55 protein-coding genes, 1 tRNA gene and 2 pseudogenes (1 of these 58 running past the window's edge) are annotated in these 55,379 nt (G+C 69.2%); 38 read left to right on the forward strand and 20 right to left on the reverse strand.

The annotated features are described in order from the left end of the window. From NYP07_RS21645 to NYP07_RS21685, 9 genes are all read left to right on the forward strand, one after another. Nucleotides 1-536, forward strand: a 536-nt coding sequence (locus NYP07_RS21645; RefSeq protein ID WP_268153870.1) for an HAD-IC family P-type ATPase, incomplete at its 5' end; no start/stop codon positions are given. Further along, nucleotides 536-721, forward strand: a complete 186-nt coding sequence (gene ccoS / locus NYP07_RS21650) for a cbb3-type cytochrome oxidase assembly protein CcoS (protein WP_268153872.1) — start codon at nt 536-538, stop codon at nt 719-721. The genes NYP07_RS21645 and ccoS, both read left to right, overlap by 1 nt. Nucleotides 722-731: 10 nt before the next feature. After that, nucleotides 732-2,177 (forward strand): cytochrome-c oxidase, cbb3-type subunit I, encoded by a 1,446-nt coding sequence (ccoN, locus tag NYP07_RS21655; RefSeq protein WP_268153874.1) that lies wholly within the window; start codon nt 732-734, stop codon nt 2,175-2,177. A gap of 11 nt (nt 2,178-2,188) precedes the next feature. Then, complete coding sequence (ccoO, locus tag NYP07_RS21660) at nt 2,189-2,845, forward strand: cytochrome-c oxidase, cbb3-type subunit II (RefSeq protein WP_268153876.1); 657 nt, start codon at nt 2,189-2,191, stop codon at nt 2,843-2,845. After that, complete coding sequence (locus NYP07_RS21665; RefSeq protein ID WP_268153878.1) at nt 2,832-2,963, forward strand: cbb3-type cytochrome oxidase subunit 3; 132 nt, start codon at nt 2,832-2,834, stop codon at nt 2,961-2,963. Before ccoO ends, NYP07_RS21665 begins: the two co-directional genes overlap by 14 nt. Then, complete coding sequence (gene ccoP / locus NYP07_RS21670) at nt 2,960-3,874, forward strand: cytochrome-c oxidase, cbb3-type subunit III (protein ID WP_268153880.1); 915 nt, start codon at nt 2,960-2,962, stop codon at nt 3,872-3,874. The genes NYP07_RS21665 and ccoP overlap by 4 nt, the downstream gene beginning before the upstream one ends. An 8-nt stretch (nt 3,875-3,882) precedes the next feature. Then, a complete protein-coding gene (ccoG, locus tag NYP07_RS21675) occupies nt 3,883-5,319 on the forward strand; it encodes a cytochrome c oxidase accessory protein CcoG (protein WP_268153882.1) in 1,437 nt (478 codons plus the stop codon). Between the two features lie 17 nt (nt 5,320-5,336). Beyond that, nucleotides 5,337-5,615, forward strand: a complete 279-nt coding sequence (locus NYP07_RS21680) for a hypothetical protein (RefSeq protein WP_268153884.1) — start codon at nt 5,337-5,339, stop codon at nt 5,613-5,615. After that, nucleotides 5,612-5,905: a hypothetical protein gene (locus NYP07_RS21685; RefSeq protein WP_268153886.1), complete on the forward strand. Its 294-nt coding sequence runs from the start codon at nt 5,612-5,614 to the stop codon at nt 5,903-5,905. The genes NYP07_RS21680 and NYP07_RS21685 overlap by 4 nt, the downstream gene beginning before the upstream one ends. On the opposite strand, the gene NYP07_RS21690 is transcribed toward NYP07_RS21685, so the two are convergent. Continuing rightward, the gene (locus NYP07_RS21690) at nt 5,868-7,193 is read right to left on the reverse strand and encodes an NAD(P)/FAD-dependent oxidoreductase (protein WP_268153888.1); all 1,326 of its coding nucleotides are present in this window, start codon (nt 7,191-7,193) and stop codon (nt 5,868-5,870) included. The genes NYP07_RS21685 and NYP07_RS21690 overlap by 38 nt on opposite strands. Before the next feature lie 71 nt (nt 7,194-7,264). After that, nucleotides 7,265-7,999: a fumarate/nitrate reduction transcriptional regulator Fnr gene (fnr, locus tag NYP07_RS21695; RefSeq protein WP_378990027.1), complete on the reverse strand. Its 735-nt coding sequence runs from the start codon at nt 7,997-7,999 to the stop codon at nt 7,265-7,267. A gap of 157 nt (nt 8,000-8,156) precedes the next feature. On the opposite strand from fnr, the gene hemN reads away from it, so the two are divergent. The 3 genes from hemN to icd are packed head-to-tail and all read left to right on the forward strand — an operon-like array spanning nt 8,157 to nt 11,512. Next, complete coding sequence (gene hemN / locus NYP07_RS21700) at nt 8,157-9,551, forward strand: oxygen-independent coproporphyrinogen III oxidase (RefSeq protein ID WP_268153890.1); 1,395 nt, start codon at nt 8,157-8,159, stop codon at nt 9,549-9,551. Between the two features lie 21 nt (nt 9,552-9,572). Beyond that, nucleotides 9,573-10,199, forward strand: coding sequence for a sulfite exporter TauE/SafE family protein (locus NYP07_RS21705; protein ID WP_268153892.1), 627 nt, complete (start codon nt 9,573-9,575; stop codon nt 10,197-10,199). 59 nt (nt 10,200-10,258) lie between these two features. Continuing rightward, a complete protein-coding gene (icd, locus tag NYP07_RS21710) occupies nt 10,259-11,512 on the forward strand; it encodes an NADP-dependent isocitrate dehydrogenase (protein ID WP_268153894.1) in 1,254 nt (417 codons plus the stop codon). Between the two features lie 61 nt (nt 11,513-11,573). On the opposite strand, the gene NYP07_RS21715 is transcribed toward icd, so the two are convergent. Both NYP07_RS21715 and NYP07_RS21720 read right to left on the reverse strand, forming a co-directional pair. Continuing rightward, a complete protein-coding gene (locus NYP07_RS21715; RefSeq protein ID WP_268153896.1) occupies nt 11,574-13,808 on the reverse strand; it encodes an NADP-dependent isocitrate dehydrogenase in 2,235 nt (744 codons plus the stop codon). A gap of 164 nt (nt 13,809-13,972) precedes the next feature. Then, complete coding sequence (locus tag NYP07_RS21720; protein ID WP_268153976.1) at nt 13,973-14,215, reverse strand: cold shock domain-containing protein; 243 nt, start codon at nt 14,213-14,215, stop codon at nt 13,973-13,975. A 192-nt stretch (nt 14,216-14,407) separates the two neighbouring features. Here NYP07_RS21720 and clpS point away from each other — a divergent pair, with 192 nt between their 5' ends. After that, entirely contained in the window at nt 14,408-14,788 is a 381-nt protein-coding gene (gene clpS / locus NYP07_RS21725) for an ATP-dependent Clp protease adapter ClpS (RefSeq protein ID WP_268153897.1), read from the forward strand. Continuing rightward, nucleotides 14,785-17,106 (forward strand): ATP-dependent Clp protease ATP-binding subunit ClpA, encoded by a 2,322-nt coding sequence (gene clpA, locus NYP07_RS21730; RefSeq protein WP_268153898.1) that lies wholly within the window; start codon nt 14,785-14,787, stop codon nt 17,104-17,106. Before clpS ends, clpA begins: the two co-directional genes overlap by 4 nt. Nucleotides 17,107-17,196: 90 nt before the next feature. On the opposite strand, the pseudogene NYP07_RS21735 reads toward clpA, so the two are convergent. Both NYP07_RS21735 and NYP07_RS21740 read right to left on the reverse strand, forming a co-directional pair. Beyond that, nucleotides 17,197-17,660 (reverse strand): annotated as a pseudogene (locus NYP07_RS21735) (integrase); the annotation flags it as partial. A 158-nt stretch (nt 17,661-17,818) separates the two neighbouring features. After that, the gene (locus NYP07_RS21740) at nt 17,819-20,410 is read right to left on the reverse strand and encodes an ATP-binding protein (protein WP_268153900.1); all 2,592 of its coding nucleotides are present in this window, start codon (nt 20,408-20,410) and stop codon (nt 17,819-17,821) included. Here NYP07_RS21740 and NYP07_RS21745 point away from each other — a divergent pair. Both NYP07_RS21745 and NYP07_RS21750 read left to right on the forward strand, forming a co-directional pair. After that, complete coding sequence (locus tag NYP07_RS21745) at nt 20,409-20,684, forward strand: Tn3 family transposase (protein ID WP_268153902.1); 276 nt, start codon at nt 20,409-20,411, stop codon at nt 20,682-20,684. The genes NYP07_RS21740 and NYP07_RS21745 overlap by 2 nt on opposite strands. A 48-nt stretch (nt 20,685-20,732) precedes the next feature. Next, entirely contained in the window at nt 20,733-20,990 is a 258-nt protein-coding gene (locus NYP07_RS21750; RefSeq protein ID WP_268153903.1) for a Tn3 family transposase, read from the forward strand. Between the two features lie 136 nt (nt 20,991-21,126). Here the strand turns inward: NYP07_RS21750 and NYP07_RS21755 are convergent, their stop codons facing one another. Beyond that, nucleotides 21,127-23,814: a hypothetical protein gene (locus NYP07_RS21755; protein ID WP_268153904.1), complete on the reverse strand. Its 2,688-nt coding sequence runs from the start codon at nt 23,812-23,814 to the stop codon at nt 21,127-21,129. Nucleotides 23,815-23,908: 94 nt separating this feature from the next. Beyond that, the gene (locus NYP07_RS21760) at nt 23,909-24,211 is read right to left on the reverse strand and encodes a hypothetical protein (RefSeq protein WP_268153905.1); all 303 of its coding nucleotides are present in this window, start codon (nt 24,209-24,211) and stop codon (nt 23,909-23,911) included. Here NYP07_RS21760 and NYP07_RS21765 point away from each other — a divergent pair. Further along, nucleotides 24,195-24,524: a beta-barrel domain-containing protein gene (locus NYP07_RS21765; protein WP_268153907.1), complete on the forward strand. Its 330-nt coding sequence runs from the start codon at nt 24,195-24,197 to the stop codon at nt 24,522-24,524. The genes NYP07_RS21760 and NYP07_RS21765 overlap by 17 nt on opposite strands. 45 nt (nt 24,525-24,569) lie before the next feature. On the opposite strand, the gene NYP07_RS21770 is transcribed toward NYP07_RS21765, so the two are convergent. From NYP07_RS21770 to NYP07_RS21790, 5 genes are read right to left on the reverse strand one after another with little or no spacing between them, the layout of a single operon-like run. Further along, entirely contained in the window at nt 24,570-25,346 is a 777-nt protein-coding gene (locus NYP07_RS21770; protein ID WP_268153909.1) for a M90 family metallopeptidase, read from the reverse strand. After that, entirely contained in the window at nt 25,343-26,089 is a 747-nt protein-coding gene (locus NYP07_RS21775; protein ID WP_268153911.1) for a UDP-2,3-diacylglucosamine diphosphatase, read from the reverse strand. Before NYP07_RS21775 ends, NYP07_RS21770 begins: the two co-directional genes overlap by 4 nt. Beyond that, nucleotides 26,086-26,583 carry a peptidylprolyl isomerase gene (locus NYP07_RS21780; protein ID WP_268153913.1) on the reverse strand — a complete coding sequence of 166 codons (498 nt, stop codon included), beginning with the start codon at nt 26,581-26,583 and terminating at the stop codon, nt 26,086-26,088. Before NYP07_RS21780 ends, NYP07_RS21775 begins: the two co-directional genes overlap by 4 nt. Beyond that, the gene (locus NYP07_RS21785) at nt 26,580-27,140 is read right to left on the reverse strand and encodes a peptidylprolyl isomerase (protein ID WP_268153915.1); all 561 of its coding nucleotides are present in this window, start codon (nt 27,138-27,140) and stop codon (nt 26,580-26,582) included. The genes NYP07_RS21780 and NYP07_RS21785 overlap by 4 nt, the downstream gene beginning before the upstream one ends. A gap of 8 nt (nt 27,141-27,148) precedes the next feature. Further along, a complete protein-coding gene (locus NYP07_RS21790) occupies nt 27,149-27,667 on the reverse strand; it encodes a tetratricopeptide repeat protein (RefSeq protein ID WP_268153917.1) in 519 nt (172 codons plus the stop codon). 130 nt (nt 27,668-27,797) lie between these two features. Here NYP07_RS21790 and cysS point away from each other — a divergent pair, with 130 nt between their 5' ends. The 6 genes from cysS to NYP07_RS21820 all read left to right on the forward strand — a co-directional run bounded on the left by cysS (nt 27,798) and on the right by NYP07_RS21820 (nt 33,633). Continuing rightward, nucleotides 27,798-29,168: a cysteine--tRNA ligase gene (gene cysS / locus NYP07_RS21795; protein ID WP_268153919.1), complete on the forward strand. Its 1,371-nt coding sequence runs from the start codon at nt 27,798-27,800 to the stop codon at nt 29,166-29,168. Beyond that, entirely contained in the window at nt 29,168-29,809 is a 642-nt protein-coding gene (locus tag NYP07_RS21800; RefSeq protein WP_268153920.1) for a DNA-3-methyladenine glycosylase family protein, read from the forward strand. Before cysS ends, NYP07_RS21800 begins: the two co-directional genes overlap by 1 nt. Nucleotides 29,810-29,915: 106 nt before the next feature. Beyond that, the gene (locus NYP07_RS21805) at nt 29,916-30,887 is read left to right on the forward strand and encodes an acetyl-CoA carboxylase carboxyltransferase subunit alpha (protein ID WP_268153922.1); all 972 of its coding nucleotides are present in this window, start codon (nt 29,916-29,918) and stop codon (nt 30,885-30,887) included. Then, nucleotides 30,856-32,157, forward strand: a complete 1,302-nt coding sequence (gene tilS / locus NYP07_RS21810) for a tRNA lysidine(34) synthetase TilS (RefSeq protein ID WP_268153924.1) — start codon at nt 30,856-30,858, stop codon at nt 32,155-32,157. Before NYP07_RS21805 ends, tilS begins: the two co-directional genes overlap by 32 nt. A 60-nt stretch (nt 32,158-32,217) precedes the next feature. Next, complete coding sequence (locus NYP07_RS21815) at nt 32,218-33,492, forward strand: aspartate kinase (protein WP_268153926.1); 1,275 nt, start codon at nt 32,218-32,220, stop codon at nt 33,490-33,492. Between the two features lie 48 nt (nt 33,493-33,540). Next, nucleotides 33,541-33,633 (forward strand) — tRNA-Ser (locus tag NYP07_RS21820). Between the two features lie 126 nt (nt 33,634-33,759). Here NYP07_RS21820 and NYP07_RS21825 read toward each other — a convergent pair. Continuing rightward, nucleotides 33,760-34,098, reverse strand: coding sequence for a hypothetical protein (locus tag NYP07_RS21825; RefSeq protein WP_268153928.1), 339 nt, complete (start codon nt 34,096-34,098; stop codon nt 33,760-33,762). Nucleotides 34,099-34,237: 139 nt separating this feature from the next. Continuing rightward, on the reverse strand, nt 34,238-34,519 hold the full coding sequence (locus NYP07_RS21830) for a type 2 periplasmic-binding domain-containing protein (RefSeq protein WP_268153930.1): 282 nt from the start codon (nt 34,517-34,519) through the stop codon (nt 34,238-34,240). Between the two features lie 469 nt (nt 34,520-34,988). On the opposite strand from NYP07_RS21830, the gene NYP07_RS21835 reads away from it, so the two are divergent. Together NYP07_RS21835 and NYP07_RS21840 are read left to right on the forward strand one after the other, a co-directional pair. Next, nucleotides 34,989-36,704 carry a hypothetical protein gene (locus NYP07_RS21835; protein WP_268153932.1) on the forward strand — a complete coding sequence of 572 codons (1,716 nt, stop codon included), beginning with the start codon at nt 34,989-34,991 and terminating at the stop codon, nt 36,702-36,704. Between the two features lie 68 nt (nt 36,705-36,772). Beyond that, on the forward strand, nt 36,773-38,515 hold the full coding sequence (locus tag NYP07_RS21840) for an ATP-binding response regulator (RefSeq protein WP_268153934.1): 1,743 nt from the start codon (nt 36,773-36,775) through the stop codon (nt 38,513-38,515). Here NYP07_RS21840 and NYP07_RS21845 read toward each other — a convergent pair. Together NYP07_RS21845 and fdhD are read right to left on the reverse strand one after the other, a co-directional pair. Continuing rightward, nucleotides 38,507-39,157 carry a LuxR C-terminal-related transcriptional regulator gene (locus NYP07_RS21845; RefSeq protein WP_268153936.1) on the reverse strand — a complete coding sequence of 217 codons (651 nt, stop codon included), beginning with the start codon at nt 39,155-39,157 and terminating at the stop codon, nt 38,507-38,509. The genes NYP07_RS21840 and NYP07_RS21845 overlap by 9 nt on opposite strands. Nucleotides 39,158-39,188: 31 nt before the next feature. After that, nucleotides 39,189-39,968 (reverse strand): formate dehydrogenase accessory sulfurtransferase FdhD, encoded by a 780-nt coding sequence (fdhD, locus tag NYP07_RS21850; RefSeq protein WP_268153938.1) that lies wholly within the window; start codon nt 39,966-39,968, stop codon nt 39,189-39,191. A gap of 101 nt (nt 39,969-40,069) precedes the next feature. Between fdhD and NYP07_RS21855 the strand changes: the two genes are divergently transcribed. After that, nucleotides 40,070-40,696, forward strand: coding sequence for an FMN-binding negative transcriptional regulator (locus NYP07_RS21855; RefSeq protein ID WP_268153978.1), 627 nt, complete (start codon nt 40,070-40,072; stop codon nt 40,694-40,696). Here the strand turns inward: NYP07_RS21855 and NYP07_RS21860 are convergent. Then, complete coding sequence (locus NYP07_RS21860; RefSeq protein WP_268153941.1) at nt 40,681-42,357, reverse strand: electron transfer flavoprotein-ubiquinone oxidoreductase; 1,677 nt, start codon at nt 42,355-42,357, stop codon at nt 40,681-40,683. The two genes, NYP07_RS21855 and NYP07_RS21860, sit on opposite strands and share 16 nt — an antisense overlap. 186 nt (nt 42,358-42,543) lie before the next feature. On the opposite strand from NYP07_RS21860, the gene NYP07_RS21865 reads away from it, so the two are divergent. The 12 genes and pseudogenes from NYP07_RS21865 (at nt 42,544) to NYP07_RS21915 (ending at nt 51,538) form a co-directional block, all read left to right on the forward strand. Further along, nucleotides 42,544-43,326 carry an SDR family oxidoreductase gene (locus NYP07_RS21865; RefSeq protein ID WP_268153943.1) on the forward strand — a complete coding sequence of 261 codons (783 nt, stop codon included), beginning with the start codon at nt 42,544-42,546 and terminating at the stop codon, nt 43,324-43,326. Next, nucleotides 43,326-43,970 (forward strand): YceH family protein, encoded by a 645-nt coding sequence (locus tag NYP07_RS21870; protein ID WP_268153945.1) that lies wholly within the window; start codon nt 43,326-43,328, stop codon nt 43,968-43,970. Before NYP07_RS21865 ends, NYP07_RS21870 begins: the two co-directional genes overlap by 1 nt. Next, nucleotides 43,967-44,035 (forward strand): annotated as a pseudogene (locus tag NYP07_RS24175) (prepilin-type N-terminal cleavage/methylation domain-containing protein); the annotation flags it as partial. The gene NYP07_RS21870 and the pseudogene NYP07_RS24175, both read left to right, overlap by 4 nt. 30 nt (nt 44,036-44,065) lie before the next feature. Continuing rightward, nucleotides 44,066-44,485: an acyl-CoA thioesterase gene (locus tag NYP07_RS21875; protein WP_268153947.1), complete on the forward strand. Its 420-nt coding sequence runs from the start codon at nt 44,066-44,068 to the stop codon at nt 44,483-44,485. Between the two features lie 136 nt (nt 44,486-44,621). Next, complete coding sequence (locus NYP07_RS21880; protein WP_268153949.1) at nt 44,622-46,088, forward strand: cyanophycinase; 1,467 nt, start codon at nt 44,622-44,624, stop codon at nt 46,086-46,088. A gap of 80 nt (nt 46,089-46,168) precedes the next feature. After that, nucleotides 46,169-47,431, forward strand: a complete 1,263-nt coding sequence (locus NYP07_RS21885; RefSeq protein WP_268153951.1) for a cyanophycinase — start codon at nt 46,169-46,171, stop codon at nt 47,429-47,431. Further along, on the forward strand, nt 47,412-47,804 hold the full coding sequence (locus NYP07_RS21890; protein WP_268153954.1) for a DUF3224 domain-containing protein: 393 nt from the start codon (nt 47,412-47,414) through the stop codon (nt 47,802-47,804). The genes NYP07_RS21885 and NYP07_RS21890 overlap by 20 nt, the downstream gene beginning before the upstream one ends. A gap of 16 nt (nt 47,805-47,820) precedes the next feature. Then, entirely contained in the window at nt 47,821-48,225 is a 405-nt protein-coding gene (locus NYP07_RS21895; RefSeq protein ID WP_268153956.1) for a hypothetical protein, read from the forward strand. 35 nt (nt 48,226-48,260) lie between these two features. Beyond that, nucleotides 48,261-48,764, forward strand: coding sequence for a YbaK/EbsC family protein (locus NYP07_RS21900; protein WP_268153958.1), 504 nt, complete (start codon nt 48,261-48,263; stop codon nt 48,762-48,764). Beyond that, nucleotides 48,761-48,988, forward strand: coding sequence for a DUF1289 domain-containing protein (locus NYP07_RS21905; protein WP_268153960.1), 228 nt, complete (start codon nt 48,761-48,763; stop codon nt 48,986-48,988). Before NYP07_RS21900 ends, NYP07_RS21905 begins: the two co-directional genes overlap by 4 nt. Further along, entirely contained in the window at nt 48,985-49,644 is a 660-nt protein-coding gene (locus tag NYP07_RS21910) for a 2-hydroxychromene-2-carboxylate isomerase (protein ID WP_268153962.1), read from the forward strand. Before NYP07_RS21905 ends, NYP07_RS21910 begins: the two co-directional genes overlap by 4 nt. Nucleotides 49,645-49,858: 214 nt before the next feature. Beyond that, on the forward strand, nt 49,859-51,538 hold the full coding sequence (locus NYP07_RS21915) for an MFS transporter (RefSeq protein ID WP_268153964.1): 1,680 nt from the start codon (nt 49,859-49,861) through the stop codon (nt 51,536-51,538). A 79-nt stretch (nt 51,539-51,617) separates the two neighbouring features. Here NYP07_RS21915 and NYP07_RS21920 read toward each other — a convergent pair whose 3' ends face one another. Then, complete coding sequence (locus NYP07_RS21920) at nt 51,618-53,138, reverse strand: tryptophan halogenase family protein (RefSeq protein WP_268153966.1); 1,521 nt, start codon at nt 53,136-53,138, stop codon at nt 51,618-51,620. A gap of 151 nt (nt 53,139-53,289) precedes the next feature. Continuing rightward, on the reverse strand, nt 53,290-55,379 hold the 3' portion of the coding sequence (locus tag NYP07_RS21925; protein WP_268153968.1) for a TonB-dependent siderophore receptor. 439 nt of this gene lie beyond the right edge of the window; 2,090 of the gene's 2,529 nt are visible here — the last part of the coding sequence; its start codon lies off the right edge, out of view; the stop codon is at nt 53,290-53,292.

Consider the following 55,379-nt stretch of genomic DNA (forward strand, 5'->3'; position numbering starts at 1 on the left):
TGGACCTGGCCGAGGCGCCGCGCGCCGATGCGGCCGAGGCCGTCGCGGCCCTGCGCGCCGCCGGCCGGCGCGTGCGCCTGCTGTCGGGCGACCAGCCGGCCGCCGTCGCCCGCATGGCGGCCCGCCTGGACATCGCGCACTGGCGCGGCGGCGCGACGCCCGCGGCCAAGCTCGCCGCGCTGCGCGAGTGGCAGGCCGACGGCGAGCATGTGCTGATGGTGGGCGACGGCATCAACGACGCGCCGGTGCTGGCCGCCGCCAACGTGCGCATCGCGATGGGGCAGGGCGCCATGCTGGCGCGCAGCGCGGCGGATGCGCTGCTGGTGTCCGACCGGCTGATGGCCCTGCCTCAGGCGCTCGCGTTGGCGCAGAAGACCCGCCGCGTGCTGCGCCAGAACCTGGCCTGGGCGGCGCTCTACAACCTGGCCTGCGTGCCGCTGGCGCTCACGGGCTGGCTGCCACCGCTGGCCGCGGGCGTGGGCATGGCAAGCAGCTCGCTGTTCGTCGTCCTCAACGCGCAACGATTGAACCGCTGATGGACATCCTCTACCTGCTCATCCCCTTCTCGGTCGTGCTGGTGCTGCTCATCGTGGCGGTGTTCGGCTGGGCCGTGAACTCGGGGCAGCTCGATGGTTTCGAACACGAGGCCGAACGCATCCTGCTTGACGAGGATCAAGGCGCCCCCGCCGGTCCCCGCAAAGAATCGTTTTCTTCAGAGTGAAGGAGCCGCGATGGCGAACGAAAGAGCCCAGGCAGCGCCTGGTGCGGTGTACGAGGACGGGCCGGTACGCGCATTCGCGCTGGCCGCCGTGCTGTGGGGCGTGGTGGGCATGGCGGTCGGCGTCTTCATCGCCGCGCAGCTCGCCTGGCCCGAGATCGGCGCCGGCATCCCCTGGCTGAGCTATGGCCGCCTGCGGCCGCTGCACACCAACGCCGTCATCTTCGCCTTCGGCGGCTGCACGCTGATGGCCACCAGCTACCACGTCGTGCAGCGCACCGGCCAGACGCGGCTGTTCGCGCCCGGCCTGGCCTGGTTCCACTTCTGGTGCTGGCAGCTCGTCATCGTCGCGGCGGCCATCTCGCTGCCGCTGGGCTTTACGCGCGGCAAGGAATACGCCGAGCTGGAGTGGCCCATCGGCGTGCTGATCACCATCGCCTGGGTGGCCTATGCCATCGTCTTCTTCGGCACGGTGGGGCGGCGCAAGATCCGCCACATCTACGTGGCCAACTGGTTCTTCGGCGGCTTCATCCTCGCGGTGGCCCTGCTGCACATCGTCAACGGCGCGGTGATGCCGGTCAGCTTCTGGAAGAGTTATTCCGCCTATGCCGGCGTGCAGGACGCCATGGTGCAGTGGTGGTACGGGCATAACGCGGTGGGCTTCTTCCTGACCGCGGGCTTCCTCGGGATGATGTACTACTACATCCCCAAGCAGGCCGAGCGCCCGGTCTACAGCTACCGCCTGTCCATCGTCCACTTCTGGGCGCTGATCTTCACCTATATGTGGGCGGGCCCGCATCACCTGCACTACACGGCGCTGCCGGACTGGGCGCAGAGCGTGGGCATGATCTTCAGCCTGGTGCTGCTGGCGCCGAGCTGGGGCGGCATGATCAACGGCATCATGACCCTGTCGGGCGCCTGGCACAAACTGCGCGACGACCCGATCCTGAAGTTCCTCATCGTGTCGCTGTCCTTCTACGGCATGTCGACCTTCGAGGGCCCGATGATGTCGATCAAGACGGTCAACGCGCTGTCGCACTACACCGACTGGACCATCGGCCACGTGCACAGCGGCGCGCTGGGCTGGGTGGGCCTGATTTCGATGGGCTCGCTCTACCACCTGATCCCGCGCATGTTCGGCCGCACGCAGATGTACTCCAGGCGCGCCATCGAGTTGCACTTCTGGATCGCGACGCTGGGCATCGTGCTCTACATCGCCGCGATGTGGATCGCCGGCGTCATGCAGGGCCTGATGTGGCGCGCGGTCAACCCCGACGGCACGCTGGTCTACACCTTCGTCGAAAGCGTCAAGGCGACCTGGCCGTTCTATGTGGCGCGCCTGCTCGGCGGCCTGCTCTACCTCGCCGGCATGCTGGTCATGGCCTGGAACGTCGTGCGTACCGTGCAGGCGGGCAGGGCCCAGCCGGTGCGCATCCCCCAAGTCATGGCCCACGCCTGAAGGAGACGCGGATGACTGCAAATACCGAACGCGCCGGACGGGTGACGGGCCACCAGCGCATCGAGACCAGCAACCTGCTGATGATCGTGCTGGTCCTGCTGACGGTCTTCGTCGGCGGCTTCGTCGAGATCGTGCCGCTGTTCTTCCAGCGCTCGACGACGCAGGCCGCCCCCGGCCTCAAGCCCTACACGCCGCTGCAGCTGGCCGGCCGCGACATCTATCTGCGCGAGGGTTGCTACAACTGCCACTCGCAGATGATCCGCCCGCTGCTGGCCGAGACGCTGCGCTACGGCGCCTATTCCACGGCGGGCGAGTTCGTCTACGACCACCCCTTCCAGTGGGGCAGCAAGCGCACCGGTCCCGACCTGCACCGCGTCGGCGGCAGGTATAGCGACGAGTGGCACCGCATCCACCTGAACAACCCGCGCGACCTCGTGCCCGAGTCCAATATGCCGGCCTATTCCTGGCTGGCGGGCGCGAGCGTCGATGCCGCCGCGCTGCCGGCCAAGCTGAGCGCGCTGCGCCGCCTCGGCGTGCCCTATACCGATGCCGACATCGAGGGCTCGCCCAAGGCCGTCGCCGGCAAGAGCGAGCTGGACGCGCTGATCGCCTATCTGCAGGTGCTGGGCACCACCCCCGTCAAGGAGACCGCCCATGGGCATCAATGAACTCCGCGCGGCCGTGACCGTGGTGTCGCTGGCCGTCTTCGTCGGCATCGTCGTCTGGGCCTGGCGTGGCCGCTTCGACGATGCCGCCACCCTGCCGCTGCAAGGGGATGATCAATGAGCGATTTCATCAGCCCCGGCTGGTCGTTCTTCGTCGCCGCCGCCACCGTGTTTGGCCTGCTGGCCTGCATCCTGCTGCTGCTGATCGCCAGCCGGCGCCAGCCCTCGGCCGCCGACAACACGACCGGCCACGTCTGGGACGAAGACCTGCGCGAGCTGAACAACCCGCTGCCGCTGTGGTGGATGGGCCTGTTCGTGCTGACCGTGGCCTTCGCCGGCATCTACCTGGCCCTCTACCCGGGCCTGGGCAGCGCCGCCGGCAAGCTCGGCTGGACCAGCCTGGGCGAGCATGCCGCCGACGTGGCCCAGACCCGTGCCGCCATGGCGCCCGTCTACGCCGCGTTCACGGGCATGACGCCCGAGCAGCTCGCCAAGGACCCCAAGGCCCACGCCATCGGCGAGCGGCTGTTTGCCAACAACTGCGCGCAATGCCATGGCGCCGATGCCAAGGGCTCCAAGGGCTTTCCCAACCTGACCGACAACGACTGGCTCTGGGGCGGCAGCTACGACACCATCGTCGAGACCATCACCAAGGGCCGCGAGGGCAATATGCCTGTGATGGCGCCGGCCGTGGGCAGCGCCGAGGACGTGCGCAACGTCGCCCACTATGTGATGTCGCTGTCGGGCAGCCCGCACAACGCGCTCTATGCCCAGCTCGGCAAGCCGAAGTTCGTCGTCTGCGCGGCCTGCCACGGCCCGGCCGGCAAGGGCAACCAGGCGCTGGGCGCGCCCAACCTGACCGACAAGATCTGGTTGCACGGCTGGGGCGAGGAGGCCATCATGGCCATGGTCAACAACGGCAAGCACAATGTGATGCCGGCCCATGGCGAGCGGCTCACGCCCGAGCAGATCCGCGTGCTGGCCGCCTATGTCTGGGGCCTGTCGCAGCCGCAGGTTGCCGCCGCGCCCTGAAGCCGCCGATGCCCGCTCCCCCCGCCAAGCCCCAGGGCGACGCCACCGCCGTCATTCGCCTCTACCGCTCGGAGGACAAGATCCATCCGCGCGCGGTGGACGGCCTCTTCGCCCGCTGGCGCTGGGCCTTCGTCGCGCTGACGCAGGCTGTCTTCTACGGCCTGCCCTGGCTGAGCTGGGGCGACCGGCCCGCCGTGCTGTTCGACCTCGGCTCGCGGCGCTTCTACGTCTTCGGCCTGGTGCTGTATCCGCAGGACTTCGTCTACCTGGCGGTGCTGCTGATGATCTCGGCCTTCGCGCTCTTCCTGTTCACGGCCGTGGCGGGGCGGGTCTGGTGCGGCTATGCCTGCCCGCAGACCGTCTACACCGAGATCTACATGGTCGTGGAGCGCTGGTTCGAAGGCGACCGCAATGCGCGGCTGCGGCTCGAGAAGGCGCCCTGGTCGTGGAACAAGCTCTGGCGCAAGTCCGGCAAGCAGCTCGCCTGGATCGCCATCGGCCTGTGGACGGGCTTCAGCTTCGTCGGCTACTTCACGCCCATCCGTGAGCTGGGCGCCGAGGTACTGGCCCTGGGCCTCGGCCCCTGGGAAACCTTCTGGGTGCTGTTCTACGGCTTCGCGACCTACGGCAACGCCGGCTATATGCGCGAGCAGGTCTGCAAGTACATGTGCCCCTATGCGCGCTTCCAGAGCGCGATGTTCGACCGCGACACCCTCATCATCAGCTACGACGCCGAGCGCGGCGAGCCGCGCGGCAGGAGTGCGCTGCGCGGCAAGAAGGGCGAGGCGCGCAGCGAGGCCGTCGGCGACTGCATCGACTGCGGCCTGTGCGTGCAGGTCTGCCCGACCGGCATCGACATCCGCGACGGCCTGCAGTACGAGTGCATCGGCTGCGCGGCCTGCATCGATGTCTGCGACGGCGTCATGGACAAGATGGCCACGCCGCGCGGCCTGATCCGCTACGACACCGAGAACGGCCTGGAGCAGCACCTCACGCGCGCGCAGCGCTGGCGCCGCGTGCTGCGGCCGCGCGTGCTGGTCTACGGCGCGGTGCTGCTGCTGATCTGCTCGGCCCTGCTCTACAGCCTGCTGTCGCGCCACAGCTTCCGCGTCGACGTCGTGCGCGACCGCGCGGCGCTGGCGCGGCTGGTGGAGGACGGCTGGATCGAGAATGTCTACCGCCTGCAGATCATGAATGCGGCCGAGTCGCCGCAGCGCTACCGCGTCGAGGCCGACGGCCTGCCCGGCCTGAAGCTCGGCCAGGCGACGGCCGTCGAGGTCGGGCCCGCCGAGGCGCGCTGGGTGGCGGTGTCGCTGCGCATGCCGCCCGAGGCGGCGCAGGCCCTCAAGCCCGGCGCCCACCCGATGCGCTGGCAGGTGCGCCGCGAGACCCCGAACGGCGGCGAGACCGTCTCCGAGAAATCCACCTTCGTCGTGCCGCGCTGACGCGGCAGGAGCCTCCGATGGACACCACCACCCTGACACCTCCCTCCGTGCCGGCCTGGCGCGAGCCCATGGTCTGGCTCGTCGTGTCCGGCCCGGCCATCGTCGTCGTCGCCAGCTTCGTGTCGCTGGCGCTGGCGATCCGCCATCCCGACCCGCCGCTGGACCTGCACGCCAGCACGGCCCAGGCCGCCGACGAGGTCGAGCCGGCCGACCTGCGCGCCCGCGAGGGCGATGTCGTGCCGGCCATGGTCGCCCGCAACCACGCCGCCACCGGCACCGCGGGCCTGAAGCGATGAACGGCCAGCCCGGCCTCTCGCGCGTCAAGCGCTTCGCGCTGGCCGTGGCCTGGTCGTCCTTCCTCTGTGCCGGCGTGCTCGAGGTGCTGGTGTTCGCGGTCATCGACCCGGGCGACCTGCGCTGGTTCGGCGCGGCGCCGGTGCAGTTGTCGGCCCAGGCGGTCTACACCGTCAGCTTCCTGATCTTCTGGGGCGTCATCGCGCTGGGCGCCAGCCTGGCGCTGCTGCTGGTCAGCCAGCCGGCCGAGGGCGTCAGGCCCGCGCGCCGCTCGCCGGGCTGGCCTCGCTGAGCCCGCGGCCGGCGACGACGCGCGCGCTGCGGTCGTAAGTCCAGTAGGCCCAGGCCCAGTCCATCAGCACGACGAAGCGGTTGCGGAAGCCGATCAGGAACCAGATGTGGGCGAACAGCCAGAACAGCCAGGCCGCATAGCCCGAGAAGCGCAGTGCGCCGAGCGGCGTGCCCAGGTCGACGACGGCGCTGTGGCGGCCGATGGTGGCGAGATTGCCGTAGTCGCGGTAGCGGAAGGCCTGCGTGGCCTCGCCGCGCAGCCGGCGCCCGATATTGGCCGCCGCGCAACGACCCATCTGCTTGGCGCCGGGCGACACGCCGGGCACGGGCTTCGGTTCGCGGCCGGGCGCGTGGCTCTGCGCGGCGGCGAGGTCGCCGATGACCTGGATGTCCGGATGGCCCTTCAGGCTCAGGTCGGGCTCGACGACGACGCGGCCGGCGCGGTCCAGCACGCAGCCCGTGGCCGCGGCCAGCGCACGGCCCAGCGGCGACGCGGCCACGCCGGCGGCCCAGACGATGCAGCGGCTGGCCAGGCGCTCGGGGCCTGAGGGCGTCGCGATGTCCAGCCCCTCGGCATCGATGCCGGTCACGCGGGCGTTCAGCCTCACCTCGACGCCCAGCGCGGCGAGCTGCTCGCGGGCGCTCTCGCTCAGGCCTTCGGGCATGGCCTGCAGCACGCGCGCGCCGCCCTCGACGAGCAGCACGCGGGCCTGGCGCGGGTCGATGCGGCGGAACTCGCCGGGCAGCGTGTGGCGGGCGATCTCGGCCAATGTGCCGGCCAGCTCGACGCCGGTCGGCCCGGCGCCGATGACGGCGAACTGCATCAGCGCCGCACGCCTGGCGGGATCGTCTTCGCGCTCGGCGGCCTCGAAGGCCAGCAGCACGCGGCGGCGGATCTCGAAGGCGTCGTCCAGCGTCTTCAGCCCCGGCGCATGCGCGGCCCAGTCGTCGCGGCCGAAGTAGCTGTGCGTGGCGCCGGCGGCGACGATGAGCTGGTCCCAGCGCAGCTGCGCGCCATCCTTGAGCGTGGCGGTCCGCGCGGCGGCGTCGATGCCGACGACTTCGCCGAGCAGCGTTGTCACGCGGTGCCGGCCACGGAACAGATGGCGGATGGGCGCCGCAATGGACGGTGCCGACAGCCCCGCCGTGGCCACCTGGTAGAGCAGAGGCTGGAACAGGTGGTGGTTGGTCTTGTCGATGACGGTGACGTCGACATCGGCGGCACGGAGTGCTCGTGCCGCCTCCAGGCCGCCGAAGCCGCAGCCGATGATCAGGACTTGGGGACGCATGGCCCGATGCTACGTCCGATATTGCTGCGGTGCAGCAACATGCGCCGACAAGGGCCTTTTTGAGCGCCTTGTCAGCAGGCCGCGTTGGAGACCAGGCGCTGCAGGGCCGGCTGGTCCAGCACCGTGATCTGGCGCTGCTTCACGTCCAGCACGCCGTCTTCCTGGAACTTGGAGAACGCGCGGCTCACCGTTTCCAGCTTGAGGCCGAGGTAGCTGCCGATCTCCTCGCGCGTCATGCGCAGTACGAGGCTGGACGCCGAGAAGCCGCGCGCCTGCAGGCGCTGGGTCAGGTTCAGCAGGAAGGCCGCGAGCCGCTCCTCGGCGCGCATATTGCCCAGCAGCAGCATCACGCCATGGTCGCGCACGATCTCGCGGCTCATAATCTTGTGGAACTGGTGCTGCAGCACGCTGAATTCGCGCGACAGCCCTTCCAGCTGCGTGTAGGGAATCACGCAGACCGAGGAGTCCTCCAGCGCGACGGCGTCGCAGTGGTGGTGGTCGCTGCTGATGCCGTCCAGGCCCAGCAGCTCGCCGGCCATCTGGAAGCCCGTGACCTGGTCGCGGCCGTCCTCGCTGCCGACGCAGGTCTTGAAGAAGCCGGTGCGCACTGCATACAGCGCCTCGAACCGCTCGCCGTTGCGGAACAGGTGCTCGCCGCGCGGCACGGCGCGCCGCTTGGCGACGAGGCCGTCGAGCTGATCCAGCTCGCTGGCGTTCAGCCCGACGGGCAGGCAGAGCTCGCGCAGATTGCAGCTCGCGCAGGCGACCTTGAGCGGCTCGATGGCGGCGGAGTTGGGCGTCGGCATGTCGTGCATTATCGACATGCGGGATGTAGGCGCGAGGGTCTTCATCAGCATGGCGTTCTGGAGTTGTGTCAACTTCAGGCATTCTTGGCTGGCGCGTGCGCTGTGCAATTGATGTGGATCAAGACCGGCTCGCGGTGCCCTGGGGCAAAGTGTCCACATGGCTGCCGTGACCGACCGACCCTTGGACCCCGACCTGCTTGACGCCAACATGAGGCGCCACGACGTGGCCGGCCCGCGCTACACCTCCTACCCGACCGCCGACCGTTTCGTCGAGGCCCACCAGGCGCCCCAGCATCTGCAGGCGCTGGCCCAGCGCGGCGCCGCCCAGCCGCTGTCGGTCTACGTCCACATCCCCTTCTGCGAGCAGCTCTGCTACTACTGCGCCTGCAACAAGGTCATCACCCGCCACCACGAGCGCGCCCTGCCCTATCTGGCCGCACTGGAGATCGAGATGGACCTCGTGGCCGCGGCGCTGGGCGGGCATGCGCCGGTGTCGCAGCTGCATCTGGGCGGCGGCTCGCCCACCTTCCTGTCCGACGAAGAACTCGCTTCGATGATGGCGGCGCTGCGCCGGCGCTTCCGCCTGCTGCCCGGGGCCGAGCTGTCGATCGAGGTCGACCCGCGCACGGTCGACGCGGCGCGGCTGGCGCATCTGAAGACGCTGGGCTTCAACCGGCTGTCCTTCGGCGTGCAGGACTTCGACCCCGCCGTGCAGAAGGCCGTGCATCGCGTGCAGCCGGTCGAGTCCGTGGCCGCGCTGATGCGCTCGGCGCGCGAACTGGGTTTCGCGTCCATCAGCGTCGACCTGATCTACGGCCTGCCGCTGCAGACGCCCGCCAGCTTCGCCCGCACCATCGGCCAGGTGGCCGAGCTGCGGCCCGACCGCATCGCGATGTATGCCTACGCCCATTTGCCGCAGCGCTTCAAGCCGCAGCGCCGCATCGTGGCCGAGCTGCTGCCGCCGGCCGGCGACAAGCTGGCCATGCTGTCCGGTGCGATCAGCGCGCTGCTCGGCGAGGGCTATGCCTACATCGGCATGGACCATTTCGCGCTGCCCGACGACCCGCTGGCCGTCGCCAAGCGCCAGGGCCTGCTGCACCGCAACTTCCAGGGCTATTCCACACAGCCGGACTGCGATCTCGTCGGCCTGGGCGTGTCGGCCATCAGCCGCGTGGGCGCCACCTTTGCGCAGAACGCCAAAGCGCTGGACGAATACCAGGACCTGCTGCTGCAGCGCCAGCTGCCCGTGCAGCGCGGCCTCGCGCTGACCCGCGACGACCTGCTGCGCCGCGCGGTCATCATGGCGCTGATGTGCCAGGGCCGGCTGGAGTTCGAGTCCATCGCGTCGTCCTACCTCGTCGACGTGCCGAGCTATTTCGCCGCGGAGTTCGAGCGTCTGGAACAATTGGCCGCGCAGGGCCTGGTGGTGCTGGAACCCGACGCCATCCAGGTCACGCCGCTGGGCTGGTATTTCGTGCGTGCGGTCGCCATGGTCTTCGACCGTTATCTGCAGGCCGATGCCAGCCGCGAGCGTTTCTCGAAAATCATCTGAACAAGCCCTGAACGCACTCCGATGGCACTGGATGCCGCGCTGATCGCGTCGGCCACGCTGATGGGCCTGGCCGGCACGCCGCATTGCGCGGCCATGTGCAGCGCCCCTTGCACGCTGGCGGCCGGGCCGCGGCCCGCGCGCCTGTTGGCCGGGCGCCTGCTCGGCTACACGGCCGGCGGCGCCATCGTGGCTGCGTCCGCCGAGGCGCTGGCGCGGGCTTCGCAGGGCATCGCGCTGCTGCAGCCGGCCTGGGCGCTGCTGCAGGCGGCCCTGCTGCTGCTGGGGCTGACGCTGCTGGTGCGCGGGCGCATGCCGGTCTGGCTGGGCGCCGTGAACTGGCGCCCGCAGCCGCGCCACGCCTTCTTCACCGGCATGGCCTGGGTGGCGATGCCCTGCGGCCTGCTGCACGCGGCCCTGCTGCTGGCCGGCCTGTCCGGCTCCGTGGCCGGCGGTGCGCTGGCGATGGCCGGCTTCGCGTTGGCCAGCACGCCCGGCCTCGTCGTGGCGCCGCTGTGGCGGGCCCGGCTGCTCAGGCGCGGCGCGGGCGGCGAGATGCTGGCGCTGCGCCTCGCGGGCCTGGCCCTGGCGCTCGGCGCGGGCTGGGCGCTGGGCCACGGGGTCTGGCAGCGCGTGCTGCTGGCCTGCTGACCCAGCCATAAACTCGCCGGGTTTCGTTTTCCCTCGTCTCTTTGCGGAGCGCACAAGCCATGTACCAACACATCCAGGTGCCCGAAGGTGGCCAGAAGATCACCGTCAACGCCGACTTCTCGCTGAACGTCCCCGACCAGCCCATCATTCCCTACATCGAAGGCGACGGCACCGGCTTCGACATCACGCCCGTCATGCTCAAGGTCGTCGACGCGGCCGTGGCCAAGGCCTACGGCGGCGCGCGCAAGATCCACTGGATGGAGATCTATGCCGGCGAGAAAAGCACGCGGGTCTACGGCCCCGACGTGTGGCTGCCCGAAGAGACGCTGCAGGTGCTGAAGGACTATGTCGTCTCCATCAAGGGGCCACTCACCACGCCGGTCGGCGGCGGCATCCGCTCGCTGAACGTCGCGCTGCGCCAGGAACTGGACCTCTACGTCTGCCTGCGCCCCGTGCAGTATTTCGACGGCGTGCCCAGCCCCGTGAAGGAGCCGCAGAAGGTCGACATGGTTATCTTCCGCGAGAACTCGGAAGACATCTACGCCGGCATCGAGTACGAGGCCGAGAGCGACAAGGCCAGGAAGCTCATCAAGTTCCTGCAGGACGAAATGGGCGTCAGGAAGATCCGCTTCCCCGAGACCTCGGGCATCGGCATCAAGCCCGTGTCGCGCGAAGGCACAGAGCGCCTGGTGCGCAAGGCCATCCAGTACGCCGTCGACAACAACAAGCCCAGCGTGACCATCGTGCACAAGGGCAACATCATGAAGTTCACCGAAGGCGGCTTCCGCGATTGGGCCTATGCGCTGGCGCAGAAGGAATTCGGCGCCCAGCCCATCGACGGCGGCCCGTGGTGCAAGTTCAGGAACCCGAAGACGGGCAAGGACATCACCATCAAGGACAGCATCGCCGACGCCTTCCTGCAGCAGATCATCCTGCGCCCGGCCGAGTACAGCGTCATCGCGACGCTGAACCTGAACGGCGACTACATCTCCGACGCGCTGGCCGCGCAGGTGGGCGGCATCGGCATCGCGCCGGGCGCCAATCTGAGCGACTCCATCGCGATGTTCGAGGCCACCCACGGCACGGCGCCCAAGTACGCCGGCAAGGACTATGTGAACCCGGGCTCCGAGATCCTGTCCGCCGAGATGATGCTGCGCCACATGGGCTGGACGGAGGCGGCCGACCTCATCATCAGCGCGATGGAGAAGGCCATCCTGAGCAAGAAGGTGACCTACGACTTCGCCCGGCTGATGGACGGCGCGACGCAGGTGTCGTGCTCCGGTTTCGGGCAGGTCATGATCGACCAGATGTGATCGGGTCTTCGCCATGAAAAACGGGGCGCCGGCGGCGCCCCGTTTCGCTTGAAACGGCCGATCAGGCCAGCGACTTCAGCGCCGCATTGAACGTGGCGCTCGGGCGCATGACCTTGTCCAGCTTGGCCACGTCCGGCAGGAAGTAGCCGCCGATGTCCGTCGGCTGGCCCTGCACGGCCTTCAGCTCCTCGGCGATCTTGGTCTCGTTGGCGGCCAGGGCTTCGGCGACGGGCTTGAAGCGGGCGGCCAGGTCGGCGTCTTCGGTCTGGGCGGCCAGGGCCTGGGCCCAGTACAGCGTCAGATAGAAGTGGCTGCCGCGGTTGTCCAGTTCACCGGTCTTGGGGCTCGGGCCCTTGCCGTTGTCCAGCAGCTTGCCGGTGGCCGCGTCCAGCGTCTGGGCCAGCACCTTGGCCTTGGCGTTGCCGTTCTTGATGCCCAGATCCTCCAGGCTGACGGCCAGCGCGAGGAACTCGCCGAGCGAGTCCCAGCGCAGGTGGTTCTCTTCCACCAGCTGCTGCACATGCTTGGGCGCCGAGCCGCCGGCGCCGGTCTCGTACATGCCGCCGCCGGCCATCAGCGGCACGATGGACAGCATCTTGGCCGACGTGCCTAGCTCCATGATGGGGAAGAGGTCGGTCAGGTAGTCGCGCAGGATGTTGCCGGTGGCGCTGATGGTGTCCAGGCCGCGGATCACGCGCTCCAGCGTGTAGCGCATCGCGCGCACCTGGCTCATGATCTGGATGTCCAGGCCCGTGGTGTCGTGCTCGTGCAGGTACATCTTGACCTTGGTGATCAGCTGCGCCTCGTGCGGGCGGTAGCTGTCGAGCCAGAACACCACCGGCATGCCCGAGTTGCGGGCGCGGTTGACGGCCAGCTTGACCCAGTCGCGGATCGCGGCGTCCTTGCACTGGCACATGCGCCAGATGTCGCCCTGCTCGACGTCCTGGCTCATCAGCACCTCGCCGGTGTCCAGGTCGGTGATGTTGGCGACGCCGTCCTCGGGGATCTCGAAGGTCTTGTCGTGCGAGCCGTATTCCTCGGCCTGCTGGGCCATCAGGCCGACGTTGGGCACGGTGCCCATCGTGCGCGGGTCGAAGGCGCCGTGCCACTTGCAGAAGTTGATCATCTCCTGGTAGATGCGGGCGAAGGTCGACTCGGGCATCACGGCCTTCACGTCCTTCAGGCGGCCGTCGGCGCCGTACATCTTGCCGCCGCTGCGGATCATCGCGGGCATGGAGGCGTCCACGATGATGTCGTTGGGCGAGTGGAAGTTGGTGATGCCCTTGGCCGAGTCCACCATGGCCAGCTCGGGGCGGTGCTCGTGGCAGGCGTGCAGGTCGCGCTTGATCTCTTCCTGCTTGCTGGCCGGCAGCGTGGCGATCTTGGTGTAGAGGTCGACCATGCCGTTGTTGACGTTGACGCCCAGTTCCTCGAACAGCTTGCCGTGCTTCTCGAAGGCCTCGCGGTAGAAGATGCGCACGCAGTGGCCGAACACGATGGGGTGGGACACCTTCATCATCGTGGCCTTCACGTGCAGCGAGAACATCACGCCGGTCTTGCGTGCATCCTCGATCTCGCGCTCGTAGAAGGCCAGCAGCGCCTTCTTGCTCATGAACATGGAGTCGATGACCTCGCGGTCCAGCAGCGCGACCTTGGGCTTCAGCACGATGGTCTTGCCACTCTTGGTGATCAGCTCCATCTTGACGTTGCGGGCGCGATCCAGCGTCATCGACTTCTCACCGTGATAGAAGTCGCCGGCATGCATATGCGACACGTGCGAGCGCGAGGCCTGGCTCCACTCGTCCATGCGGTGCGGGTTCTTGCGGGCGTATTCCTTGACGGCCTTGGGCGCGCGGCGGTCGGAGTTGCCTTCGCGCAGCACCGGGTTCACGGCCGAGCCGATGCATTTGTTGTAGCGGGCGCGGATGTCCTTCTGCTCGTCCGTCTCGGGCTTCTCGGGGAAGTCGGGGATCTTGTAGCCCTTGTCCTGCAGTTCCTTGATGGCGGCCTTCAGCTGCGCCACCGAGGCGCTGATGTTGGGTAGCTTGATGATGTTGGCATTCGCCTTCAGCGTCAGCTTGCCGAGCGCGGCCAGGTTGTCGGCCACGCGCTGCTCTTCGGACAGCAGCTCCGGGAACTGGCCCAGGATGCGGCCCGCCACCGAGATGTCGCTGGTGACGACATCGATGCCCGCCTGCGCCGCAAAGGCCTGGACGACCGGCAGCAGCGAGGCGGTGGCCAGGCGGGGTGCTTCATCGGTCAAGGTGTAAACGATCTGGGTCTTTTCGGCGGTCATGAGGTCTTCCGGTAAGGGGGCAATCCTGAGGCTGATGCGGGTGGGCGCCAGCGCGCAGGGCATGAACTCTAGCAAGCCACTCGGCGAGTTTGCTGACGCGGCAGGCTGAAAGCACAAAGCCCCGCGGCCGGGCGGCCGACGGGGCTTCGCGATGCAGGAGCGCCTCAGGAGGCCAGCGGCTGCGCCTCCAGGCTGCGGGCGGCCTCCAGCGGCGTGATGTTCTGCGCCAACTGGCCCTTGGGGCCCTGCACCAGATCGAACTGCACCTGGCTGCCCTGTTTCAGCGTCCGGAAGCCTTCCATCTGGATCGCCGAGAAATGGGCGAAGACATCGTCGCCGCCGGCCTCCGGCTCGATGAATCCAAAGCCCTTGGCATCGTTGAACCACTTGACTTTGCCCAGCGCCATCATCTTGTCTCCGTTCTTTCTGGCACCTCCCATGGAGGCGGACACGGATTCTGGTAGCGCGATACCGGCCGTCAATTCGGGACCTTCCCGGCCGGGTTGACCCTAGCGGGCGTCCGGGCGCTTGCAATTTGGCCGGCTGTCGCCATGTGCCCGCGGTCTGCGGGGGAAGACCCCCGTCGATAGAATCGATCCATGCCTGTGCTGTCCGTTTTTCCACCGCGAAACCAGTCGGTTCCGCCCCCGCCCGCGCCCCCGTTGAAGCCGGGCCGGGACGAAGGCGAGGGCGCGGTCGTCGTCGAGCGCCAGACCCAGAAAACCGAGCCGCCGCGGCTCTACCAGGTTCTGCTGCTGAACGACGATTTCACGCCGATGGAGTTCGTGGTCATGGTTCTGCAGGAATTTTTCCGGCATGACCTCGATACGGCGACGCAGATCATGCTCAAAATCCACCACGAGGGGCGCGGGGTCTGCGGTGTCTTCACCAAGGACGTCGCCGCGACCAAGGTGGAGCTGGTCCTGGCCGCCTCCCGGCGTGCTGGCCACCCCCTGCAGTGCATTATGGAGGCCGCATGATTGCGCAAGAGCTTGAAGTCAGTTTGCACATGGCGTTCGTCGAGGCACGCCAGCAGCGGCACGAATTCATCACCGTCGAGCACCTGCTGCTCGCGCTGCTCGACAACCCCAGCGCCGCCGAGGTGCTGCGCGCCTGCGCAGCCAACCTGGATGACCTGCGCAAGAGCCTGACGCAGTTCATCAAGGAAAACACGCCCATGGTGGGCGGCAGCGACGAGGTGGACACCCAGCCCACGCTGGGCTTCCAGCGCGTCATCCAGCGCGCCATCATGCATGTGCAGAGCACCGGCAGCGGCAAGAAGGAAGTCACCGGCGCCAATGTGCTCGTCGCGATCTTCGGCGAGAAGGATTCGCACGCCGTCTACTACCTGCACCAGCAGGGCGTCACGCGGCTGGACGTCGTCAACTTCATCGCCCATGGCATCAAGAAGACCGACCCCGAGCCGCCCAAGGCGCCGGAAGGCCAAAGCCAAGGCCAGGACGGCGAGCGCGAGGAAGGCGAGGGCGGCAGCGCCAAGGCGTCGCCGCTGGAACAGTTCACGCAGAACCTGAACCAGCAGGCCAGGGACGGCAAGATCGACCCGCTGATCGGCCGCGAGTCCGAGGTCGAGCGCGTCGTGCAGGTGCTGTGCCGCCGCCGCAAGAACAACCCGCTGCTGGTCGGCGAGGCCGGCGTCGGCAAGACGGCGATTGCCGAGGGCCTGGCCTGGAGGATCACCGAAGGCGAAGTGCCCGAGGTCCTTGCCGACTCCGTCGTCTACTCGCTGGACATGGGCGCGCTGCTGGCCGGTACCAAGTACCGGGGCGACTTCGAGCAGCGCCTGAAGGCGGTGCTGAAGGCGCTGAAGGACCAGCCCCACGCCATCCTCTTCATCGACGAGATCCACACGCTGATCGGCGCCGGCGCGGCCTCGGGCGGCACGCTGGACGCGAGCAACCTGCTCAAGCCGGCTTTGTCCAGCGGCGCGATGAAGTGCATCGGCGCGACCACCTTCACCGAGTACCGCGGCATCTTCGAGAAGGACGCGGCGCTGAGCCGGCGCTTCCAGAAGGTCGACGTGGCCGAGCCGTCCGTCGAGCAGACCATCGAGATCCTGAAGGGCCTGAAGAGCCGCTTCGAGGAGCACCACTCGGTCAAGTACGCGCTCGGCGCGCTGCAGGCAGCGGCCGAGCTGTCGGCCAAGTACATCAACGACCGCCATCTGCCCGACAAGGCCATCGACGTCATCGACGAGGCCGGTGCGGCCCAGCGCATCCTGCCCAAGAGCAAGCAGAAGAAGACCATCACCCGCGCCGAGGTCGAGGACATCGTCGCCAAGATCGCGCGCATCCCGCCCGCTTCGGTCAACAGCGACGACCGCAGCAAGCTCAAGACGCTGGATCGCGACCTGAAGAGCGTCGTCTTCGGCCAGGACCCGGCCGTGGATGCGCTGGCCGCCGCCATCAAGATGGCCCGCTCGGGCCTGGGGCGGCCCGACAAGCCGGTCGGCAGCTTCCTGTTCAGCGGCCCCACGGGCGTCGGCAAGACCGAAGTGGCCAAGCAGCTCGCCTATATCCTGGGCATCGAGCTGATCCGCTTCGACATGTCCGAGTACATGGAGCGCCACGCGGTGAGCCGCCTGATCGGCGCGCCTCCGGGCTATGTCGGCTTCGACCAGGGCGGCCTGCTGACCGAGGCCGTCACGAAGAAGCCGCATGCGGTGCTGCTGCTCGACGAGATCGAGAAGGCCCACCCCGATGTCTTCAACGTGCTGCTGCAGGTCATGGACCATGGCACGCTGACCGACAACAACGGGCGCAAGGCCGACTTCCGCAACGTCATCATCATCATGACGACGAACGCGGGCGCCGAGATCATGAACAAGGCGACCATCGGCTTCACGACCCAGCGCCAGCAGGGCGACGAGATGGCCGACATCAAGCGCCTGTTCACGCCCGAGTTCCGCAACCGCCTGGACGCCATCGTGTCCTTCCGCGCGCTGGACGAGGAAATCATCCTGCGCGTGGTGGACAAGTTCCTGCTGCAGCTGGAAAGCCAGCTCGCCGAGAAGAAGGTCGAGGTCAGCTTCTCCGACGCGCTGCGCAAGCATCTGGCCAAGAAGGGCTTCGACCCGCTGATGGGTGCGCGGCCGATGCAGCGCCTGATCCAGGACACCATCCGCCGCGCGCTGGCCGACGAACTGCTGTTCGGCCGGCTGGTGGACGGCGGCCGGCTCACGGTGGACGTGGACGACAAGGGCGAGACCGTGCTCGACATCCAGCCCAACGTCAAGCCGACCAAGGACGGCAAGCCCAAGGCGGAACCCGCCACGGCCTGATGGGCCACGACAGCAAGGGACGCTTCTGCGTCCCTTGTTGGGGGTGTAAGCCCGAACCAGATTTTTTCCGTGAAGCAATCACACCTCGGTCTACCCTCGATCCGCAAAGGCCTCCCGCAGTTGGCGCGCACGCTTGACCTCGTCTCCGTGCAGGTAAATGGCGTTCGTGGAGAGCGACGCATGGCGCAGGTTGTCGCGCACGCTGGTGAGTTCGGCTCCCCTGGCCAGAGAATGGCTGGCATGGGTGTGCCGCATCCAATGCGGACTTGCTCGTAGCAATTTGTCCACGGTGGCAGGGCTATCGGGTCCGATCACCTCGGTTGCCTTCGCGAAGAACCGCTTGACGACATTCCACAGCCGCGTCGCCGTGATGCTGGACTCGCCCTGTTCCAAGGTCCCCAGCAGTGGCGTGCGTGGGCTCCAGTGCATGGGCGTGGTGGGTACCGCCGCTGCACAAGATGCCGATTCAGCGCGTTCCAGGCCAGGGGCGGCAGAGACACCTTGTCCGCCTTGCTGCCCTTGCCGACCACATGGAGCCAGTGGTCACCCTGCTCGTGGCTTTCAATCTGCCTGCCCATCGCGTTTGCGACCGATCACCAGGCGTCGACCCAGCGCCGAAAACAAGTCCTCAGACACAACTACCCACGCACCGCAGATGGGCACGTAGGGTCTCATCCACCAGCCTGATGAGGCCGCCGCGGCGGGCCGTTCGTCATTCAGGGTCGCCACGGAGGGCAAGCTGCAGGGCCTCGGTCAGTTCCATGGCCCGGCCGCGGGCGATGGCGGCGCTGCGGGCGTCCGGCGCGAGCTGGGTGGCGGCAAGGCGGCGCACGCGGGCCAGCGCACGCGCCTCCCGCACGCCCAGTGCGCCGAGATGGCGCAACCAGTGCTGTTCGGAGAAGACCGCCAGCTGCAGCGCACGCTCGGGCTCACGCAACCGTGCGAGCGGCCGGGGAAAGAGCTGCAGCGTCAACGCCCGCGCGTGCAGGTGCTGGCGCGCGTGGGCGATGCGCAGCGCTTGCCGGGCGGCAGCGAGGGCGGCCGGCCAGTCGCGCCGCGCCTCGTGGGCCATCGCCAGCGTGTAGGCCGTGTCGAGCTGACCGACACCATCGCCATCCATCTCGGCCACGCGCTGGCAGGCGGTGATCCACTCCACTGCGGTGGCCACGTCACCGAGCTCGATGCGGCATTGCGCGCGGTTGCGCAGCCGCGCCGCGGCCTGGCGCGAGTGGCCCACGGCCTCCCACAGCGCCTGCGCACGGGCGTACAGCAGCTCGGCCTGCGCCGGCTCCCCACGCGACACCGCGATGGCCGCATGCTGCTGCCAGGCGCGCGCCTCGGTCGCCATGTCGCCAGCTTGGCGGGCCAGGGCGACGGCCTCGTCGAGCGGGCCGGCCTGGCCGTGCTCGCGGTTGTCGCCCGCCAACAGCACCCAGGCGCGGCGCACCAGGGCCGCTGCACGCGCCGCGGCATCGCCACCCGCCAGCTCCAGCGCCTGCTCAGCCGAGGCCAGCGCGAGGGCGCGGTCACCATGCGTGAAGGCCAGCTGGGCGCGCAGTTCGTGGCCGGCGGAGCATGGCGCCTGCTGCAGCAGCGTGCCGAGCTGGCCGACCAGCGCGCGATCCACGCCGTCGCTCTCCCAGCAGGGACGCAGCGCGAGGGCCAGCTGCAGGCCGGTGCCGGCGTCGCCATCGTCGGCAGCGCTGGCGATCAGCGCGCGGGCCTGCTCTCGGCGAACGGCCCAGGCGGTGATGGGCGCCTTCAGCCCGAGCGAGGCGGCCCATTCGCACACTGCGGCGCGCAGCCGATGGCGCGTGGCCCGGCGGGCCGCCATGTCCACGCGTGCCAGCACGCCGCGGCGCAGCAGTTCCAGCAGGCCGTAGCGCGGCTCGGCCTCGCCGCCGGCCTGCACGAGGGAATGGCAGACGAGCTCGTCCAGCAGCGCCGGCGTGCCGCCCAGCGCCTCCACGTCGGCCAGCGCGAAGGTGCAGGGCAGGGCGGCCAAGGCCTGCAGCAGCGCGAGCGGCTCCGGTGCCAGCAGGGCCAGGCTCCAGTCGAGCAGGCCGGCGACCGACGCATGGCGCTGCGCACGCGTGGTGCTGGTCAGCCAGGCGGGCAGGCTGTCTGGCTCGGTGTGCACGCCATGCCACTGCGCCAGCATCTGCGCCGGCGAGAAGCTGCGCACGCGGGCCGCGGCCAACTCCAGGGCCAGCGGCAGGCCATCCAGCTCGCGGATCAGGTCGTGCAGCGCGGCCCGGTTGTCGCGGCTGGCATGGAAGTCTGCGCGCACCGCACGGGCGCGGTCGATGAACAGGGCCAGCGCGGTGTCCTGCGCCGCATTTGGCGCACTTGCCAACGGTGCCACGTCGACGAGGGTTTCGCCATCCAGCTCCAGCGCATGCCGGGACGTAACCAGCAGGCACAACGATGGTGCCACCGCGAGCAGGCGCTGCACGGCCTGCGCGACGACGCCCAGGGCCTGCTCGGCGTTGTCCAGCACCAGCAGGCGCAGGCCACCCGGTTCTTGCAGCGCGGCCTCGACGGCAGGCCAGCCGCCGCCGCGCGTGATGGTCAGCGCGCGCTCCAGCGCGGCGACGAGGCTGGCCTCGTCGCGCACATCGGCCAGGGCCGCCATGCCGCAGCTCCAGTGGGCCTCGAAGAAGCCTAGCCAAGCGAGCTCTACGGCCAGCCGCGTCTTCCCGACACCGCCCGGGCCGATGAGGGTGAGCAGGCGCAGATGCGGCAGCCGCGCCGCTAGGGCTTCGAGCCGGCCGGGCGGCGCGAAATAGCGGGTGAGGTAACGCGGCAGGCTGGTGGCGAACGAGGGCAGAGCGGTCGGCGGCGCGCTGCGCAGCTGCGGCGCGGGCAGGGCGTCTGCGAGCGCGGCGAGGCGGTAGCGCTCCTGCACGACCCAGTCGTCGAAATGGCCCGGCAGCAGTTCGCCGCCGTAGATGAGCGCAGCCTGGGGCGGGTCGGCCAGCGCAGCCTCGAAGTCAAGTGCGTCGACCGCTAGCGCGCCAGGCAGCAGCGAAATCTGGCTGCGGTCGGCCCGCAGCAACGGGGCTTGCGGCGTTTCGAGCAGCGCGCGCAGCGTCGACAGCGTCTGGCGCAGCCGGTTGCGCCCGGCTTCCAGCCCCACGCCTGGCCACAGCAGCTCGATCAGCTCCTCGCGCGGATGCTGGCGGCCGGGTTGCAGTGCCAGCCTGGCCAGCAGCAGCGTCGCCGCCCGGCTGGGCAGCCTGGTGTGCTCCAGCTGGCCTGCGCGCTCGATGTGGAAGCCGCCGAGCAGGCGCAGGCGCAGCATGTTGCGGCCATCCCTAGCCGAAGATCCACCGGACACCCGCCAGCACAGCATCGCGGTGCATGGCGTCGAGACGTACAACGCCACGCGCGAGAGCGACGAGATGCGGTTGTCCATCCTGGCCGTCGACACCCACGGCTACACCAACCCCGCCATGGCCGTGGCCAAAGGCCTCGGCTTCGACCTCCGCCCGCGACTCAGGAATCTGTCCGAGCGGAAGCCGTTCGTGCTGCGGGGCTCTGATGCGTTGGAATCGCTGGAACTGGCCGCCACGTAGTCGATCTCCCTGAAAGCGATCAACGACGGCCGGGACGACTACCTTCGCATGCGGGCACCGGACAAGACCGGCTCGCACGCGCTGCTGTCCAACATCCTGCTCGCCTGGAACACGGCGCAGATCCAAGCGGTTGCCGACAGGCGGAAAAAGCAGATGCACGCCATCGGGGAGTCGTGGCTGAGGCATATCGGGCCGGCTCATTTCGGGCACGTGAACTTCCGCGGCATGCTGACCTTCGGGGTCGAGAAGTACCTCGATGCGCTGCTGCGCGACCAAGAAACAGTCCGTCGCCGGGCCCAAGGTTGAAATCATGGCCGCTTGCAGCCGTCCGCTGGCAGGGTGCAAAAAGCGACGCTTTGGAAAAATTGCGCCAGCCAAATCTACCACTTACGGAACATGCTGACTTCGCTGGATTGACCAGGCATGACGCTGCGGCGCATGGTCACGCCGGCAAGGTGATCGTCACAGTGCACTTGCCGTTGCCCGGATTCCAGGTGTCGCTGAAGCCCATCCACACGGCCCACGTGTTCGTCACCACCTGCGCAGGCCGGAAGGGGTGGTATGTGATCGGGAACTCGCAGCCGCCGCCATCGCCTCTCCCCGTAGTCCAACTCAAGCTTCGATTGCACCCCCCGTAGGCGAAGTCGGTGAAGACGGCCGTGTAGTTGATCGCCCCAGGGATGATCGGAACGAGGAATGCGCCGTAGAAGCAGGGTGCCGAAGAGGCGCAAGCGAACGAGAACGATCCACCGCTGGCGACGAAGGTGATCGTGCGCACGCCCTTCTTCACCTTGAGCGTCGTGCTCACCGGTTGCGTCTGGATCGTGCGCGCGCCCTTCGGGTCGCTCGCCGGCACCCGCACCGTCGCCTGCACGGTCAACGTTGCCGTGCCTTCGCTGGAGCCGGTCGAGAACGTGGCCTGGCTGTCGGCCGGGTTGCCGTCGGGCGCGACGGCCTGCAGCGAGCCCACGCCGGCGTGGCTCCACTGCCAGTCGACTGTCGAACCCGCAGGCAGCTTCTCGTTCAGGAACGCCGTCATCGGCAGATCGATGCCGCTCGGCACATCGGTCGAGTTCGGGCTGATCGAGACGCTGAACTCGCGCTTGAACTCGACGCTGACCGAGGCCTTGCCCATCTCGATGCGGCCGTGGCTGTTAGTCGCCGGGTTACGATAGTAGGCCGTCGCGGTGATCGTGTCCGGATCGGCGGGGTCGCCCTCGATGCCGCTCGGCACGTAGTTGTGAGTCGGGATGGTGAGCGCGCTTTCGAACGTGTTGGTGCCGATGCCGCCGACCTGGTAGAGCGTGCCGTACTTGCCGCGGCAACTCCACTGGACGAACACGCTGGAAGGCGGCACCGCGGCATCCAGCCCATCGACCTTCACGGTGATCGGGAACTGGCCAGAGGTCGCCGCCACCTGGAACGGATTCGGCGACAGCGATGTCTTCGCCTTCGAGATGTTCAGCGTGAACTCGGTCATCCGTGCCGAGGCCAGCATGTCCTTGCCGATCGCCGCGTAGTCGCCCACCAGCGTGGCGACCTTGATGAGCTGGATGATGCGCGCCAGCTTGTCGAGCGCACCGCGCAGCGCCGCGACGTTGCGCGCGACGAGGTCCTCCTGCGACAGCAGGTTGACGCCGATCAGCGTGCCGCTGCCGTCGCGCAGCGTCCAGTTGGTCGAGGACGCGCGCATCCACGCCCGGAAGCCCGCCTCGTAGAGCCCCTGGAACGTGTTGCTGCTGAAGAACTCGGTCAGGAAGCTGCTGATCGCCGTCTTGAACTGGCCGGCGCGCAGTGCGGCGATCGTGTTCGGAAAGAACTGTCCACCGACGGCAAGGCTCGACAGGTCGGTGAGGCCGTTGAGCACGAGGGCCCAGCTCGCCTGCTGGAACTCCAGCTTGCCGAGCTTGGCCACGTGTTCGTTCACCATCGGCAGGACCAGCGTGCGCATGAACGGCTTGGCGATGTCCTCGATCAGCGTATCCCACAGGATTTGCTCGTAGGCTCGGTTCTCGGCGTCCGAGAGCGTTCCGCTCTCGGACGCCGAGATGCCGACCACGCGCACCGTGTGCACGACGGTCTGCGCTCCGTCCGGCGCGAACGGCAGTTGCACGGGCGCGCTCTTGACCGGTGTCCACACCGCACTGCCCGACTCGTAGGCGCCGAGAAAGCCGATGTCGGCGTAGAACTGCGCGATGTAGTCGCCGACGTTGGTGACGATGTTGTCGAACGAGAGCGCGGTGGTGGCGTCGAGCGGAAAGTCCACGACCGCAACGGCCGGCGCGACTGGCGTGAGGGTGCCGGCGGCGTCGTAGGAGCCCGACCGTGCGATCCACGCGTGGGTGCGCCGCCGAAACTGGTTCTGCAGCACCACGGTGTTGAAGTCCTCGGTTGGCAGGATCGTGATGCCGCTCTTGGCGCCCGACGGCGACACCGTCACCGACAGCGCACGTTCACGCGACGCGCTCGCGGGTGCTGCCGCGCTCTTGCCGCGCAGGCGCAGCGTGGCCGCCTTCAGGGCGTTCATCAGCTCGGTGTCGCTCGGGTCGATGCCCTTGCGACCTTGTGCGGCCTCGACGGCCAGGCGCAACGGCTCGACCACGGTGTTGAAGTTCGAGCTGGCCAATGCGCGGCGCAGTGCGATCGCCATCGCCGGGCCCTGCAGCGCGACTTCGGACGTGACGAGCAGCAACGCTTCGGCGGTGCCGCGGGAGTCGATCGTGGTGCGTACGCCGTCCTCGATGACGCTCATGAGCAGCAGTTGCCCACCGGCATCGAACAGATAGCTCATCTGAGGCGCACCGCCGATCGTGATCACGCCGGCGCTGCCGTCGGCAGCCACCTGCGACACGTTGTGCGCGGAGACGAGGTTGGTCGACGCGAGGGCGACGGCGCTGCCGGAGGCAAGCGCCACCCGGACCGCCTGGGCCGAGCGCTCGAGCTTGGGCAGCTTGGCGACGATGGTGTCGATCTTCGCGTCGGAACTGCCTTTGTCGCTGCTGCCATCTCCGGTCCCGCCGCAAGCGCCGATCCCCAGCGGCGTGCCGAGCGCCATGCCGTGCAGGCCGAGCAACAGCTTGCGGCGCAGCGGGTCGGGTTGGGCCAGCGCGTCAGTGTCCTGGATCTTCATGGAGCCTCCTCAGGTTGCGATGGCGCGCAGCTTCGACGACGACCGTTAGGCAATCGTTAGCAAGCGGGAAGGGCAACAGCGGTGCGGCGGCGGATCAGCGTTGCGGCGTCACCGGCACCCACCAGCCGTTGCCGGTCAGCACGTGGTATTGGCCGGAGGCATCAACGTGATACGTGTTGCCCTGGTAAACCTGGGTGGTGTTCGGTTGCCAGCCGTGCGGCAGCGCGACCGTCGCGCCGTTCGGGGCCACGTAGGTGCTCTGCCCCATCAGGCCGCGACCGGCTTCCTGCTGGTTGCGGAAGTAGCCGTCGCCGTGCGCCTGCTGGGCCTGGCCGCGCTGCGTCGCGGCGTTGCCGGACGATGCCCAGGACACTGCCGAGGTGGTGCTCGAGAACAAGGACGTGGGTTTTGTGAGAGCGGGGCAGGTCGCCACGATCAAGCTGGAGACCTTCCCCTACACCCGCTATGGCACCGTGGATGGAAAGGTGCAAAGCATTGCCGCCGACGCGGTCAATGACGAGAAGCGCGGGGCGATTTTCCCGGCCAGCCTGCTATTGGGCACCGCCAGCCTGGACGTGGACGGCAAGCGGATCAAGTTGGCGCCAGGCATGAACCTCACGGCGGAGATCAAGACAGGCCGGCGACGTGTCATCGACTACCTGCTCAACCCAGTGAAGCAGCACATGCAGGAGAGCTTGCACGAAAGGTAGCCCGTCGGAAAAAAATCTGGTTCGGGCTTACACCCCCTTGTTCTTTCAAGCTGCCGGGTCCTGCTTGAAGAAGCCGGCCAGCAGCGCATACATCGCCGGTTCTTCGGTCCGCATCGCAGCCGGTGCGACGAAGAAGGCCTCCACGGCCACGGCGAAGAACTCCTCGACGGCCTCGGCGCCGTAGGGGTCGATCAGCGTGTCCTCGCCGGCATCGACGCGCTGGCAGAACGTCTCCCACTCGGCGTCGATGACTTCGATCCAGCGCTCGCGCTCGGCGGCATCCAGCGGCGGCACGCCGTCGGCCAGGCCGTCGCGCATGTCGATGACGTGGGCGAACTCGTGGATGACGACGTTGTAGACCGCGTCCGCGCCGAACTCGGCCGGGTCGTCGCTGACGGCGATGGCCTGCCAGGCCAGCATCAGCGGACCGCCTTCCATGGCCTCGCCGGCCAGTTCCTCGTCGTACTCGTGGACGATGCCGTCTTCGTCCTCGTAGCGCCGCTGCGCGACGACCTCGCCGGCGTGCATGACGATGCCGACGAAGCCGTCGTACCAGCCCAGGCCGAGGCGCAGCACCGGCAGGCAGGCCTGGGCCGCGACGGCCACGGCGATCTCGTCGCTGACCTCGAAGCCGGCGACGCCGTGGAACTCCTTGCCCGCGAGGAACAGGCTGCACAGCCGGCGCAATTCGGCGAGATCCTCCGCGCTGCGCTGGGCCAGGAAGGGGTAGCGCAGCAGCGTCAGCTGCCACAGCGCATCCGGGATGGCATGGCGCTCGATGGCGCGTTGCTCGCGCCAGTTCCTGATGGCCTTGAGGATCAAAGCGGGATGCGTTGCAGGCCGGCGGCCGAAAGGCGGATCACGTCGCCGCGCGGTGGCGTCGCGTCCAGATCCCAGTCGGACAGCACGATGCGCTTCATGCCATGGCCAATGTCGTGCTCGCCGGGGCGGTGCGTGTGGCCATGAATCATCGTCTTTGCGCCGGCTTCGTCCAGCAGGGCTCGACAGACATCGGCGTCGAGATCGCTGGCCTGTAGCTGGGCGGCCTGCGCCGCGCGGCTGCCTTCGCGCATCTGGCGTGCAAGTGCCTGACGGGCCGCCAGCGGCTGAGCCAGCAGTTCGGCCTGCCACTGGGGTGAGCGAACCTGGTTGCGGAAGAGTTGGTAGGCCGTGTCGGACAGGCACTGCGCGTCGCCGTGCACGAGCAGCCAGCGCTCGCCGAAGGCGGAGAGCAGGGTGGGGTCGGGCAGGGCGGTCATGCCGCAGTCGGCCAGCATGTCGGTGTCGACAAGGAAGTCGCGATTGCCATGCATGAAGAACAGGCCCAGCCGCTGGCTGGCTCGTTTCAGCATGGCAACACAGGAGGCTTCGAAGGGCTGGTGGCGCGAGTCGTCGCCGACCCAGACCTCGAAGACGTCGCCGAGCAGCAGCACGGCATCGGCTGGCGTCTGCGCCAGATGTTTTTCAAGCCGGGCGAAGGTGCCCGGCGTGTCGGGCCCGAGATGCAGGTCGGACAGCAGGTCGACCTGCCGCCACTGCGCCGGTGCCGTCAGCGTAGGGATCAAACCTCGACGGCCTTCTCGATGACGACGTCCTCGACGGGCACGTCGCCATGGCCGCCGCGGCTGGCGGTCTTGCTCTTCTCGATCTTGTCGACGACGTCCTGGCCCTGGATCACCCTGCCGAACACGGCATAGCCCCAGCCCGACGGCGACTCGGACTTGAAGTCCAGGAAACCGTTGTTCGTCGTGTTGATGAAGAACTGCGCGGTGGCCGAGTGCGGCGCATTGGTGCGCGCCATGGCCAGCGTGTAGTGGGCGTTCTTCAGGCCGTTGTTGGCCTCGTTCTGGATCGGCGCCTCGGTGGGCTTTTGCTTCATGCCGGGCTCGAAGCCGCCGCCCTGGATCATGAAGCCCTTGATGACGCGGTGGAAGACCGTGCCGTCGTAGTGGCCGCTGCGCACGTAGGCGAGAAAGTTGGCGGCCGACAGCGGGGCCTTCTCGGCATCCAGCTCGATGAGGATGTCGCCGTGGTTGGTGGTGAACTTGACTTGGCTCATTTTTTGACGGGCTCGACGAGAGCCTTGGTGATGAAGATGGGCTTGACCGGCAGGTTCTCGTGCATGCCGGCCGGCTTGGTTTCTGCTGCGCGGATCTTGTCGACGACGTCCATGCCTTCGACGACCTGGCCGAAGACGGCATAGCCGCTGCGGGGCGCGTCGGGCTCGCCGTCGAGGAAGAGGTTGTCGACCACGTTGATGAAGAACTGCGACGTCGCCGAGTTCGGGTCACCCGTGCGGGCCATCGCCACGCTGCCGCGCAGATTGGACAGGCCGTTGTGCGACTCCAGCGGGATCGGCGGCTTGGTCGGGCGCTGGTTCAACTTGGCGTCGTAGCCGCCGGTCTGGACCATGAAGTTGGGAATGATGCGGTGGAAGATGACGCCGCTGTAATGGCCTGCCTTCACATACTGCAGGAAGTTGGCCACCGTCTTGGGCGCCTTCTCGGCGTCCAGCTGGATGCGGATGTCGCCTTCGGTCGTCTGCAGCTTGACGGTCTGGGCCGATGCGCCGGCGGCGGCCAGCAGGGCGGCGAGTAACAGTGCGGTCTTGGTCATGAAGGTGTTCAGCGGGTCTTGGGAGCGTCGCCGGTCAGGGCCAGCGTGCGGCTGATCTTGTTGGTCAGCGCCTCGCTGGGCGCCAGCGAGGTCTTCTGCGCATGCTGGTAGGCACGCAGCGCCAGGCGCACCAGCACGTCGCCCAGGTTCTCCTGGGCCTGGGCGTGCTCGGGCTGCAGGCGCAGGGCCTGTTCCAGCGCGACCTTGGCCTCGTCCAGCTCGCCGGCGGCGGCGTGCAGCACGGCGAGGTTGTTGTAGGGATCGGCCAGGTCGGGGAAGTCCTGGGTCAGGCCCGTGAAGATGCGCATGGCCTGGGCGCGGTCGCCCAGTTCCATGCGCATGACGCCGAGCGCGAAGCGCAGTTGCAGGTCGTCGGGTGTGCGCTTGAGCGCCTGCTCGATCTGGTCGACGGCCTGGGGCTTCTGGCCGGCCAGCCACAGGCGCTGGGCGCTCGCCAGGTCGTCGGCACGGGCCGGCGCGGCAGCCAGTGCGGCCAGCAGTAGTAGGAGGGGGAGGGGCAGTCGCATGAGGGTTGTAGCGGGGGGCGGCGTCAGGGTCGGCCGCTATACTGATTTCATTCTATGAGCCCCGCCTGGGCGGACCCGGTGCGGGGCTTCTTGTTGGTGGTTGCCCGCCAACGGTGCGCCCTTCTCTCCCATGTCCCTGCGCGTTTACAACTCCCTCAGCCGCAATCTCGAAGACTTCCAACCGCTCGTGCCCGGCCAGGTGCGCATGTACGTCTGCGGCATCACGGTCTACGACCTCTGCCACATGGGTCATCTGCGCATGAACATGGCGTTCGACGTCATCTACCGCTGGCTGCGCGCCAGCGGCCTGGGCGTCACCTATGTGCGCAACATCACCGACATCGACGACAAGATCATCAAGCGCGCCGTCGAGCGCGGCATCACGATCCGCCAGCTGACGGAAGAGATGACGGCGGCCATGCACGAGGACTTCGCCGCCGTGGGCCTGCTGCGCCCCGACCATGAGCCGCGCGCGACCGCCTATGTGCCGCAGATGCTGTCGCTGATAGCGCGGCTGGAAGACCGCGGCCTGGCCTACCGCGCCGAAGGTGGCGACGTGAACTACGCGGTGCGCAAGTTCGAGGGCTACGGCAAGCTCAGCGGCAAGAGCCTCGATGACCTGCGCGCCGGCGAGCGCGTGGCCGTGGACGACGGCAAGCTGGACCCGCTGGACTTCGTGCTCTGGAAAGCCGCCAAGGCCGAGGAGCCGGCCGATGCCAAGTGGGCCGCGCCCTTCGGCGAGGGCCGCCCGGGCTGGCACATCGAATGCTCGGCGATGAGCTGTGCGCTGCTCGGCGAGAGCTTCGACATCCACGGCGGTGGCGCGGATCTGCAGTTCCCCCATCACGAGAACGAGATCGCTCAGAGCCAGGGCGCCGGCTATCCGTTCGCAAGCTACTGGCTGCACAACGGCTTCCTGAACGTCGACGGCGAGAAGATGTCCAAGAGCCTGGGCAACTTCTTCACCATCCGCGACGTGCTGCAGAAGTTCGACGGCGAGACGCTGCGCTTCTTCATGCTGCGCACCCACTACCGCCGCCCGTTCAACTTCAGCGACTCGCATCTGGAAGACGCGCGCACGGCGCTCACCAGGCTTTACACGGCGCTGGACGCCGTGCCGCCGGCCGACGTGACCATCGACTGGAGCGAGCCCAGCGCCGCTGCCTTCAAGGCGGCCATGGACGAGGACTTCGGCACGCCCGGCGCCATCGCCGTGCTCTTCGACCTCGTCAACGAAGTCAACCGCGACCGCTCGCCGCAGCGGGCCGGCCTGCTGAAGGCGCTGGCCGGCGTGCTCGGCATCCTGCAGCAGGAGCCGCGCGCCTATCTGCAGGGCGGCTCGGGCGGTGATGCCGCCTGGATCGAGGAGCGCATCGCCGCGCGCGCCGCGGCCAAGGCGGCCCGCGATTTCGCCGGCGCCGATGCGATCCGCGCCGAGCTGTCGGCCAAGGGCATCACGCTGAAGGACGGCGCGGGCGGCACGACCTGGGTCAAGAGCTGATGGCGTCCAAGCATCCCGTCGAGGTCACGCCCGACTACTGGGACGAGGCCTGCAAGCACCTCGCCAAGCGCGACCGGGTGATGAAGAAGCTCATCCCCCAGTTCGGCGAGGCCCGCCTGCAGAGCCGTGGCGACGCCTTCGCGACGCTGGCGCGCTCCATCGTCGGCCAGCAGATCTCGGTCAAGGCCGCGCAGTCGGTCTGGACCCGCTGGGTCGCGCTGGCGCCGAAGTGCCAGCCCGCCAGCGTGCTGGCCCTGGGCGTGGACGAGCAGCGTGCCGCGGGCCTGTCGGCGCGCAAGGTCGAGTACCTGCGCGACCTGGCCGAGCACTTCGACGCCGGCCAGGTGCATGTGCGCCAATGGGCGCAGATGGACGACGAGGCCATCATCGAGGAACTGGTCGCCATCCGCGGCATCGGCCGCTGGACGGCCGAGATGTTCCTGATCTTCCACCTGATGCGCCCCAACGTGATGCCGCTGGACGACGTCGGCCTGCTCAAGGGCATCAGCACCAACTACTTCTCCGGCGAGCCGGTCTCCCGCGCCGAGGCGCGCGAGGTCGGCGACGCCTGGGCACCCTACCGCTCGGTGGCGGTTTGGTACATTTGGCGGAGCCTCGATCCGCTGCCTGTGGACTATTGAGGTCATTGTTCAACCACTCAGAGCGGGCCGAGCGCCGGGCCGCTCCCAAGCCGGCCCGCATCCCCTCGGGGGATCGGCCGGTGTACTCACCGGACGAGGGGCTCCATTGAGCAAGAAACACTTTCTGGAATTCGAGCAGCCGATCGCCGAGCTCGAGACCAAGATCGAAGAACTGCGCTATGTGCAGAGCGAGTCGGCCGTCGACATCTCGGAAGAGATCGACCGCCTCTCCAAGAAAAGCCAGCAGCTGACCAAGGAGGTCTACGCGAGCGTCGCGCCTTGGCAGGTCTACCAGGTGGCCCGCCACCCGCAGCGCCCGCAGACGCTGGATTACTGCAACGAGGTCTTCACCGAGTTCCAGGAGCTTCATGGCGACCGCCACTTCGCCGACGACGCGGCCATCGTCGGCGGCATTGCGCGCTTCAACGGCCAGGCCTGCATGGTCATCGGCCACCAGCGCGGCAGCGACGCCAAGGAGCGCACGCTGCGCAACTTCGGCATGCCGCGCCCCGAGGGCTACCGCAAGGCCCTGCGCCTGATGAAGCTGGCCGAGAAGTTCGGCCTGCCGGTCTTCACCTTCATCGACACCATGGGTGCCTACCCCGGCATCGGTGCCGAGGAGCGCGGCCAGAGCGAGGCCATCGGCCGCAACATCCTCGAGATGGCGCAGCTGGAAGTGCCCATCATCGCCACCATCATCGGCGAGGGCGGCTCGGGCGGCGCGCTGGCCATCGGCGTCGCCGACCAGGTGCTGATGCTGCAATTCGCGGCCTACTCCGTCATCTCGCCCGAGGGCTGCGCCTCCATCCTGTGGAAGAGCAGCGAGCGCGCGTCCGACGCGGCCGAGGCCCTGGGCATCACGGCCCACCGCCTGAAGGCCATGGGCCTGATCGACAAGATCGTCAGCGAACCCGTCGGCGGCGCTCACCGCGACGCCAAGCAGATGGCGTCCAACCTGAAGCGCGCGTTGAACGACGCGCTGCGCCAGGTCAGCGACCTCAAGACCCGCGAACTGCTGGACCGCCGCTACGAACGCCTGCAGGCCTATGGCCGATTCGGCGACACCAAGAACCGGTGATGCGGTAGCCGTCGCCTTCAGCGGCGGCCTCGATTCCACGGCGCTGCTGCATGCCGTCACCCGTGCGGTGACGGGGCAGCGGGTCATTGCCCTCCATGTCCACCATGGCCTGCAGCCGCAGGCCGATGCCTGGGCCGCGCACTGCGAGCGCATCGCACGGCAACTCGGCGCCGGCTTCGCCTGCACGCGGCTGAGCGGCTCGCCCGCGCGCGGCGACAGCGTCGAGGCCTGGGCCCGCGCAGGTCGTCACCGCGCGTTGCACGACATGGCGCTGGCGGCCGGCGCCGACCTGCTGCTGCTGGCCCACCACCGCCAGGACCAGGCCGAGACCTTTCTGCTGCAGGCCCTGCGCGGCGCCGGCACGGCCGGCCTGGCCGGCATGCCGAGGCAGCAGTGGCGGGACGGTCTGTGCTGGGCGCGGCCCTGGCTGGACCATCCGCGCGACCTGATCCGCGCCTATGCCGAGCAGCACGGGCTGCGCTGGATCGAAGACCCGAGCAATGCCGACACGCGCTTTGCCCGCAACCGTCTGCGCCAGACGCTGTGGCCGGCCTTCCCGGGGGCCGAGGCCGGCCTGGCCCAGGCCGCGCGCTGGGTCCAGCAGGCCGACGAACTGGCCGCCGAGGTCGCGGCGGCCGACCTCGCGAGCCTGTCGACGCCCGAACGTCTGGACCTGGCCGCGCTGTCCCGCCTTTTGCCCGCGCGCGCCAGCAATGCGCTGCGTGCCTGGCTCGCCCGGCACATGGCCGCGCCCGCCAGCCTGGTCGAGCGGCTGCGGACCGAATGGCATCCCGGCACGACGGCGTCTTGGCCTGCGCCAGGCGGGGCGCTGCATGCCTACCGCGGCGGGCTCTTCTGGGCGCCGGGAAGCTGCGAGCCTCCGCCGCCCTCGGCCATCGACCTGAGCCGCCCCGGCCTGCACTCCCAGCCCGGCTGGCAGGGTGCCTGGCTCGTCGAGCCGGCCTCGCCCGGCATCCCGCCCGCGCGGCTTGCCCGCCTGACGCAGCGTGCCCGGGCCGGTGGCGAGCAGTTCCAGCGCGCGCCGGCTTCGGTGCCGCGCAGCCTGAAGAAGGCCTGCCAGGAGGCCGGCCTGCCGCCGTGGCGGCGTGGCGGGCCGCTGTTGTTCGACGAGGCCGGCCTGATCGCGGTCGCCGGCCTGGGCATGGACGCCCGTGCCTTCGCCGAAAAAGATGCGCCTCAGCTTGCCGTGCGCTGGCAGGAGGATTCAGCCTTGCTGCAGAGCGAAGGCGAAGCCAGGGTTGCCGCATAAAATCGGGGGTTTGCGAGCATGCCGTCCCGGCGGCTCCGTCTTCAGCCTTCGCTCAATCTCATGGCTCTGATCGTCCACAAGTACGGCGGCACCTCGATGGGTTCCACCGATCGCATTCGCAACGTCGCGAAGCGCGTCGCCAAATGGGTGCGCGCCGGCCACCAGATGGTGGTCGTGCCCTCGGCGATGAGCGGCGAGACCAACCGCCTGCTGGGCCTGGCCAAGGAGTTGTCGCCGGCCAGCACCACGCCCGAGGTCATGCGCGAGCTCGACATGATCGCGGCCACCGGCGAGCAGGTTTCGGTGGGCCTGCTGGCCATCGCGCTGCAGGCCGAGGGCGTGCCCTCGGTCAGCTACACGGGCTGGCAGGTGCCGGTGTCGACCGACTCGTCCTACACCAAGGCCCGCATCGAGAGCATCGACGACAAGCGCGTGCGCGAGGACCTCGCGGCCGGCAGGGTCGTCGTCGTCGCCGGCTTCCAGGGCATCGATGCCGACAACAACATCACGACGCTGGGCCGCGGTGGCTCCGACACCTCGGCCGTGGCCATCGCCGCGGCGATGAAGGCCGACGAGTGCCTCATCTACACCGACGTGGACGGCGTCTACACGACCGACCCGCGCATCGTCCCCGAGGCGCGCCGCCTGCACACCATCAGTTTCGAAGAGATGCTGGAGATGGCCTCGCTGGGCTCCAAGATCCTGCAGATCCGCTCGGTGGAGTTCGCCGGCAAGTACCGCGTGCCGCTGCGCGTGCTGTCCAGCTTCACGCCCTGGGACATCGACATCAACGAGGAAGCCAAGTCCGGCACCCTGATCAGTTTTGAAGAGGACGAAAAAATGGAACAAGCCGTCGTGTCGGGCATTGCCTTCAACCGTGACGAGGCCAAGGTGACGCTGCTCGGCGTGCCCGACAAGCCCGGCATCGCCTTCCAGATCCTCGGCCCCGTGGCCGAGGCCAACATCGACATCGACGTCATCATCCAGAACGTCTCCCACGACGGCAAGACCGACTTCTCCTTCACCGTGCACCGCAACGACTACGCGCGCACGATGGAGCTGCTGCAGAACACCGTCGGCCCGGCCACCAATGCCGCCAAGGTCATGGGCGACCCCAAGATCTGCAAGGTCTCCATCGTCGGCATCGGCATGCGCTCGCACGTCGGCGTGGCCAGCAAGATGTTCCGCGCGCTGAGCGAGGAGGGCATCAACATCCAGATGATCTCCACGAGCGAGATCAAGACCAGCGTCGTCATCGACGAGAAGTACATGGAGCTGGCCGTGCGCGCGCTGCACAAGGCCTTCGATCTGGACCAGGAACAGGCGGGCGCCTGATTTTTCCCGGGAGGCCGCCGCGCCTGGTATAGAATGCGCGGCTGTGCTGGAGTCGTGACCGAGTGGCCGAAGGTGCTCCCCTGCTAAGGGAGTATGTGGGCAAAACCTGCATCGAGGGTTCGAATCCCTCCGACTCCGCCAACCAGCCTGTAAACGCCTCCTTCGAGCGGCGTTTTTCTTTGGCGCCGGTTCGCAAGGCGCACCCCAATCTGGCAGCAAAGCCGGCGCCCCAAGGATGGGGCGTCCGGGTGCCGAGGCCGTCCCGGATTACTTGCCGATTTCCTTGCTGACCTTGTTCTCCTGTTGGTTCAGCACCTTCTGCTCACCCTTGGTGATGTGACCGCCGTTCTGCGACGCCATGTCGCGCTCTTCCTGGCGGATCTGGTGATCCTGCTTGTGCAGCTTGTGGGCCTCCGCCTTGGTCATTTCGCCTTCCTTGACCTCCTGGCTGATGCGCTTGTCCTGGTTCTCCAGGCGCTGGTTCACCTCGGCGCGGCGCGGATGCTCCTTCTTCCAGTTGCCGGCCGGGGCGGACGTGGCGCCCTGGGCGAAGCTGGCAGCGGCGGTGATGGACAGCAGGGTGGTGACGATCAAGGACTTCTTCATGTGCGGCTCCATGGGTTGCTGAGGATGTTGCCCAGTTCGGTGGGCGCCTCGTCAAGAGGTGCGATGTAAACCGTCCGGCGTCGATCGCGGTGCACAGCCCATCCGTAAAGAAGCGCAATGATGTTTGGCGCTTCGTGCTTCAGTTCGGCGCGACGCGGGCGGCGCCAAAGTCCGCGAAGGCCCGGACCTTGGCCGGCACGCGGTGCGCATGCGGCAGCACGGCGAACACCGGCTCCAGCCGGCCCGCCGACAAGGCCGGGCGCAAGGCCAGCTCGAAGGGCCGCGAGAGGCCGCCGCCATGGATTGCCGCGTCGATGGCGCCGGCACCGTCCCGCACGGCAAGCTTGGCGGTGGGCGCGATGATGCGGACCTCATCCCCGCGGCGCAAATCCCAGCGCAGCGCCGAGTCCTCGTTGCGCATCGTGTGGGCGATGGCGTCGTGGCTGGCGATGTCCTCGGGCTGCCGGGGCCGGCCGCGGCGTTGCAGATAGCCGATCGACGCTGGGCCACGACTGCCGCGAGCTGTCGGGCGGCCTGAGCCTCGCGCAGGTGGAGCGGGGCATCGACGGCGACCGCGATCCGGACGGACGGCCGCCGGCTGATCGCCGCGGAGCAGAACGCCGATCTCGCCGCCGATGCGCGGCTGCGCCTGGCCGATGGCGGAGGTCGGGCATGAGGCCAGGCGCTGGGGCCGTCTTGTCGAGGCGGCGCATGCCAGGCTCGACCCGCGTGCACTGAGCCCCTCGCGCCGGCAACAAATTCACGCTTGAAGGCGCGGCGGCGGTCCGCCTCCGCCGGATGGCGGATGGCCTGCCCCCGGCACCCGTTCTGAAATCCGCCCCGGCTCGGCCGACATCGCCCGCCCATCATCAGAACCAAGAGAGGTGAATTTGACTACATCCGCTACGGGCCTGGCCCGACACCTGGTCGTCATCGCGATTCCCGCCACCCTGGTCGCCTGTGGCGGCGGCAGCGGCGGCGAAGCTCCCCCGCAGACCCCCACCGCCGCACTGGCCGTCAGCGGCACGGCGGCCACCGGCGCCGCGATGGCGAACGCGGCCATCACCATCAGCTGCGCGGCTGGCACCGCCACCGCGACGGCCGGCACGGACGGCAAGTTCTCGGCCAGCATCACCGGCGGTGCGCTGCCCTGCGTGCTGACCGCGACGAGCAGCGACAAGAGCCTCGAACTGCATTCGCTGATCCCCGGCACCAGCACCGGCAGCGCCAGCGCGACGGCCAACATCACGCCGCTGAGCGAGCTGCTGATCGCGAAGTACGCGGGCACGGACCCCAAGGCCTTCGTCACCGGCTTCAGCGCGGTCACGGCCATCAAGGCCAGCGACATCACCACGGCGCAGACCGCGCTGCTGGGCACGCTGAAGACGGCGGGCGTCGACACGACCAAGGCCGCCGACATCCTGGCCGGCGCCATCGTGGCAGGCAGCAAGACGGACTACGACGGCGTGCTGGAGCAGTTGAAGGCCACGCTCGCCAGCGCTGGCGCGTCGCTGACCGACCTGAGCACTGCCGTGCAGAGCGCGAGCAAGAGCAGCGACACGACGGCCGGTGCCACCCTCACGACCCTGCTGGCGCCGGCCGCTTCGGACTGCCCGGGCCTGAAGACCGGCACGCTGCGCGTCGTGAACTTCGACACCACCGACCCCGCGCAGGCAAGCTACCGGGTCAGCGTGGATGCCGCCGGGCTGACCGCCACCGTCGGCAGCACGAAATTCACGCTGACCAAGAACGCCGCCTGCGACTACACCGCGAGCGCCGCCGGCGCCACGGCCACGCGCGTGCTGGTGGCCCGTTCCGGCATGGCCGTGCTGCTGCAGTCGGGCGGCGTCTCCGGCGTCGCGATCCCGGAGCAGCGGCTCGACGTCGCCGCGCTGGCGGGCAGCTACAACCGCGTGACCTACGCCAAGGGCTTCGACAGCTTCATCGGCGACTTCGGCGTCACCAAGTTCAGGGCCGACGGCTACAACGGCCCGGCGGACGGCAGCGACTCGGGCATCTTCAACTGCCCGGCCGGCTATGGCGCCTGCACGGCGGACACTCAGAAGAAGGGCACGCTGAAACCGAATTCGGCCGGCGGCTTCGACTACGTCGAGCCGACGGGCACGGTCTCGACGCGCGGCTTCGCCTTCCGCAGCGCCTCGGGCCGCACCTTCATCCTGGGCTGGGATCCCGTTTCCGGCGCGGTCAACGTGCTGACCAGCCAGGACAAGCTGACCCTGCCCACCGCCGGCAAGGTGTCGAACTTCTGGCAGTTCACGGTGAGGCCAGCCACGGGCATCGGCGCCGTGACCGAGGACTCCAACACGGTGGCCAAGGTCGATGCGACGGCCGGCACCGTGACGCGCCAATACTCGGCCACCACCAATGACGGCCACTTCGACACGCTGGCCTTCAACCCGGTGGATGCGACCCAGCTCAGCTTCGCGGGCGCGCGCTACCGCGATCCCAAGCTCTGCACGGACGCGCAGGGCGCCGCCTATGCCAAGTGCAGCAGCGTCATCCAGCTGCCGTTCGAAGGCATCGTCGTGACGGTGAGCACCGTGAACGCGAATCGCTTCGTGGCGGTCTCCATCGACAAGCCCTGAGCCCGGACGGTGGTGGGGCCGGGCGCAAGCAGAATGCGCCCGGTCTGCATCACCGCCCCATGCACAACATGCCCGACGCCACCCTGCCACTGCACGAGGCCATCGCCCGCGAGAAGCGGCGCGCGCTGACGGAGGGCACGGTGGCCGATGCGCTCGGCTCCGTGGGCGGCGTCTTCGTCGTCCTTTGCGTGGCCTATGCCCACAGCGCCCATTTTGCGCTGCTGGCCTGGGCCTGCGGCATGCTGCTCGTGCTGGCCGGGCAGTTCGCCTTCCCGCGGCTGATGGCGCGAGCCTCGCAGCAGCGCTTCCTGTCCGGCTATGCCGCGCTCGGCGTGGTGCTCGGCCTGGCCTGGGCCTCCTGCGCGGTGCTGGTGCGGCCCGACAACTTCGGCTTCGAGGCCTTCGTCGTGCTGGCGCTGTGCGTGGTCTTCACGGCAGGCAGCGTCTTCAACGCCCACCACCTGCCCATGCTCTACGGCTTCCAGATCGCCGGGCAGGGGACGCTGGCCCTCATCTACGCGTTGCGCGGCGGCACGCTCAACTGGGGCATCGCGGCCGGCTTCGCCATCCTGATGTGGACGCTGATCGGTTATGGCCGCGCCTTCCACCGCGGCTTCGTGCGGGCCATCGAACTCGGCTTCGAGAACGCCCGCCTCGTCGGCGAGCTGACCGCCAAGACGCAGGCGCTGGAACAGGCCAACCTGGCCAAGACGCGCTTCCTCGCGTCGGCCAGCCACGACCTGCGCCAGCCCCTGCATGCGATGAGCCTGCTGATCGGCCTGCTCGGCGAACGCGCCCGCGGCCTCGGTGTCGAGGATCTGGTGCAGCGCATCGGCCAGTCCACCGAGGCGATGGAGTCGCTGCTCAACGGCATCCTCGACATCTCGCGGCTGGACGCCGGCGTCGAGCGCCCCGAGCCCGTGGCGCTGCCGGTGCAGGAGCTGCTGGCGGGCATCGAACGCCAGTTCGCGCCGCTGGCCGCGGCGCGCGGCCTGAGCCTGCGCACGCATGCGGCCGCGCATTGGGTGCGCAGCGACCGCGCGCTGCTGGCGCGCATGCTGGACAACCTCGTCGCCAACGCGCTGCGCTACACCGAGCGGGGCGGGGTGCTCGTCGGCGTCCGGCCCCACGGCGATGGGCTGGCCTTCGAGGTCTGGGACAGCGGCATCGGCATCCCGGCCGACCAGTTCGACGCGGTCTTCCAGGAGTTCGTGCAGCTGCACAACCCGCAGCGCGACCGCAGCCTGGGCCTCGGCCTGGGCCTGTCCATCGTCAGGCGCACGGCCGAGCTGCTGGGCCATCGCGTGGAGCTGTGCTCGCGCCACGGGCGGGGCTCGAGGTTCCGCGTCATCGTGCCGCGCGGCGCGCCGGCCTCCGCGGCCGAGCCCGCGCTGGCTGGGGCGCGGCAGGCCGAGCCCGTTGCCGGCCTGCGCGTCCTCGTCATCGACGACGAGGCGCCCATCCGCTTCGCGCTGCAGGGCCTGCTGGATGCCTGGGGCTGCGAGGGCGTGGTCGCGCGCGATGGCGCCGACGCGCTGGCCCGGCTGGACGACGGCCTGCCCGTGCCGGACGCCATCCTGTGCGACTACCGCTTCGAGCAGGGCACCGGCGTCGAGTGGGTGGGTCGGCTGCGGGAGCGACTGGGTGCGGACGTGCCGGCCCTGATCGTGACCGGCGACGTGACGGCCAGCCAGCTCATCGACATCGCGGCCAGCGACCTGCCGGTCATGCACAAGCCGGTCAGCCCCGCGGCGCTGCGGGCCTGGCTGGGGCGGGTGGCGCTGACGGCGCGCCCGGCCGTTTCAGGCTGACTCGGGCCGCGCATCCAGCCGCAGGCCCAGCCGGGCCGCGGCGACGACGGCCTGGGTGCGCGAGGTCGCGTCGAGCTTGCGGTAGATGACCTCGAGATGGGTCTTCACGGTCGACTCGGCGATGCCGAGGTCGCGGCTGATGGCCTTGTTGCTCTTGCCCTCGATCAGCAGGCGCAGCACGGCGCTCTGGCGCGGCGAGATGCCGAGCGCCTCGGTCGGCGTGCGCGGGGGCGTGGCGGCGTCCGCGCCGAAGGCCGCGGGCAGCACGACGCCGCCATCCAGCACCGTGCGCATGGCCGCGAGCATGGCCCCGGTCTGCGAGGTCTTGGGCACGAAGCCGGCCGCACCGGCCTCGATGGCACCGACGACGAACTCGGCCGCATCGCTGGCCGACAGCACGACATAGCGCGGCCCCGGCGCCTGCGCGCGCAACCGGGTCAGCGTGGCCAGGCCGTCGCTGTCGGGCAGCGACAGGTCGAGCACGACGAGGGCGATGCCGGGCGCTTCGGCCAGGCGTGCCGCGGCCTGTTCGAGGCTGCCGGCCTGCAGCAGCTGCCAAAACGGGAACTGGTGGGCCAGCAGCAGCGCCAGCCCTTCGCGGAACAGGGGGTGGTCGTCGACGAGAAGCGCTTGGGTCTGCAAGATCGGCCCGCTGGTCAGTGGATGGGTGAGTCTAGGCGTAGCGCGTCGCGCGGCCCTCGCGGACGAACGCCCATAGCCGCAGGCCCAGGCCTTGCGCGGTCGAGATCGCGAGGCTGCTGGGCGCCGAGACGCAGGCCAGCAGGCCGATGCCGGCCATCGCGGCCTTGTGCACCAGCTCGTGGCTGGCGCGGCTGGACATCGCGACGAAGCCGGGCGCCGGGTCGCCGGGGGCGGCGGCGCGCGCGCCGATCAGCTTGTCGAGGGCGTTGTGCCGGCCCACGTCCTCGCGCGCCAGGCGCAGCGCGCCGTCCAGCGCGCACCAGGCCGCTGCATGCAGGCCGCCGCAGCGCGCATTCAGCACCTGGGCGCGGTGCAGTTCGGCCATCGCGCGCGCCAGTGCGCCCGGCGCCAGCTCAGGCGCCTGCACCGGCGCCGGCTGCAGCGAGTTGAAGTCCGCCAGGCTCTCCAGCCCGCACAGGCCGCAGCCGGTGCGGCCGGCCAGTTGGCGGCGGCGCAGCTTCAGACCCTGCTCGCGCACGGCGGTCACCGTCAGCGCCAGCTCGATGCCGTCGGCACGGGCCTCGGTCTCGATGTCCAGCAGCTCGCCGCGGTGGGCGATCCATCCCTCGGCCAGCGCAAAGCCGAGCGCAAAGTCCTCCAGGTCGGCCGGCGTGGCCAGCATGACGGCCTGGGACACGCCGTTGACGGTCAGCGCCACCGGCATCTCGACGGCGATCTCCTCGTCGGCCGTGCCGCCCGGCGGGCGCAGCCTGAGCAGGGCTTCGGTCGGGCGAAGGGATTCGTGCCGCATAGGGTCGCGATGATAGGAGGAGCGCCGGGGGGAGGGGGCGAAGCCGTGCGCGATGATCGCGCCTCCATTTCGCCACCGTCCGCCGGAGCCCAGCCGTGTACATGCCCGCCCACTTCAGGTCCACCGACTTCGAGCATGCACTGCGCCTCGTGGCCGAGCATCCGCTGGCCCTGCTGGTGGGGCCGGATGCCCAGGGGCAGAGCTTCGGCAGCCATCTGCCGCTGGTGGCGGCCGATGAGGGCGAGGGTTTCGCGCTCGAAGGCCATATGGCGCGCGCCAACCCGCACTGGGGCTGGCTGTCGCAGCAGCGGCAGGTGCTGGCCGTCTTCAGCGGCCCGGGCGCCTACGTCAGTCCCGGCCACTACGAGTCGGTGAAGAACGTGCCGACCTGGAACTACGCGGCCCTGCATGCCTACGGCGAGGTCGAGCTGATCGACGGCGCGGCCGACAAGGACGGCCTGCTCAAGCGCCTGATCGGGCGTTTCGAGCCCGGCTACGCCGAGCAGTGGCGCAGGCTGCCGGAGGATTTCCAGCACAAGCTGCTGGGCGCCATCGTCGGCTTTCGCATCCGCGTGACGCGCTGGGAGCTCAAGCTGAAGATGAGCCAGAACCGCGCGGCGACCGAACGCCAGCGCATCCGCGCGGCGCTGGCCGCCTCCGGGCGGGCCGAGGACCGCGCCACGGCCGAGTGGATGGCGCGGCTGGAACGGGCTTACATGCCGGAGTAGTTCGGCCCGCCGCCGCCCTCGGGCGTGACCCAGACGATGTTCTGCGTCGGATCCTTGATGTCGCAGGTCTTGCAGTGCACGCAGTTCTGCGCGTTGATCTGCAGCCGCTCGCCGCTGCCGCCTTCATTCGGCACGAACTCGTAGACGCCCGCCGGGCAGTAGCGGCTCTCGGGGCCGGCGTACTTGGCGAGGTTGACCTGCACCGGCACCGACGCGTCCTTCAGCGTCAGGTGGGCCGGCTGGTTTTCCTCGTGGTTGGTGTTGGAGATGAACACCGACGAGAGGCGGTCGAAGGTCAGCTTGCCGTCCGGCTTGGGGTAGGCGATGGGCCGGCACTCGGCCGCCGGGCGCAGCGCGGTGTTGTCGGCCTTGTGGTTGTGCAGGGTCCACGGCGGGTTGGCGACGCCCAGCTTGGGCAGCAGCCATTGCTCGATGCCGGTCATCAGCTGGCCGGTCGTCTTGCCCTTCTTGAACCAGAGCTTGAAGTTGCGGGTCTGCTGCAGCTCTTCGTTCAGCCAGCTCTTCTCGAAGGCTTCGGGGTAGGCGGCCAGCTCGTCCTGGGCGCGGCCGGCTTCCAGCGCAGGCGCCAGGGCCTCGGCGCAGAGCATGCCGCTCTTGATGGCCGCGTGGCTGCCCTTGATGCGGGCCGCGTTCAGGTAGCCGGCGTCGCAGCCGACCAGCGCACCGCCCGGGAACACGGTCCTGGGCAGGGCCTGCGGCGTGCCGTTGTTGATCGCGCGGGCGCCGTAGCCGATGCGCTTGCCGCCCTCGATGTGGGCGCGGATGGCCGGGTGGGCCTTCCAGCGCTGCATCTCCTCGAAGGGGCTCAAATACGGGTTGTCGTAGTCCAGGCCGATGACGAAGCCCAGCGTGACCTTGTTGCCGTCCAGGTGGTAGAGGAAGCCGCCGCCGAAGGTGTCGCCTTCCATCGGCCAGCCGGCCGTGTGCACCACCTTGCCGGGCTGGGCCTTGTCGGCGTGGATCTCCCACAGCTCCTTGATGCCGATCGCGTAGGTCTGCGTGTCCTTGCCCTCGGTCAGCTTGAACTTCGAGAGCAGCTGCTTGCCCAGGTGGCCGCGCGCGCCTTCGGCAAAGATCGTGTACTTGCCGAGCAGCTCCATGCCGAGTTGGAAGTTGTCGCCGGGCTCGCCGTCCTTGGTGATGCCCATGTTGCCGGTGGCCACGCCCTTCACGCGGCCTTGGTCGTCGTAGAGCACCTCGGCGGCGGCGAAGCCCGGGAAGATCTCGACGCCCAGGGCTTCGGCCTGGCTGGCCATCCACTTGACGACGTCGGACAGGCTGATGACGTAGCAGCCGTGGTTGTGGAAGTTGCGCGGCACGAGAAAATCGGGCGTGCGCGAACTGCCGGTCTCGCTCAGGAAGAGCACGTCGTCGCCGGACACGGGCTGGTTCAGCGGCGCGCCCAGCTCCTTCCAGTTCGGGAACAGCTCGGTGATGGCACGCGGGTCCATGACGGCGCCGGACAGGATGTGGGCGCCGGGCTCCGAGCCCTTCTCGAGCACGACGACGCTGGCGTCGGGCCGCAGCTGCTTCAGGCGGATGGCCGTGGCGAGGCCCGCCGGCCCGCCGCCGACGACGACCACGTCGTACTCCATGGACTCGCGGGGGCCGAACTGGGCCAGGATTTCTTCGGATGTCATTGCCGGGTCTCCGTCAGCTTGGATTTCCGCGCGATTCTAGAGAGGCTGGGCCGCGAATCGAACGATCGTGCTTTTTTAGTGCGGGCAGCCTAGGGCCTGTTCACACGACGGCAACGCGACCCATTGCCGTCGTGCGAACAGGCCCTGACCGGTAGGATCGGTGCAACCCACTCCCAAGGCAGTCCCATGAGCTACTCCATCAATCTCGAAGGCCGTGTGGCCCTGATCACCGGCGCGTCCAGCGGCCTGGGGTCGCAGTTCGCGCGCACGCTGGCCCAGGCCGGCGCCTGCGTCGTGCTGGCCGGCCGCCGCGTCGAGCGCCTGAAGGATCTGCGCGCCGAGATCGAAGGCCGCGGCGGCGATGCCCATGTCGTGCAGCTCGACGTGACCGACGTGGCCAGCATCAAGGCCGCCGTGGCCCATGCCGAGACCGAGGTCGGCACGCTGGACATCCTCATCAACAACTCTGGCGTCAGCACGACGCAGCGCCTCACCGACGTCAGCGAGAACGACTACGACTATGTGATGGACACCAACACGCGCGGCGCCTTCTTCGTCGCGCAGGAGGTGGGCAAGCGCATGCTGGCCCGCGCGCGCGGCGCGGCGCCGGGCACCTTCATCGGCGGGCGCATCGTCAACGTGGCCTCGATGGCCGGCCTGCGCGTGCTGGGCCAGATCGGCGTCTACGCGATGAGCAAGGCCGCCGTCATCCACATGACCCGCGCGATGGCGCTGGAGTGGGGCAAGTACGGCATCAACGTGAACGCGATCTGCCCCGGCTACATCGACACCGAGATCAACCACCACCACTGGGACACGGAGCAGGGCAGGAAGCTCGTCGAGCTGCTGCCGCGCAAGCGCGTGGGCCAGCCCAGGGATCTCGACACGGCGCTGCTGATGCTGTGCGCGAACGAGAGCCACTTCATCAACGGTGCCGTGATCCAGGCCGACGACGGCTTCGGCGTCTGATGTTCAAGCGAGACCTGACCCCGCTGGAGGCCCGCGTCCTCGCCGTCCTCGTCGAGAAGGAATCCACCGTGCCGGACAGCTACCCGCTGTCGGCCAACGCGCTGACCGCCGGCTGCAACCAGAAGACGGCGCGCGACCCGGTCATGGACGTGGGCGAGGCCGAGGTGCTGGCCACCGTGGAGGAACTGAAGTCGCTCAGCCTCGTCAACACCGTCAGCGGCAGCCGCGTGCTGCGCTACGAGCACAACTTCGCGCGGGCCTTGAGCGTGCCCGGTGCCGCGATGGCCCTGCTGGCCCAGCTGATGCTGCGCGGCCCGCAGACGGCGGCCGAGCTGCGGCAGAACACCGAGCGCCTGCACCGCTTTGCCGATGTGTCGTCGGTGGATGGCTTCCTGGAGGAACTGGCCGCGCGCGAGCCGCCGTTCGCCGTCAAGCTGCCCAAAGCGCCGGGTGCCCGCGAGGCGCGCTGGGCGCATCTGCTGTGCGGGCCGGTCGCATCCGTCGAACAGGCCGTGGCGGCAGCGTCGCCGCGCGACGAGGAGCTGGCGTTGCAGAAGGCCGAGCTGGCGGCGGTCAAGGCGGAGCTGGCCTCGCTGCGCGAGCTGGTCTTGCGCATGGCGGCCGAGCAGGGCCTGTCCGCCTGAGGCCGCGAGGTTTCACGCTGATCGAGTTGATGGTGGCCTGCGCCATCGCGGCCATCCTGGCATGCTTGGGTGCCCCGTCGTTGAAAGCCGCCACCATGAGATACAGCGTCCCCGCCGCCAAGAAGCTGACCTACGAGTGCCGCATCCCGATGCGCTGGGGCGACATGGACGCGATGGGCCACGTCAACAACACGCTCTATTTCCGCTACCTGGAGATCGCGCGCGTCGACTGGCTCACGCAGATCGGCGCGCCGCCCAACCCGGGCGGGCAGGGGCCGGTCATCGTCAACGCCTTCTGCAACTTCTACCGCCAGCTCAAATGCCCGGGCGAGGTGCTTGCGAAGCACTACGTCAGCGACCCGGGCCGCACCAGCTTCGAGACCTGGATCACGCTGGAGCGCGCCGACGAGCCCGGCACCCTCTACGCCGAGGGCGGCGCGACGACGCTGTGGTTCGACGCGCAGACCGACAAGGCCATTGCCTTGCCGGACTGGCTGCGCGGAGTCGTCGGCTGACCGGCGGCAGGCGCACGTCGCGCCGACCCAGGCGCGGCGGTCGCGCGGGTCGGCGGGCTCCCGCGGGTGGATCCGGGGCGAGTGCGTCATCCAGCCTCTGTCATCATGCGCGGTCTGATTGAGGAGGACGCTGGGCATGAGGGCATGGATCTGGGCGGGTTGGGCGGCGATGGCGGTGGCCTTGGGGGCGCAGGCGGCGCCGCCGACGGTGGCGCCGGCCGCGAGCGCGCCGCAGGGCTTCAAGCTGTTCCGGCCGTCCGCGCCTGCGTCGGCGGCCCGCGGCGCGCTGCCTGCCCCGGCCAAGCCCGCGGCGGCCGCCTCGGCCGCGGCGGCCCCGGTGCCCGCGGTCGTCGATGCCGAACCCGCCATCCGCGGCTACGCCGTCCCCATCGGCGGCGCGCTCAAGGCGGACAACGAGGAGGTCTGGCAGCGCATCGTCCATCTCGCAGGCGGCAAGGGCGCGCGCTTCGTCGTTTTCGGCACGGCCAGCGAAGACCCCGAAGCCAGCGCCAAGCAGGTGGTGGACCTGCTGCAGCGCCGCGGCGCCATCGCCGAGGCCCTGCCCGTGGCGCCGAAGTTCCTGTGGGTGGACCTGAACAAGGTCGTGCGTGACCCGGCGCTGATCGCCAAGGTCAAGGCCGCCAAGGGCATCTTCTTCACCGGCGGCACGCAGGAGCGCATCGTCGACGTGCTGCAGCCGGGCGGCCAGAGCACGCCGATGCTGGAAGCCATCTGGGACGTCTACCGCAAGGGCGGCGTCGTGGTGGGCACATCGGCCGGCGCGGCCATCATGAGCACCGTGATGTTCCGCGACGCGCCCAGCGTCATCAACATCCTGAAGGGCCGCTTCGTCGACGGCAAGCAGATCGACCGAGGTCTCGGCTTCGTCGGCCCCAATCTGTTCGTCGACCAGCACTTCCTCAAGCGCGGCCGCTTCGGTCGCATGATCCCGCTGATGATGGCCAAGGGCTACAAGATCGGCCTGGGCGTGGACGAGAACACGGCGGCCATCATCCGCGGCGACGAGATCGAGATCATCGGCGACCGCGGCGCGCTGGTCGTCGACCTGACCGAGGCCAGGACCGATGCGGCGCTGGGCGCCTTCAACGTGCAGGGCGCGCGCCTGTCCTACCTGGAGCATGGCGACCGCTACCACCTGCGCGCGCGCGCCACGACGCCGTCGGCGCCCAAGCTGCGCGGCGAGCTGCACGATGCCGAGTCGCCCGGCTTCAAGCCCTACTACACCGACGACGTCTTCCACCTCGACATGCTGGGCGACTCGACCATCTCCAACGCGATGAGCCGGCTGATCGACAGCGCGCGCCGGGAGGTCAAGGGCCTGGCCTTCGACGTGCTGCCGCGCGCCAACGACCCGCTGGCCGAACTGGGCTTCCTGTTCCGCGTCTACAAGGGCCCGGACTCGCTGGGCTGGAGCACCGAGGAGTTCGGCGGCGAGCAGTTCACGGTGGCCAACCTCTACCTCGACATCAGCCCGGTGCGGCTGCCGATGCCGCTGTACGGCGGCTGGGGGCCACCCAGGCCGCCGGAGGCGGCGAACCCGGCGGCGTCCGCCGGGGCTGCGGGCGTGCCGGCTCCGCGCTGAGCGCCGCGGGTTTCCTGCCAAGATATCAGCCCCTCCGATTTCCCATCGCCCGGCCGGCTGGCCGGGCTCCTGAGCCGATCTTGACCTCCAACGCCCCGGCCGGCACCGTCATCGCCATCGGCGGTGCCCTCAAGCCCGACAGCGACGCCGTCTGGCAGCGCCTCGTCGACGAAGCCGGCGGCGCGGGTGCGCCCATCGCCGTCTTCCCGACGGCGGCCTACGAACCCGAACGCGTCGCCGCGCAGATCGTCGCGGCGCTGGAGCGCTGCGGCGCCCGCGCCGAGGTCGTGCCGGTCGCACCCCATCTGCAGGGCGTCGACCTGCAGGCGCGGCTGAACGACCCGGCGCTGATCGCCCGCGTCGCCGCCAGCCGCGCCGTGTTCTTCTCCGGCGGCGCACAGGAATACATCGTCGACACGCTGCAGCCCGGCGGGCGGGCCACGGCCATGCTGGACGCGGTCCGCGCGGTCTTCGCGGCCGGCGGCGTCATTGCCGGCACCAGCGCCGGCGCGGCCGTGCTGAGCCGCATGATGTTCCGTGACGCGATGGACAACCTGCTCGTGCTGAAGGGCCTGTGGCGCGCCGGCCAGGAGTACGACCGCGGCCTCGACTTCCTCGGCCCGGACCTGTTCATCGACCAGCATTTCATCCGCCGCGGCCGCATCGGCCGCATGCTGCCGGCCATGCGGGCGCTGGGCTACCGCCTCGGCCTGGGCGTGGACGAGAACGCCGCCGTCGTCATCCAGGGCGGGCGGCTGGAGGTCGTCGGCGGCAGCGGCGCCGTGCTGGTGGACCTCGGCGAGGCCGCCAGCGAGCCCGGCCTGCCGGCCTTCAACCTGCGCGGCGCGCGGCTGTCCTACCTCGCCGCCGGCGACTGCCACGACCTCGGCAGCGGCCTGACGACGGCGGCGCCGCGCAAGCTGCGCGAGCCCTGCATCGACCCGGCTGCGGCCGGCTTCGCGCCGGGGCTGAAGTCCGAGCGCTACTTCCTCGACATCCTCGGCGGCGGCGGCCTGCTCGACGCGATGACGCAGCTGCTCGACGGCCCCGCGCCCGAGGTGCGCGGTCTGGCCTACCGCGCCAACCCGCGGCCCGGCGACCCGGCACCCGAACTCGGCTTCGAGTTCCGCCTGCACCGTGACGCGGGGCTGCGCGGCTGGCGCAGCACGACGCTGGGCGGCGATGACTGGACGGTGCTCGGCGCGCGCCTGGACGTGATTCCCGTGCGCGTCGCCAACCCTTTGTTCACGCCCCTGGCCGCCTTGCCCCGGCGCGTGGTCGAATCGGTGCTCGCGGGCCGCGGCGGCCCCGGGGAGAACGGCGATGGCAATGGTCAGCGGTGAATTCAGCGTGGGCATGGCGGCCCAGGCCGCCGAGGACGGCAGCGCGGCCATAGGCCGCATGGTGCTGGACAAGCGCTACCACGGCGCGCTGGAGGCGCGCGGTGCCGGCCAGATGCTGGCCACGCACGGCAGCGTCGCCGGCTCGGCGGCCTATGTGGCGCTGGAGTCGGTGAGGGGCACGCTGCAGGGCCGCGAGGGCAGCTTCGCCCTCGTCCACCACGGGCTGATGGCGCGCGGCCAGCCGTCGCTGGACATCAGCGTCGTGCCGGACTCCGGCACCGGCGCGCTCGTGGGCCTGTCGGGCCGCATGCGCATCCGCGTCGAGGGCCACCAGCACTTCTACGATTTCGATTTCAGCCTGCCAGGGGCCTGACCCCGAAGGAGACCCCATGAAGAAGATCTATTCGGCCGCTGCCATCGCGCTGCTGGCGGGCGCCGCCCAGGCCGCCGACGTCGGCGTGTCCATCCAGGTCGGCCAGCCCGGCTTCTATGGCCGCATCGACATCGGCAACACCGCGCCGCCGCCCGTCGTCGTCGCCGAACCCGTCTGGGTGCAGCGCCGGCCCGTGCGCGTCGAGCCGGTCTATATGCGCGTGCCGCCCGGCCACCAGAAGCACTGGGACAAGCACTGCGCGGAGTACAACGCCTGCGGCGTGCCGGTCTACTTCGTCCGCGAGGACTGGTATCAGGAGCGCTACGGCGAGCGCAGCGAACGCCGTCGCGACGACGATGACGACCAGGGCCATGGCCGCGGCAAAGGGCATGGCAAGCACAAGGGCCAGGATCGCGACTGAGGCGGCGCGGCCTGCGCCGCGACACAATCGCGGCCATGGCTGAAACCGACTCCCGCCCCGAAGGCTTCCAACGCGTCAGTGCCGCGCTCGCGGCCTCCGAGCATCCCCACCCGCCGCTGTGGCTGGACATGGCCGCCCGCACCGCCCAGGAGGCCGCCGACGCCCTCGGCGTCACGCTGGGCCAGATCGCCAAGTCCGTCGTCTTCCGCCGCAAGGCCGACGACTCCGCGGTTCTCGTCATCACCTCGGGCGACAGGCGCGTCGACGAGGCCAAGCTCAAGCCCCACACCGGCCCGCTGGGCCGCGCCGATGCCGAGTTCGTGAAGGCCCGCACCGGCTTTTCCATCGGCGGCGTGTCGCCCGCCGGCTTTGCGCCCAGCGACGGTGCCGCGCCGCCCGAGCTCTACATCGACCGCGAGCTGTTCCGCTTCGACATCATCTGGGCCGCGGCGGGCCACCCGAACGGCGTGTTCAAGCTGACGCCGGGCCAGCTGGAGAAGCTGACCGGGGCGCCGGTGATCGACGTGGTTCAGGAATGAAGGCACGGCCTGCCTCACCCTGCGTCAACGTCTGCCAGATGGACGCGGCCAGCGGCTGGTGCCGCGGCTGCGCGCGCAGCCTCAACGAGATCGCCGGCTGGGGCGGGGCGCCGGAGGCCGTGCAGCGGCATGTGCTTGAGCAGCTGCCCGAGCGCCGCGTCGATCTGCACCGGCAGGGCCTGTGGCTCGGGCCGTGGCCGTATTTCCAGGAACAGGACCGATGAAGCAGCTGACCTTCTATTTCGACCCGATCTCGCCCTATGCGGCCCTGGGCTTCGAGGCGCTGCCGGAAGCCCTCGCCGGCCACAGCGTCGAGGTCGTCTACCGGCCCATCCTGTTCGCGGCCCTGCTGCAGGCGCTCGGGCAGAAGGGGCCGGCCGAGATCGAGGCCAAGCGGCGCTGGACCTTCCGCCAGGTCGCCTGGCTGGCCCATGTGCAGGGCGTCGTGCTGGACCCGCCGGCCCAGCATCCCTTCAACCCGCTGCCGCTGCTGCGCCTGGCCTGGGCCTGCGCGGCGCCGCAGGGCCAGCCGGGCGACACGCCGGGGCGCTGGGTCGTCGAGCAGCTGTTCCACCATGTCTGGCGCGGTGCCGGCGCCGACGCCAACGAGCCGGCCCGCCTGGCCGAGCTGACGCGGCGCCTGGCCCCCGCGCAGGACCCGGCCGGCGAGGCCGTCAAGCAGCGCCTGCGCAGCGAAACCGAGGCGGCGCTGGCCGTGGGCGTGTTCGGCGTGCCCACCATCGAGCTCGATGGCCGGCTGTTCTGGGGCCAGGACGCGCTGCCCATGCTGCGCGCGGCGCTCGATGGCGATCCGTGGTTCCGTAGCGGCATCTGGGAGGCGGCCGCGCAGCCGCGGCCGGGCATCACGAGAAAGCACTGACGCGGGCTGTTCGCGTTGATGCAAACCGTCTCGGGATTTACCCGCTGGCCCCAGAGGTTCCCGCATTGAGAAATGCTGGCTCCGGGTTCCTGCGGAGTTTGTCAGCGTCGATTCAGACTCGCGTCAGAACGGGGTCAGAGGCCGTGTGAATAGTCTCGCTGCAAGAGCCACCCCATCCCGCGGGCGGTTCGACATCAGACGGAGACTTTTCATCATGGCAACTGCAGCAGCTTCCGCCGCGACGCCGATGACCGCCGGCGAGAAGAAGGTGATCTTCGCGTCGTCGCTGGGCACGGTGTTCGAGTGGTACGACTTCTACCTCTACGGCTCGCTGGCCCCCATCATCGCGAAGCAGTTCTTCGCGGGCCTCGACCCCCAGGCGGCCTTCATCGCGTCGCTGCTGGCCTTCGCCGCCGGCTTCATCGTGCGCCCCTTCGGCGCGCTGGTGTTCGGCCGGCTCGGCGACATGATCGGCCGCAAGTACACCTTCCTGGTGACCATCCTGATCATGGGCCTGTCGACCTTCATCGTCGGCGTGCTGCCCAGCTACGCGACCATCGGTGCCGCGGCGCCGGTGATCCTGATCGGCCTGCGGCTGCTGCAGGGCCTGGCCCTCGGCGGCGAGTACGGCGGCGCCGCCACCTATGTGGCCGAGCATGCGCCGCACGGCAAGCGCGGTGCCTACACCTCGTGGATCCAGACCACCGCGACGCTGGGCCTGTTCCTGTCGCTGATGGTCATCCTCGGCACCCGCACGGCGCTGGGCGAGAAGGAATTCGGCGAGTGGGGCTGGCGCGTGCCCTTCATCGTGTCCATCATGCTGCTCGGCATCTCGGTGTGGATCCGGCTGAGCATGAACGAGTCGCCCGCCTTCCAGAAGATGAAGGCCGAGGGCAAGACCTCCAAGGCGCCGCTGTCCGAGTCCTTCGGCCAGTGGAAGAACCTGAAGATCGTGCTGCTGGCGCTGTTCGGCCTGGTCGCCGGCCAGGGCGTGGTCTGGTACTCGGGCCAGTTCTACGCGCTGTTCTTCCTGACCTCGGTGCTCAAGGTCGACGCCTCCAGCGCCAACATCTGGATCGCCATCTCGCTGATGCTGGGCACGCCCTTCTTCGTCGTGTTCGGCACGCTGTCCGACAGGATCGGCCGCAAGCCCATCATCATGGCCGGCCTGCTGCTCGCGGTGGTGACCTACTTCCCGCTGTTCAAGGCGCTGACCCAGGCGGCCAACCCCGACCTCGCCCGCGCCCAGGAGACCTCCAAGGTCACGCTGACCACCAACATGGCCTCCTGCTCCTTCCAGGGCAGCCCGCTGGCACGCGAGGTGGACTTCACGAGCGCCTGCGACATCGCCAAGCGTGCGCTGGCCGTCTCGTCCGCCAGCTCCGAGACCGTCGAGGGCGCCCCGGGCGCGCCGACCGTCGTGCGCGTCGGCGACAAGGAGATCCAGGTGCCGACGGCCACCAAGCTGACCGAGCACAAGTTCGACGAAGCCAGCACCAAGGCCATCGCCGCCTTCAAGAAGGACCTGGGCGACGCGATGAAGGCCGCCGGCTACCCCGCCAAGGCCGACCCGGCCAAGGTCAACGTGGTCATGGTCATCGGCGTGCTGTTCGTGCTGGTGATCTACGTGACCATGGTCTACGGCCCGATCGCGGCCATGCTGGTCGAGATGTTCCCGACCCGCATCCGCTACACGTCGATGAGCCTGCCCTACCACATCGGCAACGGCTGGTTCGGCGGCCTGCTGCCCTCCATCACCTTCGCGATGGTGGCGCAGAACGGCAACATCTACCACGGCCTCTGGTACCCCATCGTCATCGCTGCGATGAGCTTCATCGTCGGCATGATCTTCGTGCGCGAGACCAAGGACGTGGATATCTACGCGAAGGACTAAAAACCGAGTCCCACGCCGCCCGCAAGCGGCGTGGCATGACGCAGGAACAGGAAGCCGGCCTACGCCGGCTTCTTCCATTTCACGCGGCGTCTGCCCGGCAATGCCGCGCCACGAAGCCCTCGTGCGTCGGCATCTGCTGCGCCGCCTGCGCCATCGCCTCGCGCTGTTGGCGCAGCATCGAGGCGCCATCGACGCCGCGAAGGTCCACCAGCGGGTCGTGTCGCTCGGGCCAGTTGAACTGGCCGATGTGGACCGCCAGCCAGCTCTGGTTGCCGAACAGGTCGTTGCCCTCGGACACCAGCCGGCCATAGCGCCGGAAGTGATCGATCTTCCATTGCAGTGCGTCCGGGACCGGCATGGCCGCGCAGTAGCGCCACAGCTCGCTGTCGTCGCGTTCGGTCAGCTTGTAGTGCAGGATCAGGAAGTCGCGGATGCGCTCCCATTCCTGGATGCCGATGCGGTTGTATTCGGCGATGGTCAGCGGATCGAAGTCGCGATCGGGGAAGAGGGCCAGCAGCCGCGAGATGCCGGACTGCACGAGGTGCAGGCTGGTCGACTCCAGCGGCTCCATGAAGCCGCTGGCCAGACCCAGGGCGACGACATTGCGGTTCCAGAACTGGCGGCGCCGTCCGGCCGTGAAGCGCAGCGGACGCGGCGCCGACTGGGGGGCGGCGTCGAGATGGGCCAGCAGCGTCGCGGCGGCTTCGTCGTCGGAGATGAAGCGGCTGCAGTAGACATGGCCGTTGCCGGTGCGGTGCTGCAGCGGGATGCGCCATTGCCAGCCGGCCGCATGGGCGGTGGAGCGGGTGTAGGGCGTGAAGTCGGGACCGCGCTCGCACGGCACGGCCAGCGCGCGGTCGCAGGGCAGCCAGTGGCTCCAGTCCTCGTAGCCGGTGTGCAGGGCCTCCTCGATGAGCAGGCCGCGAAAGCCCGAGCAGTCGATGAAGAGGTCGCCGTCGATCTCGCCGCCGTCGGCCAATGTCACGCGCTCCACATGGCCGTTGTCGGGGTGCAGCTGCACGGCGGCGATGCGGCCCTCGGTGCGCTGCACGCCGCGCGATTCGGCCAGCTCGCGCAGGAAGCGGGCGTAGAGGCCGGCGTCGAAGTGGTAGGCGTAGTCGTAGGTGGAGCGCACGTCGCGCGGCTCGGCCACGGGCGGCGCGAAGCGGTTCAGCCGGGCGGCGGCCCAGGCCATGGCGTGTTCGTCGATCGACGCGTCGCCGCCTTCATGCCAGCTTTTCAGCCAGTGCTGGTGCAGGGGCGCGTAGTCGAAGGCCACGCCGTGCGGGCCGAAGGGGTGGAAATAGCGCTGGCCCTGGCGGCCCCAGTTCACGAACTGGATGCCGAGCTTGAAGCTGCCCTGGGTGCGGCGCATGAACTCGGCCTCGTCCAGGCCCAGGGACTGGTTGAAGGTGCGGATGGGCGGGATGGTGGCCTCGCCGACGCCGACCGTGCCGATCTCGTCGGACTCGACCAGCGTGATCGCGCAGCGGCGCGAGGCGAGGGCGGTGGACAGCGAGGCCGCTGCCATCCAGCCGGCCGAGCCGCCGCCGACGATGACGATGCGGCGCAAGGCGCGCGGCGCGGAGTTGTCTTGCATGTCGATCTTCCCCATGGCGGCTCGCTGTGGGCCGGCCGCCGCAGTGTCCCGCAAGCCAATCCGGCCGGCGGCGCACGAGGCGCAGCCAGCCGGAGCGGGGTTGCCGTTCCGGCACGGCTCGGACTCTGGGTCCGACCCATGCCGTTCAGGCTCAGAACGCGTAGCGCAGCGACGCGTTGATCGTGCGGCCGTTCTCGACGCCGGCGCCGAACACCGTCATCGAGCCCGGCACGAAGCCGCCGCCGCCGGCGGGGTAGACCTTGTCGAACAGGTTGTTCACGTTCAGCGCGCCGGTCAGGCCCTTGCCGAAGTCGTAGTTGACGAAGGCGCTGACGACGTAGTGGCCGCCGATCCTGATGGTGTTGCCGCCGTCGGCCCAGACGGAGTCCTGGCCGCGGATGGTTGCGCCGAAGGTGGCGGGGCCGACCGTGTAGCGCGGCGAGATCGTGTAGCGCAGCTTGGGCAGGCCGGCCTCGGTCTTGCCGATGAAGGCCGGGGCGCCCAGGTTGGTCGTGATCTTCTCGTCGGAGTAGACGAGGTTGACGTTCAGCGCGAAGTCGCCGATCGCGCCCGCCGTCTCCAGCTCCAGGCCGTCGGCCTTGTAGCCGACGACGTTGAGCTTCGGGCCCTGGTAGTTGGGCAGCGCCGGGTTGTCCTGGCGGGTCTGGTCGTAGTCGAACTCCTGGGTCGTGGAGTGGAACAGCGTGGCCGACAGGCCGTAGCTCAGGCGGTCGGCGTGGCCGCGGTAGCGTGCGCCGATCTCGTTCTGCCTGACCGGGGCCAGCGCCGCATCGCGGTTGGCGAGCAGGCCGGTCTTGGCATCGATGTTGGCGCTGAACAGCAGGCGGTCGGCGATCGCCCGGTTGCCCTTGCTGGTGCGCGCGAAGACGCTCAGGTCGGGCGTCAGGCGGTAGTTCACGCCGGCGGAGTAGTTGGTGTAGGACACCTTGTAGCTCGACAGCCCGCGCGGCGTCGTCGCGTCGATCAGGTAGACGTTCTTCTCGGCGCCGGTGATCTGGCCGTCGCCGTTCACGTCGAAGGCGCGCGAGGTGCCGGCGGCATAGCTCGCGTCCGACGAGAAGCTCTCGCGGCGCACGCCGGCGTCGACGTCGAGGTTGCCGCGCTGCAGGTTCAGCGACAGATAGGGGGCGTTGGTCGTGAAGTGGGCGTCGATGTCGCGGGCGCAGCAGCCGCCCCACTGGTTGTTGTAGCCGGTCAGGCCGGCGGTGGTCAGCGCCGCGCCGGTGCTGTCAAAGGCGTCGATGACGGCGCCGTTCTTGCCCACCTCGACGAGGCGCTCGCTGATGGCCCAGCGCTGCACGACGTTCTGGCGCGAGTGGAAGATGCCGCCCTTGAGGTCGAGCGTGCCCAGGTCGAGCTTGAACTGCTTGTTGACCGACAGGTCGTTGACCAGATTGCCCATGTCGGGCGTCTGCGTGTTGATGGCCGCGCCCTGCGACACCAGGCCGAGCTGGAGGTTGGCGGCCGTGACGGCCTGGCCGGCGTTGGGGCCGTTGTAGAACCTGGCCGTCGTGCCCGCGCCTAAGCCCGACAGCATGTTGGCCAGCGTCATCACGTTCAGGAACTGGGTCTGGAAGGCGCCCGAGTTCTGCGACCTGCGGAACTTGTCGTCGATGGTGAAGCCGTTGTCCAGCGCGTTGTGGAACTCCAGGCCGACCGACTTGGAGTTGACGGTGATGCCGTCCGTCAGCGAGGTGTTGGTCAGCTGGCGGGTGACCGGGTCGATGCCGGGCACGCTGGCGTTGTAGATGGACACGCCGGACTCGCGCGTCGCGTCGTAGCCCGGCACCTTGGCGAATCCGCCGATGCTGTTGCCGCTCTGCGTGGCGTTGATGAAGGTCTGCGGGTTGGCCGGCGCGTGCTCGTCCAGCACCTTGAAGTAGGCACGGACATAGCCCTTGCCGTCGTTGAACTCCTTGGTGATGTTGCCCTTGAGCTGGTAGCCCTGCAGCGCGTTCGACGTCGAGCGGTGGGAGCCCTCGCCCTCGCGGTAGTAGCCGCCGATGTGGTAGTACAGGCCCTTGTCCAGGCGGTCGCCGTAGTCGGCGTCGACGCGGGTCTCGTTGTAGTTCAGGCCGCGCGACAGGGCCAGCGAGCCGCCCCTTTCCTTGCCGGTCTTGCTGATGTAGTTGATGACCGCGCCCGGGGCCTGCGATGCGAACACCGACGATGAGCCGCCGCGCAGCGTCTGGATGCTGTCGATGTTGTTGTCGAAGCGGA

Origin of the sequence: Pelomonas aquatica (assembly GCF_026712205.1) — a bacterium.
Classification (GTDB): domain Bacteria; phylum Pseudomonadota; class Gammaproteobacteria; order Burkholderiales; family Burkholderiaceae_C; genus Pelomonas; species Pelomonas aquatica.

Coding starts and splice junctions, on each gene's coding strand:
- ccoS (WP_268153872.1), top strand. CDS start 536: ATGGACATCCTCTACCTGCTCATCCCCTTCTCGGTCGTGCTGGTGCTG.
- ccoN (WP_268153874.1), top strand. CDS start 732: ATGGCGAACGAAAGAGCCCAGGCAGCGCCTGGTGCGGTGTACGAGGAC.
- ccoO (WP_268153876.1), top strand. CDS start 2,189: ATGACTGCAAATACCGAACGCGCCGGACGGGTGACGGGCCACCAGCGC.
- NYP07_RS21665 (WP_268153878.1), top strand. CDS start 2,832: ATGGGCATCAATGAACTCCGCGCGGCCGTGACCGTGGTGTCGCTGGCC.
- ccoP (WP_268153880.1), top strand. CDS start 2,960: ATGAGCGATTTCATCAGCCCCGGCTGGTCGTTCTTCGTCGCCGCCGCC.
- ccoG (WP_268153882.1), top strand. CDS start 3,883: ATGCCCGCTCCCCCCGCCAAGCCCCAGGGCGACGCCACCGCCGTCATT.
- NYP07_RS21680 (WP_268153884.1), top strand. CDS start 5,337: ATGGACACCACCACCCTGACACCTCCCTCCGTGCCGGCCTGGCGCGAG.
- NYP07_RS21685 (WP_268153886.1), top strand. CDS start 5,612: ATGAACGGCCAGCCCGGCCTCTCGCGCGTCAAGCGCTTCGCGCTGGCC.
- NYP07_RS21690 (WP_268153888.1), bottom strand. CDS start 7,193: ATGCGTCCCCAAGTCCTGATCATCGGCTGCGGCTTCGGCGGCCTGGAG.
- fnr (WP_378990027.1), bottom strand. CDS start 7,999: ATGCCGACGCCCAACTCCGCCGCCATCGAGCCGCTCAAGGTCGCCTGC.
- hemN (WP_268153890.1), top strand. CDS start 8,157: ATGGCTGCCGTGACCGACCGACCCTTGGACCCCGACCTGCTTGACGCC.
- NYP07_RS21705 (WP_268153892.1), top strand. CDS start 9,573: ATGGCACTGGATGCCGCGCTGATCGCGTCGGCCACGCTGATGGGCCTG.
- icd (WP_268153894.1), top strand. CDS start 10,259: ATGTACCAACACATCCAGGTGCCCGAAGGTGGCCAGAAGATCACCGTC.
- NYP07_RS21715 (WP_268153896.1), bottom strand. CDS start 13,808: ATGACCGCCGAAAAGACCCAGATCGTTTACACCTTGACCGATGAAGCA.
- NYP07_RS21720 (WP_268153976.1), bottom strand. CDS start 14,215: ATGGCGCTGGGCAAAGTCAAGTGGTTCAACGATGCCAAGGGCTTTGGA.
- clpS (WP_268153897.1), top strand. CDS start 14,408: ATGCCTGTGCTGTCCGTTTTTCCACCGCGAAACCAGTCGGTTCCGCCC.
- clpA (WP_268153898.1), top strand. CDS start 14,785: ATGATTGCGCAAGAGCTTGAAGTCAGTTTGCACATGGCGTTCGTCGAG.
- NYP07_RS21745 (WP_268153902.1), top strand. CDS start 20,409: ATGTTGCGGCCATCCCTAGCCGAAGATCCACCGGACACCCGCCAGCAC.
- NYP07_RS21740 (WP_268153900.1), bottom strand. CDS start 20,410: ATGCTGCGCCTGCGCCTGCTCGGCGGCTTCCACATCGAGCGCGCAGGC.
- NYP07_RS21750 (WP_268153903.1), top strand. CDS start 20,733: ATGCGGGCACCGGACAAGACCGGCTCGCACGCGCTGCTGTCCAACATC.
- NYP07_RS21755 (WP_268153904.1), bottom strand. CDS start 23,814: ATGAAGATCCAGGACACTGACGCGCTGGCCCAACCCGACCCGCTGCGC.
- NYP07_RS21780 (WP_268153913.1), bottom strand. CDS start 26,583: ATGAGCCAAGTCAAGTTCACCACCAACCACGGCGACATCCTCATCGAG.
- NYP07_RS21785 (WP_268153915.1), bottom strand. CDS start 27,140: ATGACCAAGACCGCACTGTTACTCGCCGCCCTGCTGGCCGCCGCCGGC.
- NYP07_RS21790 (WP_268153917.1), bottom strand. CDS start 27,667: ATGCGACTGCCCCTCCCCCTCCTACTACTGCTGGCCGCACTGGCTGCC.
- cysS (WP_268153919.1), top strand. CDS start 27,798: ATGTCCCTGCGCGTTTACAACTCCCTCAGCCGCAATCTCGAAGACTTC.
- NYP07_RS21800 (WP_268153920.1), top strand. CDS start 29,168: ATGGCGTCCAAGCATCCCGTCGAGGTCACGCCCGACTACTGGGACGAG.
- tilS (WP_268153924.1), top strand. CDS start 30,856: ATGGCCGATTCGGCGACACCAAGAACCGGTGATGCGGTAGCCGTCGCC.
- NYP07_RS21815 (WP_268153926.1), top strand. CDS start 32,218: ATGGCTCTGATCGTCCACAAGTACGGCGGCACCTCGATGGGTTCCACC.
- NYP07_RS21825 (WP_268153928.1), bottom strand. CDS start 34,098: ATGAAGAAGTCCTTGATCGTCACCACCCTGCTGTCCATCACCGCCGCT.
- NYP07_RS21830 (WP_268153930.1), bottom strand. CDS start 34,519: ATGCGCAACGAGGACTCGGCGCTGCGCTGGGATTTGCGCCGCGGGGAT.
- NYP07_RS21840 (WP_268153934.1), top strand. CDS start 36,773: ATGCCCGACGCCACCCTGCCACTGCACGAGGCCATCGCCCGCGAGAAG.
- fdhD (WP_268153938.1), bottom strand. CDS start 39,968: ATGCGGCACGAATCCCTTCGCCCGACCGAAGCCCTGCTCAGGCTGCGC.
- NYP07_RS21855 (WP_268153978.1), top strand. CDS start 40,070: ATGCCCGCCCACTTCAGGTCCACCGACTTCGAGCATGCACTGCGCCTC.
- NYP07_RS21860 (WP_268153941.1), bottom strand. CDS start 42,357: ATGACATCCGAAGAAATCCTGGCCCAGTTCGGCCCCCGCGAGTCCATG.
- NYP07_RS21865 (WP_268153943.1), top strand. CDS start 42,544: ATGAGCTACTCCATCAATCTCGAAGGCCGTGTGGCCCTGATCACCGGC.
- NYP07_RS21870 (WP_268153945.1), top strand. CDS start 43,326: ATGTTCAAGCGAGACCTGACCCCGCTGGAGGCCCGCGTCCTCGCCGTC.
- NYP07_RS21875 (WP_268153947.1), top strand. CDS start 44,066: ATGAGATACAGCGTCCCCGCCGCCAAGAAGCTGACCTACGAGTGCCGC.
- NYP07_RS21880 (WP_268153949.1), top strand. CDS start 44,622: ATGAGGGCATGGATCTGGGCGGGTTGGGCGGCGATGGCGGTGGCCTTG.
- NYP07_RS21890 (WP_268153954.1), top strand. CDS start 47,412: ATGGCAATGGTCAGCGGTGAATTCAGCGTGGGCATGGCGGCCCAGGCC.
- NYP07_RS21895 (WP_268153956.1), top strand. CDS start 47,821: ATGAAGAAGATCTATTCGGCCGCTGCCATCGCGCTGCTGGCGGGCGCC.
- NYP07_RS21900 (WP_268153958.1), top strand. CDS start 48,261: ATGGCTGAAACCGACTCCCGCCCCGAAGGCTTCCAACGCGTCAGTGCC.
- NYP07_RS21905 (WP_268153960.1), top strand. CDS start 48,761: ATGAAGGCACGGCCTGCCTCACCCTGCGTCAACGTCTGCCAGATGGAC.
- NYP07_RS21910 (WP_268153962.1), top strand. CDS start 48,985: ATGAAGCAGCTGACCTTCTATTTCGACCCGATCTCGCCCTATGCGGCC.
- NYP07_RS21915 (WP_268153964.1), top strand. CDS start 49,859: ATGGCAACTGCAGCAGCTTCCGCCGCGACGCCGATGACCGCCGGCGAG.
- NYP07_RS21920 (WP_268153966.1), bottom strand. CDS start 53,138: ATGCAAGACAACTCCGCGCCGCGCGCCTTGCGCCGCATCGTCATCGTC.